Annotated in this window: 37 protein-coding genes, 1 tRNA gene and 1 riboswitch; of the genes, 18 read left to right on the top strand and 20 right to left on the bottom strand. The window is 70.4% G+C overall.

Going from position 1 to position 40885, the window contains the following annotated elements; all coding sequences use genetic code 11:
• Positions 1–130: 130 nt before the first annotated feature.
• The 7 genes from pknB to AF1_RS16800 are packed head-to-tail and all read right to left on the bottom strand — an operon-like array spanning position 131 to position 9228.
• Positions 131–1936, bottom strand: coding sequence for a Stk1 family PASTA domain-containing Ser/Thr kinase (gene pknB, locus AF1_RS16770; protein WP_067799462.1), 1806 nt, complete (start codon positions 1934–1936; stop codon positions 131–133).
• A 22-nt stretch (positions 1937–1958) separates the two neighbouring features.
• Entirely contained in the window at positions 1959–3317 is a 1359-nt protein-coding gene (locus AF1_RS16775) for a serine/threonine-protein kinase (RefSeq protein WP_067799466.1), read from the bottom strand.
• Entirely contained in the window at positions 3314–4789 is a 1476-nt protein-coding gene (locus AF1_RS16780) for a peptidoglycan D,D-transpeptidase FtsI family protein (RefSeq protein ID WP_242609052.1), read from the bottom strand. The genes AF1_RS16775 and AF1_RS16780 overlap by 4 nt, the downstream gene beginning before the upstream one ends.
• A gap of 16 nt (positions 4790–4805) precedes the next feature.
• Complete coding sequence (locus AF1_RS16785; protein WP_067799484.1) at positions 4806–6392, bottom strand: FtsW/RodA/SpoVE family cell cycle protein; 1587 nt, start codon at positions 6390–6392, stop codon at positions 4806–4808.
• On the bottom strand, positions 6393–7967 hold the full coding sequence (locus AF1_RS16790) for a Stp1/IreP family PP2C-type Ser/Thr phosphatase (protein WP_067799487.1): 1575 nt from the start codon (positions 7965–7967) through the stop codon (positions 6393–6395).
• Positions 7964–8461, bottom strand: coding sequence for an FHA domain-containing protein FhaB/FipA (locus AF1_RS16795; protein ID WP_067799490.1), 498 nt, complete (start codon positions 8459–8461; stop codon positions 7964–7966). Before AF1_RS16795 ends, AF1_RS16790 begins: the two co-directional genes overlap by 4 nt.
• A gap of 11 nt (positions 8462–8472) precedes the next feature.
• The gene (locus AF1_RS16800; RefSeq protein WP_067799493.1) at positions 8473–9228 is read right to left on the bottom strand and encodes an FhaA domain-containing protein; all 756 of its coding nucleotides are present in this window, start codon (positions 9226–9228) and stop codon (positions 8473–8475) included.
• Positions 9229–9356: 128 nt separating this feature from the next.
• Between AF1_RS16800 and AF1_RS16805 the strand changes: the two genes are divergently transcribed.
• The 7 genes from AF1_RS16805 (at position 9357) to AF1_RS16835 (ending at position 15344) form a co-directional block, all read left to right on the top strand.
• Positions 9357–9439, top strand: a tRNA-Leu gene (locus AF1_RS16805).
• A gap of 610 nt (positions 9440–10049) precedes the next feature.
• The gene (locus tag AF1_RS16810) at positions 10050–10784 is read left to right on the top strand and encodes a class I SAM-dependent methyltransferase (RefSeq protein WP_084263017.1); all 735 of its coding nucleotides are present in this window, start codon (positions 10050–10052) and stop codon (positions 10782–10784) included.
• A gap of 341 nt (positions 10785–11125) precedes the next feature.
• Positions 11126–11386 carry a hypothetical protein gene (locus AF1_RS16815; RefSeq protein WP_131732292.1) on the top strand — a complete coding sequence of 87 codons (261 nt, stop codon included), beginning with the start codon at positions 11126–11128 and terminating at the stop codon, positions 11384–11386.
• 710 nt (positions 11387–12096) lie between these two features.
• Positions 12097–12615, top strand: coding sequence for a toxin-antitoxin system HicB family antitoxin (locus AF1_RS16820; protein ID WP_067799502.1), 519 nt, complete (start codon positions 12097–12099; stop codon positions 12613–12615).
• Between the two features lie 80 nt (positions 12616–12695).
• Complete coding sequence (locus AF1_RS16825) at positions 12696–13541, top strand: DUF4097 family beta strand repeat-containing protein (protein ID WP_067799505.1); 846 nt, start codon at positions 12696–12698, stop codon at positions 13539–13541.
• A 28-nt stretch (positions 13542–13569) separates the two neighbouring features.
• Complete coding sequence (locus AF1_RS16830) at positions 13570–14544, top strand: ATP-binding cassette domain-containing protein (RefSeq protein ID WP_067799508.1); 975 nt, start codon at positions 13570–13572, stop codon at positions 14542–14544.
• Complete coding sequence (locus AF1_RS16835) at positions 14541–15344, top strand: ABC transporter permease (RefSeq protein ID WP_067799511.1); 804 nt, start codon at positions 14541–14543, stop codon at positions 15342–15344. Before AF1_RS16830 ends, AF1_RS16835 begins: the two co-directional genes overlap by 4 nt.
• 42 nt (positions 15345–15386) lie before the next feature.
• Here AF1_RS16835 and AF1_RS16840 read toward each other — a convergent pair whose 3' ends face one another.
• Entirely contained in the window at positions 15387–16577 is a 1191-nt protein-coding gene (locus AF1_RS16840) for a site-2 protease family protein (RefSeq protein WP_067799514.1), read from the bottom strand.
• Positions 16578–17040: 463 nt separating this feature from the next.
• On the opposite strand from AF1_RS16840, the gene AF1_RS16845 reads away from it, so the two are divergent.
• Positions 17041–17847, top strand: coding sequence for an SDR family NAD(P)-dependent oxidoreductase (locus AF1_RS16845; protein WP_067799516.1), 807 nt, complete (start codon positions 17041–17043; stop codon positions 17845–17847).
• Positions 17848–17937: 90 nt separating this feature from the next.
• Here the strand turns inward: AF1_RS16845 and AF1_RS16850 are convergent, their stop codons facing one another.
• The gene (locus AF1_RS16850) at positions 17938–19404 is read right to left on the bottom strand and encodes a DHA2 family efflux MFS transporter permease subunit (protein ID WP_067799519.1); all 1467 of its coding nucleotides are present in this window, start codon (positions 19402–19404) and stop codon (positions 17938–17940) included.
• A 1-nt stretch (position 19405) separates the two neighbouring features.
• Positions 19406–19978 (bottom strand): NADPH-dependent FMN reductase, encoded by a 573-nt coding sequence (locus AF1_RS16855; RefSeq protein WP_067799522.1) that lies wholly within the window; start codon positions 19976–19978, stop codon positions 19406–19408.
• Between the two features lie 262 nt (positions 19979–20240).
• On the opposite strand from AF1_RS16855, the gene AF1_RS16860 reads away from it, so the two are divergent.
• Positions 20241–21041: a transporter substrate-binding domain-containing protein gene (locus AF1_RS16860; RefSeq protein ID WP_067799525.1), complete on the top strand. Its 801-nt coding sequence runs from the start codon at positions 20241–20243 to the stop codon at positions 21039–21041.
• Positions 21042–21044: 3 nt separating this feature from the next.
• Here the strand turns inward: AF1_RS16860 and AF1_RS16865 are convergent, their stop codons facing one another.
• The 3 genes from AF1_RS16865 to AF1_RS35175 form a co-directional block, all read right to left on the bottom strand.
• Positions 21045–21686, bottom strand: a complete 642-nt coding sequence (locus tag AF1_RS16865; protein WP_067799527.1) for a hypothetical protein — start codon at positions 21684–21686, stop codon at positions 21045–21047.
• The gene (locus tag AF1_RS16870) at positions 21683–22288 is read right to left on the bottom strand and encodes an RNA polymerase sigma factor (RefSeq protein ID WP_242608563.1); all 606 of its coding nucleotides are present in this window, start codon (positions 22286–22288) and stop codon (positions 21683–21685) included. The genes AF1_RS16865 and AF1_RS16870 overlap by 4 nt, the downstream gene beginning before the upstream one ends.
• A 405-nt stretch (positions 22289–22693) precedes the next feature.
• Complete coding sequence (locus AF1_RS35175; RefSeq protein WP_165488287.1) at positions 22694–22906, bottom strand: hypothetical protein; 213 nt, start codon at positions 22904–22906, stop codon at positions 22694–22696.
• 54 nt (positions 22907–22960) lie between these two features.
• On the opposite strand from AF1_RS35175, the gene AF1_RS16875 reads away from it, so the two are divergent.
• Positions 22961–25117 (top strand): bifunctional polysaccharide deacetylase/glycosyltransferase family 2 protein, encoded by a 2157-nt coding sequence (locus AF1_RS16875; protein ID WP_255218813.1) that lies wholly within the window; start codon positions 22961–22963, stop codon positions 25115–25117.
• A 211-nt stretch (positions 25118–25328) separates the two neighbouring features.
• The gene (locus AF1_RS16880; RefSeq protein WP_067799530.1) at positions 25329–25937 is read left to right on the top strand and encodes a TenA family protein; all 609 of its coding nucleotides are present in this window, start codon (positions 25329–25331) and stop codon (positions 25935–25937) included.
• 105 nt (positions 25938–26042) lie between these two features.
• On the opposite strand, the gene AF1_RS16885 is transcribed toward AF1_RS16880, so the two are convergent.
• Positions 26043–26426: a RidA family protein gene (locus tag AF1_RS16885; RefSeq protein ID WP_242608561.1), complete on the bottom strand. Its 384-nt coding sequence runs from the start codon at positions 26424–26426 to the stop codon at positions 26043–26045.
• A 95-nt stretch (positions 26427–26521) separates the two neighbouring features.
• Here AF1_RS16885 and AF1_RS16890 point away from each other — a divergent pair, with 95 nt between their 5' ends.
• Positions 26522–26959 (top strand): MarR family winged helix-turn-helix transcriptional regulator, encoded by a 438-nt coding sequence (locus tag AF1_RS16890; RefSeq protein WP_067799536.1) that lies wholly within the window; start codon positions 26522–26524, stop codon positions 26957–26959.
• 74 nt (positions 26960–27033) lie between these two features.
• On the opposite strand, the gene AF1_RS16895 is transcribed toward AF1_RS16890, so the two are convergent.
• The 3 genes from AF1_RS16895 to AF1_RS16905 form a co-directional block, all read right to left on the bottom strand.
• A complete protein-coding gene (locus tag AF1_RS16895) occupies positions 27034–29340 on the bottom strand; it encodes a heavy metal translocating P-type ATPase (RefSeq protein WP_067799539.1) in 2307 nt (768 codons plus the stop codon).
• Between the two features lie 30 nt (positions 29341–29370).
• Positions 29371–30330, bottom strand: coding sequence for a hypothetical protein (locus AF1_RS16900; protein ID WP_067799561.1), 960 nt, complete (start codon positions 30328–30330; stop codon positions 29371–29373).
• 70 nt (positions 30331–30400) lie between these two features.
• Complete coding sequence (locus tag AF1_RS16905) at positions 30401–30607, bottom strand: heavy-metal-associated domain-containing protein (RefSeq protein ID WP_067799542.1); 207 nt, start codon at positions 30605–30607, stop codon at positions 30401–30403.
• A 194-nt stretch (positions 30608–30801) separates the two neighbouring features.
• Between AF1_RS16905 and AF1_RS16910 the strand changes: the two genes are divergently transcribed.
• Together AF1_RS16910 and AF1_RS16915 are read left to right on the top strand one after the other, a co-directional pair.
• Positions 30802–31665, top strand: coding sequence for an Fpg/Nei family DNA glycosylase (locus AF1_RS16910; RefSeq protein ID WP_067799545.1), 864 nt, complete (start codon positions 30802–30804; stop codon positions 31663–31665).
• 102 nt (positions 31666–31767) lie between these two features.
• The gene (locus tag AF1_RS16915; RefSeq protein ID WP_131732291.1) at positions 31768–32610 is read left to right on the top strand and encodes an LURP-one-related/scramblase family protein; all 843 of its coding nucleotides are present in this window, start codon (positions 31768–31770) and stop codon (positions 32608–32610) included.
• Positions 32611–32918: 308 nt separating this feature from the next.
• Here AF1_RS16915 and AF1_RS16920 read toward each other — a convergent pair whose 3' ends face one another.
• The 3 genes from AF1_RS16920 to AF1_RS16930 all read right to left on the bottom strand — a co-directional run bounded on the left by AF1_RS16920 (position 32919) and on the right by AF1_RS16930 (position 35849).
• The gene (locus tag AF1_RS16920; RefSeq protein WP_067799550.1) at positions 32919–33788 is read right to left on the bottom strand and encodes a hypothetical protein; all 870 of its coding nucleotides are present in this window, start codon (positions 33786–33788) and stop codon (positions 32919–32921) included.
• A gap of 81 nt (positions 33789–33869) precedes the next feature.
• Positions 33870–35000, bottom strand: coding sequence for a helix-turn-helix domain-containing protein (locus AF1_RS16925; protein ID WP_207393903.1), 1131 nt, complete (start codon positions 34998–35000; stop codon positions 33870–33872).
• Positions 35001–35429: 429 nt separating this feature from the next.
• A complete protein-coding gene (locus AF1_RS16930; RefSeq protein WP_242608560.1) occupies positions 35430–35849 on the bottom strand; it encodes an SSI family serine proteinase inhibitor in 420 nt (139 codons plus the stop codon).
• A 92-nt stretch (positions 35850–35941) separates the two neighbouring features.
• Between AF1_RS16930 and AF1_RS16935 the strand changes: the two genes are divergently transcribed.
• From AF1_RS16935 to AF1_RS16950, 4 genes are all read left to right on the top strand, one after another.
• A complete protein-coding gene (locus tag AF1_RS16935; RefSeq protein ID WP_067799567.1) occupies positions 35942–36274 on the top strand; it encodes a rhodanese-like domain-containing protein in 333 nt (110 codons plus the stop codon).
• A gap of 54 nt (positions 36275–36328) precedes the next feature.
• A riboswitch (TPP riboswitch) is annotated at positions 36329–36445 on the top strand.
• Positions 36440–37789, top strand: a complete 1350-nt coding sequence (locus tag AF1_RS16940; RefSeq protein ID WP_067799555.1) for a purine-cytosine permease family protein — start codon at positions 36440–36442, stop codon at positions 37787–37789. It overlaps the preceding riboswitch by 6 nt.
• A 76-nt stretch (positions 37790–37865) precedes the next feature.
• Positions 37866–39866: a sensor histidine kinase gene (locus tag AF1_RS16945; RefSeq protein ID WP_084263018.1), complete on the top strand. Its 2001-nt coding sequence runs from the start codon at positions 37866–37868 to the stop codon at positions 39864–39866.
• A gap of 369 nt (positions 39867–40235) precedes the next feature.
• The gene (locus AF1_RS16950) at positions 40236–40781 is read left to right on the top strand and encodes an ATP-binding protein (RefSeq protein WP_131732289.1); all 546 of its coding nucleotides are present in this window, start codon (positions 40236–40238) and stop codon (positions 40779–40781) included.
• Positions 40782–40885: the final 104 nt, after the last annotated feature.

Raw genomic sequence — 40885 nt, forward strand, 5'->3', positions numbered from 1 at the left:
TTGTCGCGTGGCTTGGAGCGGCGGCTGGGGTGGGTGCGTGTGGTCGTCCTCCCCTTGGCCGTTGGAGGGGAGTGAGACGTGCTGCGGCCCCGGTCCTCTTGGAGGAGACCGGGGCCGTTTGGGTTCGGGGTCAGCCGTTGCCGTTGCCGGGGGGCCAGCCGGGGATGGTCGGGTCCTGGGGGTTGGTTGGATCGGTCGGGGTTTCCTTCGGCTTGTCGGCCACGAAGATCGTTACCGTGTCACCGGGGGCGACGGTGGCGTCCGGGCCCGGCTGCTGGTCGTAGACGAAGCCCGGCGCGACCTGCTTGTCCGGCGGCGGAGCGCCCTTTTCCACATGGCACTTCAGCCCGAGGGCCTCCAGCTTGCCGCACGCGGCCCGCTGGCTGTTGTTGAACAGGTTGGGCACCTTCAGGTTCGACGGGCCGTTGGAGATCACTACGGTCACGGTCGAGCCCTTCGGCACCTTCGAGCCGCCCGCCGGGTCCGTGCTGATCACGCTGAGCCGCGGGACGGTGTCGCTCGACTCCACCCTCCGCTCGACCTCGAACCCGCGCGCCTCCAGGATCTTCTTGGCCGTGGCGTACGGCTGGCCGGCCACGCTCGGGACCTCGACCTCCGTCGGCGGCTTCTTGCCCTTGGAGACCAGCAGCGTCACCGTCGCGCCCTTGGCCGCGTTCGTGCCCGGCTCCGGGTCGGAGCCGATCACGTAACCGCGGCGGATGTCGTCGCTGAAGTCCGTCTTCGGCTCGCCGACCTGGAAACCGAGCTTGGTCAGCTGCGCCGTCGCGTCGCTCTGCGGCACGTTGACGATGCTCTGCGGGATCGCGACCTGCTGGTCCTTCTTGTCCCCGCCGCCGCTCAGCAGCAAGCCGATCAGGGCCGCGCCGCCGATGAACAGCACGGCGAGCCCCACCCACAGCGCGGCCTTCTTGCCGCCGCCGCGTTCGGGCATGTCGTCGTCATAGCGGACGGGTGGCAGCCCGTAGCCGTCGTCCTGCGGCCGGTGCATCTGCGTGTGGGGGTAGGCGCCCATCACCTGGGTGCCCTGCGGCTGCGCGCCCATCAGCATCGTGGACGCCGCCGTCGACGCCACCGGCTGCCCTTGCAAGACGCGCTGGATCTCCTGCCGGAACTCCGTCGCGTTCTGGTAGCGGTGGTCGGCGTCCTTCGCCATCGCCTTCAGCACGATCGCGTCCGCCCACTGCGGGATCTGCGGGTCCACCTGCGACGGCGGAACCGGCTCCTCCCGGACGTGCTGGTAGGCGATCGCCACCGGGGAGTCGCCGGTGAACGGCGGCTTGCCGGTGAGCAGCTCGTACAGGACGCAGCCCGTCGAGTAGATGTCGCTGCGGGCGTCCACCCGCTCGCCGCGCGCCTGCTCCGGCGACAGGTACTGCGCGGTACCGATCACCTGGGCGGTCTGCGTCATCGTGGCCGCCGAGTCCGCCATGGCGCGGGCGATGCCGAAGTCCATGACCTTGACCTCGTGCTGCCTGGTCAGCATCACGTTGGCCGGCTTGATGTCGCGGTGCACGATCCCGCCGCGGTGGCTGTAGTCCAGCGCGCACAGGATCCCGTCGGTGATCTCCAGGGCCTTCTCGGGGAGCAGCGCGCGGTTCTCCCGCAGCAGATCGCGCAGCGTGCTCCCGTCCACGTACTCCATCACGATGTACGGGATGGAGGTGTCGCCGATCATGTCCTCGCCGGTGTCGTACACGGCGATGACCGAGGGATGGTTCAGTGACGCCGCCGACTGGGCCTCGCGCCGGAACCGGGCCTGGAACGTGGGGTCGCGGGCCAGGTCGGAGCGCAGCGTCTTGACCGCCACGACGCGATCGAGGCGCAGGTCTCGGGCACGGTAGACCTCGGCCATGCCGCCTCGCCCGATCACCGTATCGAGCTCGTAGCGGCCGCCGAGCAGCCGAGGTTGACTCATATGTGCACTTTCCCTCGTACGTCTACACCTTGTCCTCCGAACCTAGCCCCCCGCTGTCGGTCGGCGAGGGGTCCGGGTTCGGAGTTGACGGGGCAGTGGTGCTCCCCATCGGCGTGGGCTTTGGGGCGGTGGCAGTCGCCCTGGGCGATTTCGTGGATGGCTTATAAGAAGACGTCTTGGACGTTGCCCGCGTTGACGGACGGATCCTATGCGTCCGGTGCCGTGGCGTGACAGCCGGCCGCACCCGGTTCCTGGGCGGGGCGCTGGAACGGGTCGCGGGGTCGTCCGCGAAGCGGCCCCCGGCCGGGGTGGTGGCCGGGCTGGTGGGCGGATCCCGCTCGTCCTTGCCGAATCCCGCGAAGGCCAGCCCTTTCCACAGTGAGCCGATGACGATCACGCAGATCAGCACGAGGACGGCCGCCACCGACGCATACGTCAGTCTCGTGCGTCGTTGCACTGGCCCGTGGGCGAGGTTATCCGCCATCAGGCCAGCGTCAAATTCGGACAGAGCGCCCGATCGGGTAATGATGGTGTCGCTGTCGGGTGACTCGCCGGGACGGCCCACCCGGAGGGACGCGCGGATCGCCAGCGCCCGTGCCGCGACCGTCCCCGCGTTCACCGGGCGGTCCAGCGGCTCCTTGGCCAGCATTTCCATGATCAGTTCACGGGCGGCCGGAGACACCCGTGCCGGCAGCTCGGCGGGCGCGTTCCGGACGTGCTTGAGCGCCACCTCCACCGGTGTCGCCCCATCGAACGGCGGTGCGCCCGTCAGGCACTCGTAGGCCACCACGCCCAGCGAGTACAGGTCCGCCGCCGGCGACAGCTCCTTGCCCTGCGCCTGCTCCGGCGAGATGTAGTGCGCCGTCCCCATGACCATCCCGGTCTGGGTCTGCGATGCCGCCGCCAGCCGCCGGGCGATCCCGAAGTCCGTGATCTTCACCGCGCCGTCCGGGGACACCATCAGGTTCGCCGGCTTGACGTCCCGGTGCACGATCCCGGCCTCGTGCGCGACCGTCAGTGCCCGCCCCACCTGCACCATCAGGTCCAGGACGGCTTCCAGCGGCAGCCCGCCGTCGCGCGTCAGGATCTCCTCGAGCGGCTCGCCCGCCACCAGCTCCATCACCAGGAACGTCCGGCCGTCCTGCTCGCCGAAGTCGAACGCCCGCGCGATCCCCGGATGCCGCAGCTCCGCCGCGAACCGCGCCTCCGACTCGAACCGGTCCCGCGCCCGCAGGTCCGAACCGAACTCCAGCCGCAGCAGCTTCACCGCCACCTGCCGCCCGGACGCCGCGTCCGACGCGCGCCAGACCTCGCCCATCCCACCGATGGCCAGCCGCTCCAGCAGCCGGTACCGGTCGCCCAGGACGAGGCCCGTACTCACTTCTGCAGGACCTTCGCCATGATCGCCCCGGCCACGGGGCCCGCGTCGCCGGCGCCGGAGCCCGGTCCCTCGGTCATCACGGCGAACGCGTAGCGGGGGTTCTGCGCCGGGCCGAACCCGACGAACCAGCGGGCGTTGGGGTTGCCCGGGCCCTGCTCGGCGGTACCGGTCTTACCGGCGATCCGCATCCCCTGCAGGTTCTTCGCGGTGCCCTCGGTGACCACCGCGCGCATCATGTCCTCCAGCTGCGACGCCTGGTCACCGGTGATCGGCTCCCCGAACTCCTTCGGGGAGACGCTGTACAGCTCGCTCTGGTCCTTGGCCCGGACCTTCTGCACCAGATACGGGTTCATGATCTTGCCGCCGTTGGCGACCGCGGACGCGACCATCGCCATCTGCAGCGGCGTCGCCCGCACGTTCTCCTGACCGATGCCGGACCGGGCCGTGCCGTCCCTGCCGGTCGGGGTGCTCTTGCCGTTGGCGTCGGTGTAGGCCACCGGGACGTCGCTCTCGGCCGTGAACAAGTCCGGCTCCAGCTTCACGTGCTGCCCGAACCCGAACTTCCCGGCCCCGTCGTGCAGCTCCTGGATGCCCATGTCCAGCGCCATCTTCGCGAACGTGGTGTTGCAGGACTCGGCGAACGCGCCGCGCAGCGAAGCCGCCCCGCCGCAGCTGCCGCTGTCGTGCGAGTTCGGCAGCGGACGCCCCGACTCCGGCAGGATCAGCTGCCCGGTGTTCACGGTCGTCGAACTGCTGGCACCGAGCTTCTGCATCGCCAGCGCCGACGTCACCGTCTTGAACGACGAACCCGGCGGGAACGTCTGGCTCAGCGCGTTGTCGACCAGCGGCTTGATGACGCCCTCGCCGTCGTCCAGCTGCTCCAGCCGCTTCGCGCCCTTCTCCCCGGTCTGCGGCGCCACCTCGTTCGGGTCGAACGACGGCCACGACGCCGCCACCTTCACCGCGCCCGTCTTCACGTCGATGACCACGGCACCGCCGCGGCGGCCCGGCGACGTCCTCGCCTTCAACTGCGCGTACGCGGTGCGCTGCGCGTCCGGGTCGATCGTCAGCTCGACGTTCGCGCCGTCCGCCTTCTTGCCGATGAACGTGTCGAACCAGCGCTGCTGCGTGATGCGCTTGTCCTTGCCGCCCAGCAGCGAGTTGTAGGCGCGCTCGATCCCGGTGGCGTTCCCGTTGAAGTAGCCCGTGATCGGAGCGAAGATCGGCCCGTCCTTGTAGGTCCGGCCGTACCTGGAGTCGTCCGCCTTGCTCTTCTGGGACGTCACCAGGACCTCGCCGCCGGCGGAGATCTGCCCCCGCGGCTGGTTGAAGATGTCCGCGTACTGCCGGGAGTTGCGCTTGTCGGTCCGCAGGCTCTCCGCCTGGCTGCCCTGGACGTAGTTGACCTGTGCCATCAGCCCGAAGAACAGCAGCAGCGCGAAGATCGCCACCCGCCGAACCGGCTTGTCCATGTTCATAGGGGGGAACTCACCTCGTGCTCACGATCTGGGTCATGCCCTCGTCCTGGATCGCCTGCGGGGCAGGCTTGCGCGCGTCATGGCTCATCCGCACCAGAATCGCGATCAGGATCCAGTTGGCCATCAGCGACGAACCGCCCTGCGACAGGAACGGCGTGGTCAGACCGGTGAGCGGAATGAGCCGGGTGACGCCGCCGACGATCACGAAGACCTGGAGCGCCAGCACGAACGACACACCGCCCGCGAACAGCTTCAGGAACGGGTCGCGGGCCGCGACCGCGGTCTTCATCCCGCGTTGCACGATCAACGCGTAGATCAGCAGGATCACCATCAGCCCGGTCAGCCCGAGCTCCTCGCCCAGCGAGTCGAAGATGAAGTCGCTGAACGACAGCGGTGTCCGCCACGGCTCGCCCTGGCCGAGGCCGGTGCCGAGCACACCGCCCTGGCCGAGCGCGAACAGCCCCTTCATCAGCTGCGCGCTGTCGGAGTACTCGCCGCCCAGCGCCTGGCAGGCGGTGTACCCGGGCGAGATCACGTCCGGCTTCTTGTACTTCTTGTAGATGTCGGTGTCGGGGTTGACGGGGACGACCTCGCCGCTCTTCAGCAGGCAGCCGCCGTCGAAGTACGGCTTCGGGTTCTGCCAGATGTCGATGCGCTGGTTCACGTGGCCCATGAACGGCAGCAGCGTCGCGATGAACACGCCCACCGCCAGCAGCCCCACACCGATCAGCACCCACGAGACGCGCTGCGTCGCGATGTACAGCATCGACACGAACAGGCCGAAGAACAGCAGCGCGGTACCGAGGTCCTTCTGCAGGAACAGCACGCCCAGGCAGAAGAACCAGATCACCATGATCGGGCCGAGGTCGCGGCCACGCGGCAGGCTGATCGGGCCGACCTTCTTGCCGATCAGCGACATCGCCTGCCGCTTGTTCACCAGGTAGCCGGCGAAGAACACGACCAGCAGCAGCTTCGCGAACTCGCCCGGCTGCACCGAGAACCCGCCGACGTTAATCCACACCCGGGCGCCGTTGATCTCCGCGCCGATGCCCGGAACGATCGGGAGTACCAGCAGGACGACCGCGCTGAGGCCGATCAGGTACGTGTACCGCTGCGCCGTCTTCGGGGTGAACGACAGCGGCGCGTCCGGCTTGTCGGTGTCCCGCATGATCAGCACGGCGCCGACGAACAGCGTGATGCCGACGAACGTCCATATCAGCTGGCCCGGCGCGTCCGCGGCGTCCTCGAGCAGCTTCTTGCCCGCCGCCGCGGTGGCCTTGCGGTCGGCGCTCGTGTCGAGGTCCAGCCGGTAGATTATCGCGAGGCCGAGGCCGTTCAGCGCCACCGCCAGCGGCAGCAGCAGCGGATCGGCGTACGGGGTGAACTTCGTCTGGACGAAGTAGGCGATGAACGCCAGCACCACCAGGCCGCCACCGTAGATGAACAACCCACCGGGGATGTTGCCGTCACGGGCCAGCCCGACCTCCGCGAACGCCGACAGGGTCAGCACCATCGCGAAGACCAGCAGTGCCAGTGAGGCCGCGTTGCGCCGCTGGTACGGCAGGTGCGCCCGGATCTGCTCCCCGAACGACTGCATCTACGAACTCCCCGCGTTGGAGGGACAGTCCGGGATGCCGGAGTTACGGCTCTTGCACTGCTCGCGCCGGGTCTTCAGCTCCTGGAGCCGGCCGGTCGCCGCGTCCCGTCCGATGGCCGTCAACTCACCTTTCTTGATCTTCGTCGCATCCGAGGTGGGCAGCTCGGCGACCGGGACATCGCTGGTCTGGATGCCGGTCTCCCGGCAGCTCTGCTGGCTGCGGCCCCGCACGATCCCGACCTTGCCCGACTGGTCGACGAGGGAGTACCGGCAGACGCGGTTCACCAGGTCGTCCCATGCGCCCGGACCGCTCACCGTGTAGGTGTCCTTGACCTGCTGCTGCAAGTCCTTCGGCAGGTCCTCGACCTTGAGCGGCTGGAGGTTCTTGGCATCGGCCTTACGGGACAGGTTCAGGAGCGGCACCTGCTGCGGCGTCCCCCGGTACAGGACGACGTCCCCCTTCTCCGCGCCGATGTAGTAGCCGTTCCGGACGTTCTGCACCAGCACGAAACCGCCCGCCACGACACCGACGACGACCACCCCGGCGACGACGATCAGCCACGTCCAGCGGCGGCCGCCGCGCCTCGGCCGCGCCATCGGCGCCTGCTGGACCGTGCCCGGCGCCGGCGGGCCGCCCCTCGGGTCCGCCATCGGCGCGGGCGCCGGCGGGGGCGGCATCTCGTCCACCGCGACCGGCGGCTGCGGACGCGTGTCCCGCAACTGCGCCGCCCGCCCGGCCGGGGTGTCGGCCACCGTCGTGTTCGCGCCCGGCCCGCCGCCCGGCGGTTCCGGCGGCGCCGCGTTCGCCGCCGCGCCCACCGCGTGGCCCGGACCGCCCGTCGGCGGCTGCCGCTCCAGATCCACCACGTCCGCGATCACGCAGGTGATGTTGTCCGGGCCGCCGCCCCGGTTCGCCAGGTCGATCAGCTGCCGGACGGCCTGCTCCGGATCGTCCACGTCCGTCAGCACCTGGAAGATCGTCTCCGCCGTGACGACCCCCGACAGGCCGTCCGAGCACAGCAGATACCGGTCGCCGACCTTCGCCTCCCGCAGCGACAGGTCCGGATCGACCTCGCCCCGGCCGTCCAGCGCCCGCAGCAGCAGCGAACGCTGCGGATGCGACGCCGCCTCGTCCGGGCTGATACGGCCCTCGTCCACCAGCGACTGGACGAGCGTGTGGTCGTGCGTGATCTGGAACAGGCTGCCGTCACGCAGCAGATAGGCGCGGGAGTCCCCGATGTGGACCAGCGCGACCTGGTTGCCCGCCCACAGCATCGCCGTCAGCGTCGTCCCCATGCCCTGCAAGGCCGGATCCGACTCCACGATGCGGTGCAGGTTGTCGTTCGCCGCCTTGACCGTGTGCTCCAGGGCGGCCAGCAGTTCCGTCGCGGGCAGGTCCTTGTCGAGCGCCCGCAGCGCCTCGATCGCCGCGGCGCTCGCGATCTCACCGCCGACGTGCCCGCCCATGCCATCGGCCACCGCGAGCAGGTGCGCGCCCGCGTACGCCGAGTCCTCGTTGCCCTCGCGCAGCATGCCGACATCGGAGCGCGCGGCGTAGCGGATTCCCAGAGTCATTTGCGCAGCTCGATCACGGTCTTGCCGATACGGACCGGAACACCCGGCGGGACCGGCATCGGCCGGCTCACCTTCGTGCGTCCGAGATACGTCCCATTGGTCGAGCCGAGATCTTCCACGATCCACTGACCGTCCTGCGCGAAAATTCGGGCATGCCGGCTCGAAGCGTAGTCGTCGGTCACGACCAGTGTGGCGTCATTCGCCCGGCCGATGGTGATGGGCACCCCGGTGAGGTCTATGACGGTGCCGGCCCGTTCGCCCTGGACGACCACCAGCTTCGTCGGGGCGCCGTGCTGGGCGCTGCGCTGCGGTCGCGGCGGCTTCGGCTGCCGGGACGCCTTGGGGGGTCGGGGTTGGGACGGGCGCGCGGCCGCCTTCGTCGCGGCCTTCGAGCCGAACAGGTCGGCCCTGATCACACCGACGGCCGCGATGACGAACAGCCACAGCACCGCGAGGAACGCCAGCTTGATCAGCGTGAGGGTGAATGGGGACATCGGAGTCGGGGTTACTCCCTATCGCGGCGGAACACAAGGGTTGTCCGGCCCATCGTGACCCGGGAGCCGTCCACCAGCGTGACCCGCCGGATAGGCTGCCCGTTCACGAACGAGCCGTTGGTCGACCCTAGATCCACGAGAGCGATTTCGGGACCTTCTACGCGGATCTCGGCATGGTGCCGGGACACGCCCGGATCGACGAGGCGCAGGTCGCAGTCCGTGCCGCGACCCAGCAGAGTCACAGGGGTATTGATCTCGTAGGTGCGCTGAGTCGTGTCCGAGCCCTCCACGGCCGTCGTCACCAGCAGCCGCGGATGCCCCCCGAAGACACTGCCCCGGCCGCCCTGCGGAACGTCGCTCACCGGCCGGCGGATCTCCCCGCCCTCCACCGTCGAGCCCCGGATCACCCCCGACCGGATGCGGAACATGCCCGTGGCGAGATCCCCCGCGTTCTCGAACCGGACACGCACCGGCCCCACGAAGGAGTACCCCTGCTCCTTCGCGTACTCGCGCGCCAGATTCGCCAGCTCCTGGCTCAGGCTGTCGGCGTACACCTGAAGCCGCTGCCCGTCCTGCTGAGAGATCTCCACGACGAAGTCGTTCGGAACAAGCGTGCGGCCCTGCGCCACGATCGCCGCTCTATCGTCCATCTCGCGCTGCACAGCACTGGCCACCTCGACCGGCTGCAGCTCCGACTTGAAGGCACGGGCGAAGGCACCTTCGACCATGCCCTCAAGCCGTCGCTCGAAGCGCTGAATGACGCCCACGGGCACCTCCCTTCCCCACTGGTAGACGATCGTATCGGTGTGAAGGTTCGCTCGAAGTATCTGGATACCTAACCACCGCCACGACCGTGCTAGCCTTTTCAGGCACCCGGAAACGGGTCGGCACCCTTGGGCGGGTGGCGGAACGGCAGACGCGCACGGTTCAGGTCCGTGTGTCCGAAAGGATGTGAGGGTTCAAATCCCTCCTCGCCCACTCGGGGGTACAGACGAAAGTCGTAGCCCCACAGTGACGGAACGACCCCGGAGCAGGCAAGCTCCGGGGTCTTTGTCGTTACGGAGGCAAGTCTTCTGCGACCGTAGGGGCCGAAGAGGTAGACGCGCAGCAGAGCGTCCCGGCCCTCGGGTCCGGTTTGTGGTGGTGCGCCGGCGTCGTGAGCGCCGGCGGCTCAGGCTGCGGGCGGGGTGATGTGCCCGGTGGGTGTCCAGGTGGAGTCCACCGGGTTCGGTGAAGTCCTTGATGAGAACGCCGTCGCTGGCGCGGTTGCGGACTACGGCTTGTCCCATGACTGTGGAGACCGGGTCGAGCGAAACGTTGAACTGGCTCTGCCCGCCGGGCCGTTTCAGGTAGATCACCAGCTGCCGTGCCGCGCGCAGCGCGACGTCCTGCCCGTGGTCGTCGGCGACCAGCGCGAGTGCCAGGTCCAGGCACGCGCTCGGCCCGGCGCCCGTCCACACGTCGCCGTCGCGGATGAAGACCGGGTCGGCGTCACCACGGTGTCGGGTACTCGGCGGCGAGCTGGTCGGCGGTGGACCAGTGCGTCGTAGCCGGCCTCCGAGCGGCCGATTCGTGGCAGAGTGGCGGGATGCCTGGAGCGCGGTACGGGATGGATGCGCCCTACGGGTTCGGCTTCGTGGGCCTGGTCGTGCTGGGGTTCTGGGTGACCGGGCTGGTGATGGCGGTCACCGCCGATCTGGCCGCCGCGCTGCCCGCGCTGGTCTCCGGCACCCTGCTGGCGGGATGCCTGGCCCTGAGCCTGCACGCCACGCTGCGCGGCAAGTTCCTGGTCTGGCGGGACGTGCTGGACGAGCTGGACCTGCGTGGCGACGAACGGCTGCTCGACCTCGGCTGCGGACGCGGCGCCGTCCTGTTGGCCGCCGCCCGGCACCTCCCGCAGGGCCGGGCGGTCGGCGTGGACCTGTGGCGCGGACGGGACCAGTCCGGCAACACCCCGGCGGCGACCCTGCGCAACGCCCGCGCCGAAGGCGTCGCCGACCGCGTCCACGTGCAAGGGGGTGACCTGCGCAGACTCCCGTACGCGGAGGCAAGCTTCGACCTGGTCGTGTCCAGCCTGACGGTGCACACCATCTTCGGCGCGGAAGCCCGCGCCCAAGCGATCGCCGAGGCGTACCGGGTGCTGCGGCCGGGCGGCCGCCTGCTGATCGCCGACCTGGCGCGGACCCCCCGCGAATACGCTGCGGTGCTGGCCCGGCTGAACGCCCAGGACATCCGCGTGCGCGGCCTCGGCTGGCGCGCGTGGTGGGGCAGTCCGTGGGTCCCGACACGCCTGCTCACCGCCCGCAAACCAGCCACCCCCTGAACACACCTACCGGCACGATCCAGGCGCCATGGTCACCTGGCGTCCGACGAGCACCCTCGATTACAGTGAGTAGCCAGACGTGTGTTTTATGGCTCCGGGAGGTCGTCCTCCGTCTCAAGGGAGGTCGACATGGACGTGCGCGAGGACATGAGGGAGGCGCGTCAGCAGGAGGTGCTGCTGACGCTGATCGTGCCGTTGCGGCGGCGGATGAGCGCGCAGGGGTGAGTCACACTCAGGTCGCGCTCCGGCTCCGGCGCGACCGGTCCAGGATCTCGCGGGCGCTGTTGGGGCGTCAGGTGCCGTCGCTGCATTTGATCGTGGCCATGGCCTAGGTGCTCGGCGTGGACGTCACCGAGACCAGGGAGCTCTGGCAACAGGCGGACGTGGTGCGGCGGGCCGGCCGGACATGCCAGGCGAACGACGGACCGCCGTGGGATCTGGACAGCTACCTCTCGATGCTGCAGGCACTTCGCGATCTGTTGGCTAGCCGTGGCCTTTCGCAGCGTGCGGTGGTGCGCCAGGACGAGAGCCGGCGTCTGAGGCCGTCCAATGTCAGCGCGGTGCTGCGGGGGAGCGGACAGCTCGCCGGGCTGTCGTGTTGACGATCGTGCGTGCCTGCGGTGCCGATGGCCAGGAGGTGGAGGCATGCGAGGCCGCGTGGTGGCGGTTCGGATATCCCTATCAGGTCGCGCAGCGGCAGAACCGGCTGGACGGGCTGAGGTGCGGGACCTTCCGACGGGTGATGCAGGAACTGGCTCGGTCATCGCGGTAAGGGGCGGCGACAGGCGGGAGCGGTTCAGGGGCGGAGCCGTGGATGACCCCGGGGACGGACGGCTGTACCGACTGGGTCAGCAGGGCTGCAGACCCGGCAAGGCCCACAAGATCCGAGTCAGCCCGCGTGTGCCTCTCACCAGACCCGAGAGAGGTGAAAGATGATCTTGCGTAGCGTGGAATCCCGCGGAGCGGGACCTCACGTTGCCGCTGGTCAGGGAGTTTCGTCGGTAGCCCACTCGGAGTTGGGAGTGGTGTGCCCGCGGAGAGCGCGGGCTGCCACTCCTTCGTCGTGTTTGCCTGGGGGGGCGCCCCCCAGACCCCCGATGTGGGGGCTTCGCCCCCACGCCCCCGGGCGCTCGCTGCGCTCACTTTGGTGGGACGGCATGTCTGGGCACCGCTGTGTTTCCAACTTCCTGCAGCTTAGCGGCTTGTGTGGGGCTTGCCAGTGGGGGTGCGTCGGCTGTCTGGTGTCAGAGTAATGTCTTGTGACGTCATTATGGTGCTTGACCTGACGTCACTGTGACGTCATAGTTGGGGCATGGACCTGATGCCGTACGTGGAGAACCTTCGCCGTGAGCTTGCGGTCGCGGCCGAGGCGGGGGGGCCGGACGCTCGTGCGCTGGCCGAGCGTCTCACCGGCGCTCTGGAATCGGCCGCCAGGCTCACCTTGCTGGAGGCGTTGTCGGCGGCGGCGGACGAGATCACCCGTGATCTCGCGCCGGGGTCGGTCGACGTGCGGCTGCGCGGCGGCGACCCGGCGTTCGTGGTGACGCCGCCGGAGCCGTCCTCGGAAGGCCCCGGCGGCGGCAGGGCGGAGACCGCGCCCGGGACTCCGCCGCCGGCCGCCGAGGAGGGCGGCACCGCGCGGATGACCCTGCGGCTTCCCGAGCACCTCAAGCTGCGCGTGGAGGAGGCGGCCGGCCGGCAGGGGATCTCGGTCAACGCCTGGCTGGTCCGCGCCATCTCCGCCGCGTTCGAGCCCGGTGCCGGGAGCCGCGCCGCCGACCGGCCGCAGCAGTCCCAGAGCGGGCGCGACTACACCGGCTGGGTGCGCTGACAGCACCGCCACTCTCCACCACTCCTTCGCCCGGCCCCGAGGCCGGGATGTGCCACCGGACCCATGAGGAGGGCTCCGCCATGCCTGCTTTCGACACCCCCGAACCGATCACCTTGGACATCGACGTCTATGTCGGCCAGGTGAGGGTCAACGCCGGCGACCGCGCCGACACCGTCGTGGAGGTGCGGCCGAGCGACCCGTCCGCCGACGCGAGCGTGCAGGCCGCCGAACAGACGATCGTGCAGTTCTCGGGCGGCCGGCTGCTGGTCAAGGGCCCCAAGCCCAAGGGGCTCGCGCACCTGCGCTCCTGGCGCGGCTCCATCGACGTGACCGTCGGCTTGCCGGCCGGGTCCCGCGTCGAGGCCAAGGTCGCCGCGGACTTCATCGCCACCGGCACGCTCGGCGAGACCGTCCTGCGCAGCCTGAACGGCGACGTCCGCCTGGAGAAGACCGGTCCGCTGGAGGCCAAGGCGTCCGTCGGCGACATCTCCGTGGACCTGGTGGCCGGGGCAGCCGAGGTGACCGCCTCCACCGGGGCGATCCGGATCGGCGCCATCGACGGCCCCGGCACGGTGAAGAACTCCACCGGTGCCGTCACGATCGGCGAGGTGACCGGCGATCTGCAGGTGAAGACCGGCATCGGTGACATCACCATCGACCGCGTGCCGGCCGACATCACCGCCAGGACCGCGCACGGCAGGATCCGGATCGGTTCGGCGGTGAGCGGCACCGTCCGCATAGAGGGCGGCCACGGCAAGGTCGACATCGGCATCCCCGAGGGCACGGCCGCCTGGCTGGACGTCCACTCCAAGCACGGCGTCGTACGCAACGCCCTCACCTCCGCAGAAGGCCCCGAGGACACCGACACGGTCGTGGAGGTGCACGCGCACACCAACTGGGGCGACATCGACATCCACCGGTCCTGATCCCCGAACACCAGCAAGGGAGCCCCTCATGAGTGACGCGATCACGGCTGAAGGACTGGTCAAGAGATACGGCGAGGTGACGGCCCTGGACGGGCTGAGCTTCTCCGTCCCGCAGGGGACGGTGCTCGCCCTGCTCGGCCCGAACGGGGCCGGAAAAACCACGGCGGTGCGGGTGCTGACCACGCTGCTCCCACCGGACGGCGGCCGCGCCACCGTCGCCGGATGCGACGTCACCCGTGACGCCCGGCGGCTGCGCTCGTACATCGGGCTGTCCGGCCAGTACGCCGCCGTCGACGAGCACCTCACCGGCGCCGAGAACCTGGAGATGGTCGGACGGCTGTACCACCTGGGCGTCAAGCGCAGCAAGGCCCGCGCTCGCGAGCTGCTCGAACGCTTCGACCTCACCGGCGCCGCGGACCGTCCGGTGAAGGGCTACTCCGGCGGTATGCGCCGCCGCATCGACCTCGCCGGTGCCCTGGTCGCCGACCCGCCGGTGCTGTTCCTGGACGAACCCACCACAGGTCTGGACCCCCGCGCCCGCGCCGCGCTGTGGGACACCATCTCCGAACTCGTCGCGGGCGGCAGCACACTGCTGCTGACCACCCAGTACATGGAGGAGGCCGACCGGCTTGCCGACCAGATCATGGTGGTCGACCACGGCCGCGCCATCGCCCGCGGCACCGCCGACGAACTCAAGGACCAGGTCGGCGGCAACCGCATCGAGCTGACCGTGACCGGCGCCGCCGAACTGGAGACCGCCCGGCGGACGCTCGCCTGGGTCGCCGTCGGCGCCATGCGGACCGTGCCGGAGTCGCTGCGGATCACCGTCCCGGTCACCGGCGGGCCGGAGGCGCTCCGCGAGGTCCTCGGCCGGCTGGCCGACGAGGGCGTCCGGGTGCGGGACGCCGGGCTGCGGCGGCCGACCCTCGACGACGTCTACCTCACCCTGACCGGACGCCAGGCGCCCGGCGCCGAAGAGCAGGTCCAGGAGGCCGCCCGATGAACGCGCTCACCATGCCCGTCGCCGACGGCTGGACCATCGCCAGGCGCAACACCCTGAAGATCAGGCGGTCACCGGACCTGCTCGGTGCCGCGATCATGTTCCCGATCGTGTTCGTGCTGATGTTCGCCTACGTCTTCGGCAGCGTCATCGACGTCCCGGGGATGTCGTACCGGGAGTTCCTGCTCCCCGGCATCTTCGTCCAGGCCGTGATCATGAGCGCGCAGATCACCGGCTACACGCTGACCCTGGACCTGCAGAAGGGCATCTTCGACCGGTTCCGCTCGCTGCCCATGGCCCCGTCCGCGGTACTGATCGGCCAGACCGTCAGCGACCTGCTGATGAACCTCGCCGGCCTGGTCGTCATGGCGGCGATGGGGCTGATCGTCGGCTGGCGCGTGCACACCTCGCCCTACGAGGCCGTCCTCGGCTTCGGTCTGCTGCTGCTGTTCGCCTACGCGTTCTCCTGGTTCACCGCGACCGTCGCGCTGGCCCTGCGCACCCCGGAGAGCTTCAACAACATCGCGACCATGGTCTCCTTCCCGCTGATGTTCATCTCCAACGCCTTCCTCGACAGCTCCGAACTGCCCACCCCGCTGCGCGTCGTCGCGGAATGGAACCCGGTCTCGACGTTCACCCAGGCCGCACGCGAGCTGTTCGGCAACACCAGCCCCGTGATGAGGACCTCGGACGCCTGGCCCATCCAGCACGCCATCCCGGCATCACTCCTCTGGATCGCCGTCATCCTGGTGGTGTTCGTCCCGCTGGCGACCCGTCTCTACAAGAAGGCGGTCAGTAGCTGACCATCGACGTCCTGGAGGGGGCCGGCCCCCTCCAGGAGTGGCCTAGGTGCGGTGGTGTTTCTCGTGGGGGACCATCAGGTCGGCGCCGCGTGGGGGTGGGTACGGGTGGCTGCCGCGGAGGTCGCTGGTCTGCATCGTCCGGCTGATGTCGCTCGGGCTGACCAGACCCACGACCTGTCCGCCGGCGCCCAGCACGACGGCGCGGCCGTCGGTGCAGTCGGCCATGCGGGGCAGCAGGTCGGTCAGCGGATCGTCCGGGTGAGCGGTCGGGATCTGCTCGGGCGGGCAGGCGATGTCGAACAGGTGCAGCGTCGAACGCTGGTCGGGCGGGGTGGCGCGGATACGGTTCAGCGTCACCAGGCCCGCCAGCCGGCCGTCCGTGATCAGCGGATACGTGGAGAAGCGGTGGGTGAGGACGACTTCGTCGATGAGGTTCTGCACCGTTTGATTCGCGTTCGCGACGACGGGGTCGGGTGTCATGACCTCGCCGACGCGTATGCCGTGCAGGGCGGCGTTGACGCGCGTCTGCTGCTCCTCCGCGCTGGCGGCGCCGACGACGAAGAGGCCGATCAGGATCAGCCACAGGCCGCCGAATCCGGCGCCGACGACGAACTGGATGAAACCGAGAGCGATGAGGATCAGGCCGAAGGCGCGGCCCGCGCGGGCGGCGGTGATGGCGGCGGCGGTCCGGTCGCCGCGGCGCCACCACAGGAACGCGCGCAGGACCCGGCCGCCGTCCAGCGGTGCCGCGGGGACCAGGTTGAACACCGCGAGGAGCCCGTTGATGCCGGCCAGGTAGGCGAGGGTCTCCACGCCGAGGCCGGGGCCGGTGATGGCGTGCGCCGCCACGGCCGCGGCGGCGAAGACCGCGCCCACGGCCAGGCTGGCGAGCGGTCCGACGGCGGCGATGCGCAGGTCGGCGCCCGCCGAGCGCGGCTCACCGCGAAGCTCGGCGACGCCGCCGAGCAGCCACAGCGTGATGCCCGAGACCTCGATGCCGTTGCGGCGCGCGACGACCGCGTGCGCCAGCTCGTGGACCAGCAGCGACACCAGCAGCAGGATCGCGCTCACCGTCCCCGCCACCAGATAGGCCCAGGTGGCGAGGCCCGGCAGTACCTCCGGGAACCTGCCGAACGACAGCCCGAAGATCAGGATCGCGACGATCACGATCACGCTGAAGTTGATGCCGACCCTGATACCGGCGATATGGCCGAGCCGGATCGACTCCTTCATCGGTCTCCCTCGTCCGCCATGACTCCCCGCCTTCGCAGGTCAAACCGCCTGTGAGCTACCCGCTGGCCGGGCGTCTATGCGGTCCCGCCGGATCGGGGCCTGCGGGAGCCGGCCCAGGCCGGAGCCGGGAACGCCGATCGTCCGTCCGACGTCCGACGAGGGCCCGGCCGTATCTCAGATTTCAACGGGCTTCCAGTGAGGAATCCCGGTCGTTCACGGCCGGGAGGAATCGCTTCCCTGCCCGGAGCCCGGACGTCAGTCCGGGCGTTCTCGCTGGTCGATGCAGTCCGCGCCCATCGTTCCTGTGGTTCGCCATCTCCGAGAGCTACAGGCGGCTGTGGCCCGACGTGAACACCCTCGTCGGCTCCGTCCAGGTCGGCTGACCGCGCAACCGTCCGGACGCGGGCGGGGTTCAGGGGGCGCACGTCCGACCGGACGTGCTCGCTCGCTGAGAGGGGAACCCATGGATCTGCGGCTTGCCGGACGTGTCGCGGTCGTCACCGGGGCGTCGAAGGGGATCGGGCTGGCGGTCACGCGGACGCTGCTGGACGAGGACGCCCGCGTGGTGGCGGTGTCGCGCGAACCCGGCGCGGAACTGGAGGTGCTCGCCGGTCCGAACCTGCTGCACGTGCCGGCCGATCTGATGGAGCCGGACGCCCCGGCGATGGCCGTGCGGCGGGCGGTGGAGGTGTTCGGCCGGCTCGACGTGCTGGTCAACAACGCGGGCGGCCCGCCGCCCGGGGCGAGCCTGCCGCGGTTCGGGTTCCTGACCCCGACGGACGACGACTGGCGCGACATGTTCGAGTTCAACCTGTTCGCGGTGGTCCGGGCGGTGCGGGCGGCGATCCCGCATCTGCTGGAGAGCGACGCGGCGTCGATCGTGAACGTCTCGTCGGGCAACGGGCGGCGTCCCGGGCCGATGAACTTCGACTACAACGCGGCGAAGGCGGCGCTGAACAACCTGACCAAGGGGCTGTCGGAGGAGTACGCGCCGCAGGGCGTCCGGGTCAATTCGGTCTCGCCGGGGCCGGTCCGCACACCGTGGTGGACGGACGAGGGCGGCGCCGCCGACATCATCGCCGGGGCCACCGGGGCGGACCGCGACGCGGTGCTGGACGGCGGCGCCGCGCAGATGATGAGCCTGACCACCGGCCGTCTCGCCGTGCCGCAGGAGGTCGCGGACGTGGTCGTCCTGCTGGCCTCGCCGCGGTCGGCGAGCACGACCGGGGCCGACTTCGCGGTGGACTCCGGTTTCCTCAAGGAGATCTGAGGCAGGCGCACCGCTGCTCGGCGGCCGGTGACCGCGGCCCCGGCGGGCGTGCCGCCGGGGCCGCGGTCGGGAGCGGCCGGGGCTCGCGCGTCATCCGGTGGGACGGCGCGGCAGGAACAGTGCCGGGACGAGCGCCAGGGCCAGCAGCCCGACCGCGAACATGTAGGTGTGCTGGAACGCGTCCGCCAGCGGCCCGGCGATCGCCCGGTGGGCCTGCGGGCCCAGCCGGTGGACGGCCTGGAGCGCGCCGCCCTCCCCGGCCGGCACCAGGTCGGCCATCAGCGTGGACAGGACCACCGACGCCATCGCCGTCCCGACCGCCCCCGCCGTCGTGTTGATCAGGTTGACGGTCGTGCTCGCCGCCGGGGCCCGGTCGTGCGGCAGTCCCCGCGTCGCCGCCGTCATCGCGGGCATCATCGTCGCGCCGCCGCCCGCGCCCATCAGCAGCATCGCCGCGCACAGCCCCCAGTACGGCGTGTCCGCGCCGAGCTGGACGGTGAACAGGGAGAACCCGGTCAGCGCGGTCGCGATCGACACCGGGACGAGCCGTCCGGGCGGAACCCGGTCGATGAGCCGGCCCGCGACCTGCATCGCCGTCCCGGAGCCGAGCGCGAACGGGATGCCGAGCACGCCCGCCATCGTCGCGCTCTCCCCCCGGACGACCTGCAGATACAGCGGGAGGAGCAGCATGGTTCCGAAGTAGCCGAACGCGAACAGGGTCAGGGTGCCGGTGGCGGCGGCGAACGTCCGGTCCCGGAACTGGCGCGGGTCGATCAGCGGATGCCGCGCCGTCACCGCCCGGACGGCGAACGCGGCGATCAGTGCCGCGCCCGCCGCCAGCGGCACGAGCACCCCGGCCGAGCCGAAGTCGCCGCGGTCGCCGCCCTTCGTGACGCCGTAGAGCAGCGCGGCGATGCCCGGTGACAGTGTCAGCAGGCCGGGCACGTCCAGCGGCGTGCGCGCCTCGGGGGCGTCGCGCGGGAACAGCCGGGCGGCGAGCACCACGACCGCCGCCGCCACGGGCAGGTTGACGAAGAACATCCACCGCCACGACACCTCGTCGATCAGCCGGCCGCCGAGGACCGGGCCGGCCAGCGGGCCGACGAGGATCGCGAGGCCGAGCGTGCTCATCAGCCGGCCGAGCCGCTCGGGACCGGCGGCGCGCAGCAGGATCGTCATGCCGACCGGCATCACCAGGCCGCCGCTGAACCCCTGCACGACCCGGAAGACGATCAGCGACTCGATGTTCCACGCCAGCCCGGCGAGCATCGACCCGGCCGCGAACGCGGCGATGGCGCCGAGGTACAGCCGGCGCGCGCCGAACCGTCCGACGGCCCACGCGCTGGACGGGATGACCGCGCCGAGAGCCAGCGAGTAGCCGGTCGCCACCCACTGGATCGCGCCGAGCGGGGCGTGGAAGTCCCGCGACAGCCGGGTGATCGCCACGTTCACGACCGTCGTGTCCAGCGTGATCATGATCGAGCCGAGGGCGAGGACGAGCGCGACCGCCATCGGCCTCGTCCTGACCCGGGGCGGAGCCTCCGCCATGGCGGTCATCTCATGCCCCGTACGGACGCGCGGCCCGCGCGCGGCGCAGCGCGTGCCCCCACCAGGCGAGCTGGTCGAGCATCCCCTTGACCGCCGCGGCGGCGCCTTCGGGATCGTTCGGCCGGCCGTCGTTTCCGAACCAGTTCCACGGGTGGTGAAAGCTCACGGTGTCGCGCACCGTGACCGCGTGCAACTCGGCGAAGACGCCCCGCAGATGTTCGACGGACCGCAGCCCGCCCGCCACCCCGCCGTACGACACGAACGCGACCGGCTTCGCGCGCCACTCATAGAAGCAGGTGTCGATCAGGTTCTTCAGCGTGCCGGGGAAGCTGTGGTTGTATTCGCAGGTCACGACGGTGTAGGCGTCCGCCTCGCCCAGCTTGTCGGTCACGCTCGCGAACTTCTCGGACGTCTTCGCGCCCAGCACCGCCGGGGGCGGCTCCTCCGCCACGTCCACGACATCGATGATCAGGTCGTCGCGCTGCCGGGCCTGCCCGATGAACCAGTCCGCCACGGTCGGCCCGAACCGTCCCTCACGGGTGCTCCCGATGATGACCGCCATGCGCAGCGGTGCCTCGGTCATTGGTCTCTCCTCGCGTATGTGCAGCTCGTTGGCGTGATCGAAGCTACGGAGACCACCGAGGACGCCTCATCTGTCAGATGACTGGGGTGCCCTACCTGTTGTCCACCGACCGTGGCGGGTCCCGGCGTCATGCCGGCGCGGCGGGCTCGGCTCGGCCGGAGGCGGCCATGGGGGTGGAGAGGATGATCACCGACTGCGACGTTGGTCGTGAGTGCCCCCGGTCGGTGGGATCGGGGGCGCGCTCTGGGCTGGAGGTTCGGGGATGTGGCGGCTGGTCGTGACCGGGATGGTGGCGGGCGCCCTGCTGAGCGGGTGCGGCGGCGAAGGGGCCTCCATCCTTGGCAAGGAGACGCTGGTCGCGGGCGTCCGGCCGGACCTGCCGGGCATCGGGTTCAGGCGCCCGGACGGGACGTTCGAGGGCCTGGACGTGGACGTGTCCCGCTACCTGGCCGGCCGGATGGGGAAGAAGGTCCGGTTCGCCCCGGTGCTGGCGCGGGACCGTGAGCGGCTCCTCCGGCACGGGGACGTCGACATGGTCCTGACGTTCTGGGTGGAGCCCGAGTGGAAGCAGCGCCTCACGTTCGCGGGCCCGTACCTCCTGTCGTACCAGGACATCCTCGTCCGGAACCGGATGAGGGACGTGCACGGGGTGCACGACCTCAAGGGACGCAGGATCTGCGCCGTGACCGGGGCCGGCGCGGCCGAGGCGGTGACCGTGGAGCGGCAGGTGCCGGCGGTGCCGGTCGCGGCGAGGTCCTACGACGAGTGCATGACGATGCTCGGGGACGGCCGGATCGACGCGATCACGACGAACGACACGATTCTGGCCGGGTTGGAGACCGGAAGGGGCGACGGGTTCCGGCTGCTGCGCGCCCGGTTCGGCGAGCGGCGGACGGGCATCGCGGTCCGCAGGGGCGACCTCGACGGATGCGAAGCCCTCAACCGGGCCATCACCCAGATGTACCAGGACGGGACGATGGCGAAGCTCATGCGCAAGTGGTTCGGCACGTCCGGCCTCGACCTCTCGGATGTGGAGGTTCCCGAGTTCGAAGGCTGCCTCTGACCCCTATTGGGGCTTGCGGCGGATGTTGTTGGGCTGGGTCGGCTTCGCGGTCGGCCGGGTGGTCTCGTTCTTGCCCTTGCCGGGGCCGGTGGCCGGCGGGTTGCCGTTGTCGTTGTCGGACCCGCGCGGGGGCGTGCTGGTGCTGTGCGGGTTCGGGCTCTTCTTCGGCTGGCCCGACGCGTTCGCCTTGTCGTGCTGCCGGCTCGTCGTGGGCGACGCCGACGGCGAGGACGACGGCCTGTGCGTCGGTGACGGCGAGTACCGCGTCGCCGGCGTGTTGTCGTTGCCGCCGCCGTGGTGGTGCTCGTGATGCCTTGAGGACGGGGACGGCTCCGGGGCCTGACCGGGGAAGTGCCCGGTCCCGTAGGCGACACCGCCGGTCAGCAGGATCGAGCCGCCCACCAGCGCGATGACCTTGGCGGTCAGGAAGCGGCGCAGGCCGGTGAGCCGGGACTTGCGCGCGGCGGGCGCGGACGCGGCCAGGAAGGCGGCGACGGCCGCGTCCTCGCCGCCGAGTTCCTCCGGACGGCCGGGCGCGGTGGCGGTCGTGAGCAGCGCGTGAAGCGGGGCGTGCCCGCCGGCGCCGTCGAGCAGCCGCTCGGCGGTGTGCTGGTCGAGCCGTCCGGCCTCGGTGTCGTCGCTCATGTCACCCCTTCAGCGCCTGGACCGCTGCTTTTGTCACCCCGGACCAGCGGCCGGGCCGTCCCGGTCTCGGCCAGCCGGTCGGCGAGGCGGCGCAGCCCGCGGTAGGCGGCGGTGCGGACGGCCCCCGAGCGTTTGCCGAGGACCTTGCCCGCCGACTTGGCGTCCAGGCCGACGACGACGCGCAGCAGTACCGCCTCGGCCTGGTCGCGGGGGAGCTCGGAGATCAGCCGCAGTGCCTCCTCGGTGGCGATGCCGTCCAGGGCGGCGAGTTCGGTGTCGCCGTCGGCGGCCATCGTGACGAGTTCCTCGACGGGCAGGTCGGAGCCGGGGCGGCGGGACTTGCGGCGCAGATGGTCCAGGGCCCGGTGCCGGGTGATCGTCGCGGTCCAGCCGCGGAAGCCGTCGAGGTCGCCGCGGAACGAGCGCAGGTCGCGGGCGATCTGCAGCCACGCCTCCGACGTCACGTCCTCGGCGTCCGCGCCGACGAGCGCGCCCGCGAAACGGATCAGGCGGGGCTGGACGTCGCGGTAGAGCATGCGGAAGGACTCCTCGTCGCCGTCCTGCGCCGCCCGGAGCGCACGGCCGAGTTCGTCCTCGTCCACCGCGCCATTGTGCAGGCATTCCCGCAATGGTGTGACACCTACATGTGGGTTCGCGCTGAGGAGTTGACGCCCGCGCCGCCGGGACGTCCCCCCGCCCCGCCACCAGTACTGGACGAACATGATCGGCAATACCCCGTACGACCGGGACGAACTTCTCGTCACCGGCATTCCTCCGGTCGCTGATCCGTTGACGACGCCGTTGACGGAGCCCCCAACCGAGACGAAACCGTTAACTGAAACCGAAGCGGCGCCCGTCTTCGTCGACGTGTCCGGGTGGCGGGCTCGGCTCGGGCGGCGGCTGGGGCTGGCGGCCGGCGCGCTCCTCGTCGTGTTCCTGGGTGCGCTGGGCCTCGGCCTGACGACCGGGGCCGATGTGCCGTTGACGCCGTGGAGCGAGTCGTCCGCTCACCCACGCGTGAAGGGGAGCCACCCGCGGGTCGCGCCCCCCAAGACGACCGAGAAGACCGAGTCGCCCGCCGGAGGGTCCGCTCCCACCGGGCAGGCCGCGGTTCCCGCTCCCCCTGCGACGTCCAGGCCGTCGTCCTCCACGCCTGCGCCGCAGACCGCGCCGACGGCCGTCGCGACCACGAGCAGGCCGGGCAGAACCCAGGTGTCCACCCCCGCTTCCCCGCCTGCCTGGGGACACAAGAAGAAGAGCCGCTGACAGTGCGAGTGAGAGAGCCGCGGGGCCACTGGATCCTGCTCCTGCTCGGGGGAACGGCGCTGACCGTTCTCCTGCTGCTCGACGGCTTCGCGCACGGTGCCGTCGGCGAGGCGCCACGGGACGTGCCGAAGCACCCCGCCCCGGCGCCGCAGCACGTCGTCTCCGGCGGGCCGGTGCTCAACATGGCGGACGGCACGCCGCGCAGCCGCCGCATGCCCCCGAAGACGATCGCGCTCACCTTCGACGACGGTCCCGACCCCGAATGGACGCCGCGGCTCCTGGACGTCCTGCGCCGCCATGACGCCCACGCGACGTTCTTCACCGTCGGCGCGCGCGTGGCCGAGAACCCCGGGTTGACCCGCCGCATCCTCCACGAGGGCCACGAGATCGGCTCGCACACGTACACGCACGCGGACCTGGCCACCGCGCCCGCGTGGCGGGGGCGCCTGGAGATGGACCTCACGCAGCGGGCACTGGCGGGCGCGGCGGGCGTCCACACGCGGCTGATGCGGATGCCGTACTCGTCGCGTCCGGACGGCCTGACGGCACCCGAGTGGCGTGCGGCCCGGCGGGCGGGCGGCGACGGGTACATCGTGGTGCTCACCGACCGCGACACCGAGGACTGGGCGCGTCCCGGCACCGCGAACATCGTCGAGACGGCGCTGGCGGCGGAGCGGCGCGGCGAGGGCGCGGTCGTGATGCTGCACGACGCGGGCGGCGACCGGGCGCAGACCGTCGCGGCCGTCGAGCAGATCCTCGACCGGCTCCAGCCGCAGGGGTACCGTTTCACGACGCTCACGCAGGGGCTCGGCATGCCCGCGGCGGAGGTCCCGGTGTCCGCGCCTGAGAAGGCCGCCGGCTGGACGCTGGTCGCCGCCCAGCGCGCCGCGTCCACGCTCACCGGGACGATGGGCGCGCTGTTCGCCGCGGCCGGGCTCCTGTACGTGCTGAGGCTCTTGCTGCTGCTGCTGTTCGCGCACGTCCACATGCGCCGCGTTCGCCGGCCGGGGCCGCCCGTCATGCCGAAGATGAAGGGGTACGGGGAGCTGCCGCCCGATCCGTTCCCGCCCGTGTCGGTGATCGTCCCCGCGTACAACGAGGAGGCGAGCATCAGGGCGACGGTCGCGTCGCTGCTGGACACCGACTATCCGGGAGCCCTCGAAGTGATCGTGGTGGACGACGGCTCCACCGACTCCACCGCCGGCATCGTCGAGGGCCTCGGCCTGCCCGGCGTGCAACTGATCCGCAAGCCGAACGGCGGCAAGCCCAGCGCGCTGAACGCGGGCCTGTTCGTGGCCCGGTCCGAGATCCTCGTGCTGGTGGACGGCGACACCGTCTTCCAGCGCGACACCATCCGGCACCTCGTCGCCCCGTTCGTGGACTCCAGGGTCGGGGCGGTCAGCGGCAACACCAAGGTCGCCAACCGCGGCGGCATCCTCGGACGCTGGCAGCACATCGAGTACGTCATCGGGTTCAACCTCGACCGGCGGATGTTCGACGTCCTGCAATGCATGCCGACCGTGCCCGGCGCGATCGGCGCGTTCCGGAGGTCGGTCCTGGCCGAGGTGGGGTGCGTGCCCAGCGACACCCTGGCCGAGGACACCGACCTCACGATGGCGATATGCCGCACGGGTGCGCGGGTCGTCTACCAGGAGAAGGCCATCGCCTGGACGGAGGCGCCGTCGTCCCTCCGGCAGCTCTGGAGGCAGCGTTACCGCTGGTGCTACGGGACGATGCAGGCGATGTGGAAGCACCGCCGCTCCATCATCGAACGCGGAGACTCAGGGCGGTTCGGACGCCGCTGCCTCCCCTACCTGACCGTCTTCCAGGTGATCCTTCCGCTGTTCGCGCCGGCGGTGGACCTGTTCGCCCTGTTCGGCATGTTCTTCCTGGACCCCGCTGCGCCCATCCTCACCTGGACGGCCTTCGTCGTCGCGCAGGCGGCCGCCGGTGCCTATGCCCTGTGGCTGGACCACGAGCCCATCCGTCCGCTGTGGGTGTTGCCGCTCCAGCAGTTCGTGTACCGGCAGCTCATGTACCTGGTCGTCGTCCAGTCCGTGGTCACGGCGCTGCTGGGGTCGCGCTTGGGCTGGCACACCATCCGGCGTACGGGCACCTTCTCGCAGGGGCAGGAACAATCCCAGGGGGCCGTCCGTTACAGATAACGGCCGGTGTGCCTGGTGTCCCCGGGCCTCATCTACCGCCTTCACGGAATACCGTTCGGCTGGAGCCGTGTTGTGCTTTTCGCCGAGAGGCGACCCGCACACCGGTACCAGACCAGGACCCCGCCGGGTCGCCCGACCCGGCGGGGTCCGGTCGTTTCCGGGGTGGACGCGTTTTCCGGGGCGGGCCCGCCGCTGCGGCAGACTGGCGGGCATGAGTCTCGCCGCGCACCTGGAAGAACTCGGCCGTCCCCTGATCGAGGAGCAGCTCAGGCATCCCACCGTGGTGGGCATCGCCCAAGGGAACCTGGACGAGTCGGTCTTCCGCTCCTGGCTGGAACAGGACTACCTCTACCTGCACGACTACGTGCGCGTTTTCTCCCGCCTCGCATGGCAGGCACCCGCCGCCCACCTCGGCGACCTCGTCGACCTCGCCTACGCGACGTTCCACGACGAACTCGACCTGCACCGCTCCCTCTCCGCCGACTTCAACGCCGACCTGGACGGCGCGAAGATGGGGCCGGCCTGCGCCGCCTACACGTCCTTCCTTCTGGACAGTGCCGCCGTCTACTCCGAAGGTCTCGCCGCCCTCTACCCCTGCATGTGGGGCTACTCGACCCTGGGCCGGCGCCTGGCGGAGAATCCCCCGGACGAACCCCGCTTCCGCCGCTGGGTGGACACCTACGCCGACCCGGCCTTCGCCGAACTGACCGCCCGGATCGCCCAGATGATCGACGAGTCCGGTGCCGACCCCGAGACCGCCGAACGCCTCTTCCTGGAGGGCATGCGCCACGAACTTGCCTTCTGGGACGTCCCTCGCTGATCCCGGCGGGCCGGGATCAGCGAGCCTCCGGCCCACCTCGGCGGTGACGGCCTCCACCGCGAACCGCAGCCGCCCGGTGCGGGCGGGTCATCGTCGTTCCCTTCCTCAGCGGGCGACCGCGGTGGCTTCGACTTCGATCCGCCAGTCGGGCCGGGCCAGGGACGAGACCTCCAGAAGCGTGTCGGCGGGGTAGGGCTCGCTGAGGAACTCCTCGCGGAGCCGGATGACGTCGTCGAGGTCGGCCGCCATGTCCCGGACGAAGATCCCGATCTTCACGACGTCGCCGAGATCCGCGCCGGCCTTCGCCAGGACGCGCCGGAGGTTCCGGAAAGCCTGGCGTCCCTGCGCCAGGAAGCCGCCGGGCACCGTCCGGCCGTGCTCGTCGATACCGGCCTGGCCCGACACATGGATGAACCCGCCCGCCCGGATGGCCTGGGAGATCCGGTACGGCTCGTACCAGTCGGGGGTGGTGGCGATGCGCTCGATCAAGATCCGCTCCTAATTGCATGTACATACATGATTTGCATGTGCAGGCATATATTGCATGAGCGGTAGGCTGGCGTCAACCGGGAAGCGGGTGCGGGATGAGCGTGGACGAGAAGACGGCGGTCACGGCGGACGGGCTGCTCTGGGACGGCATCGTGACCCTGCACGGCCGTGTCGAGCACCGGCTCGCCAAGGCCCTGCAACGGCGGCACGGCATCGGCCTGTCGGAGTACCGGACGCTGTGCCGGCTGTCCCGCGCCGAGGACGGCGAACTGCGGATGCAGGAACTCGCCGACCTCATCGGCCTCAACCAGAGCTCCGTCAGCCGCCTCGTCGCGCGGCTGGAATCCGCGGGACTCACCCGCCGCGACATGTGCCCCAAGGACCGCCGCGGCGTCTACACCGTCATCACCGAGGAGGGGCGCGCCGTCCAGAAGAGCGCCGCCCCCACCTACGCCGAAACCCTCACCGAGGCCCTCGACGACGCCGCCCGGGACCCTGCGCTGGCCCCGCTGCTGGCCACCCTCCGCCCCTGACCCGTCCCGCCGGTGCCGCGCGAACGCGTGAGCGCGCGGCCCCGGGCGGGACCGCGCGCTCGTGACCGGAGGGATCAGCGGGTCGTGGCGACCTCCCGCCGGCCGGGCTCCGCGGCGGGCGGGACGGTGCCGTCCTCGCCGGCGGTCAGCGGCTTGAAGCGGCGCAGGCGGAGGCTGTTGCTGACCACGAAGACCGACGAGAACGCCATCGCGCCGCCCGCGATCATCGGGGTGAGCAGGCCGGTCGCCGCGAGCGGCAGGGCCGCCACGTTGTAGGCGAACGCCCAGAACAGGTTGCCCTTGATCGTGCCGAGCGTGCGGCGCGACAGCCGGATCGCGTCCGCCGCGGCCCGCAGGTCGCCGCGCACCAGGGTCAGGTCGGACGCCTCGATCGCCACGTCCGTCCCGGTGCCCATCGCGAGCCCCAGGTCGGCCTGGGCGAGCGCGGCGGCGTCGTTGACCCCGTCGCCGACCATCGCCACGGTCCGGCCTTCGGACTGGAGGCGCTTGACCACGTCCACCTTGTCCTGCGGCAGAACCTCGGCGATGACCTCCTCGATCCCGACCGCGTCCGCGACCGTCCGGGCCACCGTCTCGTTGTCGCCGGTCAGCAGGACCGGGCGCAGCCCGAGCGCGCGCAACTGCCCGATCGCCTCCCGCGAGGTCGGCTTGACCTGGTCCGCGACGGTGAGCACCGCGCGGGCCTCGCCGTCCCAGCCGACCGCGACGGCGGTGTGGCCGAGCGCCTGCGCCTTCTCCATCGCGCGCTCCAGGTCGGGCGTGAGGTGCTGCGACCACTCGGCGAGCAGCTGCGGACGTCCCGCGAGGACACCGTGGCCGTCCACCATCCCCTGGACGCCGAGGCCCTCGACGTTGGCGAAGTCCTCGACCGTGCCCAGCTCGCCGACCCTTTCGGCGGCGCCCTTCGCGATCGCCTGGGCGATGGGGTGCTCGGACGCGTTCTCCAGCGCGCCCGCCAGGCGGAGCACCTCGTCCCGCGGCACGCCGTCGGCCGTGATGACGTCGACCAGGGCCATCTTCCCGGTGGTGACGGTGCCGGTCTTGTCCAGGACGACGGTGTCGATGGTGCGGGTGGACTCCAGCACCTCCGGGCCCTTGATCAGGATGCCGAGCTGCGCGCCGCGTCCCGTCCCGACCATGAGGGCGGTCGGAGTGGCGAGGCCGAGCGCGCACGGGCAGGCGATGATCAGCACGGCGACCGCGGCGGTGAACGCCCCGGCGAGCGGTTCGCCGGTGCCGATCCAGAAGCCGAGCGTGCCGGCCGCGAGCGCGATCACGATCGGGACGAAGATCCCCGAGATCCGGTCGGCGAGCCGCTGCACCTGCGCCTTGCCGGTCTGCGCCTCCTCCACCAGCCGCGCCATCTGGGCGAGCTGGGTGTCGGCGCCGACCCGGGTCGCGCGCACCAGCAGCCGGCCGCCCGCGTTCACGGTCGCGCCGACCACGGCGTCGCCCGGCCCGACCTCGACCGGGACCGACTCACCGGTCAGCATGGACGCGTCCACCGCGGACGAGCCCTCCTCGACCGTCCCGTCCGTGGCGATCTTCTCGCCGGGGCGGACGACGAACACGTCCCCGGCCGCGAGCCGGTCGACCGGGATGCGCTCCTCGCGTCCGTCCCGGATGACCGAGACCTCCTTCGCGCCCAGTTCGAGCAGGGCGCGCAGGGCGGCGCCGGCGCGGCGCTTGGACCGCGTCTCGAAGTAGCGTCCGGCCAGGATGAACATGGTCACGCCGGCCGCGGCCTCGAGATAGATGTTCATCGACCCGTCCGAGCGGGTCATCGAGAACTCGAAGCCGTGTTTGATGCCCAGCTCACCGGCGGTGCCGAAGAACAGCGCCCACAGCGACCAGCCGAACGCGGCGATCGTGCCGAGCGAGATCAGCGTGTCCATGGTCGCCGTGCCGTGCCGCAGGTTGATCGCCGCGGCCCGGTGGAACGGCCAGCCCGCGTAGACGACGACCGGCGCGGCGAGCGTCAGCGACAGCCACTGCCACGCCTCGAACTGCAGCGCCGGGATCATCGCCATCGCGATGACCGGCACCGACAGCACGACCGCGGTGATCAGCCGCTGCCGCAGCGGACGCAGGCCGTCGTCCGGCTCCGGCGCCGCACCCGGGTCGGATTGCGGCGGGGCCGGCAGTTCGGCGGTGTAGCCGGCCTTCTCGACGGTGGCGACCAGCTCCTCCGGGGACACCCCCGGAGGGAACTCGACGCTGGCCTTCTCGGTGGCGTAGTTGACCGTGGCGGTCACGCCGTCCATCTTGTTGAGCTTCCGCTCGATGCGGTTGGCGCACGACGCGCACGTCATCCCGCCGATCGCCAGCTCGATACGCCCGGACTCGATGTCCGTGCTCATCGCTCCTCCTCTGCCTCGATCGCGTGGACGTCAGTGCGTGTGCGGCTGGTCATCGTGACCTTGCACGGGCTCTTCGGCGGGTACCCCGGCAGCGCCGGCGTGCACGGTGAACTCGGCCGTGCGGACCTTGCCGCCGTGCTTGAAGTCCAGGTACAGCCGGTACGCGCCGGAGCTGGGCGCCTCGGCGAAGAACGTGATGCCGGGGCCGGGCTTCGTCTCGCCGTCGCCGGGCTCCCCGTCCGGGTGGACGTGCAGGTAGGCGAGATCGCCCTGCCGCAGCGCGACCAGGTGCCCGTACGCCTCCAGGTACGGCTCCAGGTCGGTGACCGGCCTGCCGTCCTTGCTCACCGTGAGGGTGAGTTCGGTGGACCTGCCGGGAGTGAGACCGCCGGTGAGCTCGACCTCGTACCCGTCCACCTTCGCGACCCGCTCGGGCTCCGGCAGCGGCGTGCTCCGCAGGTCGCCCGGGGCGAAGATGTCGGTGCCCAGGGTCAGCTGCCGGGGCGCGCCGTCCGGCTGGACGTCGGTGAAGAACCGGTACACGCCGGGCTCCGGCAGCTCCACCGGGACGGTCCAGACACCGCCCCCGATCTCGGTCGGGTGCAGGTGCTGGAACCCCGACAGGTCGCGCTGCGCGATGATCAGGTGGACGCGCTTGCCGTGCAGGAGCTTGAACCCGGTGACGGGCTTGCCGTCCGGCCCGTTGATGGTGAACCGGAAGTCGGTCTTCTCGCCGGGGGCCACGGTCGTGCTGCGCGGGGTCAGCGTGTAGCCGTCCTCGGACACCTGGAGACCGCCCGGGGCGTGCGGCGCCGCGGCGGTGCCCCCACCGCTCCCGTGCCCGCCGGACCCGTGCCCGCCGCCGCCCTCGTGCGACGCCATCTCCGCGGTGCCGCCGACGGGTCCCGCGGCCTTGCCGATCCCGGCGGCGCCGCCGAAGACGACGGCGAGACCGAGGGCGTACGCCCCCACCTTGGTCGCGCTGTTCATGCCGATCCACTCCACTCGTCTCCATCGGACGCACCCCGCTCGCTCGCTGGAACGGCGGGGCGCGCGCCGGTCATGCCTTCAGTTCGTATCCGGCCTCCTCGACGGCGGCCTTGACCCGGGCGTCGTCGAGGGGCGTCTCGCTGGTGACGGTGACCGCGCCGGTCGCGAGGTCGACCTCGACGCCGGTCACGCCGGCGATCTGCTCGACCTCCTCGGTGACCGAGCTCACGCAGTGGCCGCAGGTCATGCCGGTGACGGTGTAGGTGGCGGTGCTCATCGGCGTCTCCTTCGCGATATTACCCCTGGGGGGTATCTGACGTTCCTCATGCTGCCATAACCGTGCCGCTGTCACAACCCCAGGGGGGTATGGGTTATTTCGAGATTCGGGTCACACGTTATCCCCAGGGTTTTCCACAGGCGCCCGCACCCCTGTGGACGACTTTCCGAGGACGGTTCGCCGATACTGAGGTCATGCCTGAGCTACCAGAGGTGGAGGCGCTCGCGGAGTTCCTGCGGGAGCGGGCGGTCGGCCATGTCGTCGCCCGCGTCGATGTTCTCGCCGTCTCCGCGCTGAAGACCTACGACCCGCCGGTGACCGCGCTCGGCGGGCTGACCGTCACCGGCGCGGCCCGGCACGGCAAGTTCCTCGACCTGGACGTCGACGGGCTGCACCTTGTGATCCACCTCGCCCGCGCCGGCTGGCTGCGCTGGCGGGACGAGATCCCGGCCAAACCCGTCCGGCCCGGAGGCAGGAATCCGCTGGCCCTGCGCGTCCACCTGGACGACGGCTCGGGCTTCGATCTCACGGAGGCCGGCACGAAGAAGGGCCTCGCGGTCTATGTCGTCCGCGACCCGTCGGACGTGCCGGGCGTCGCGTCCCTCGGCCCCGACCCGCTGGACGACGCCTTCACCGCCGCCGCGCTGGGCGGGATCGTCGCGGGCAGGCGCACGCAGATCAAGGGCCTGCTGCGCGACCAGAAGGTGATCGCCGGCATCGGCAACGCCTACTCGGACGAGGTCCTGCACGCGGCCAAGATGTCCCCCTTCAAGATCGCCGCGTCGCTGACCGAGGAGGACGTCGCCGTCCTGCACGAGGCGATCGTCACCACCCTCCGGGACGCCGTGGAACGCTCGCGCGGCCTCGAAGCGCAGGACCTCAAGGGCGAGAAGAAGACCGGACTGCGGGTGCACGGCCGAGCAGGCCAGAAATGCCCGGTCTGTGGTGACACCGTGCGCGAGGTGTCGTTCGCCGATTCGGCGTTGCAGTACTGCCCCACCTGCCAGACGGGCGGCAAGCCGCTCGCCGACCGCCGGATGTCCCGCCTGCTCAGGTGAGATCGGCCGGTGCGGATCCTCCGGTGAGCCGGAGAGGCCGGGCGAATGCGGCGTATCGTGTCGCGAGACATCAGCGATGATCGCCGTGCTCAGGAGCCGTCCATGGGATACCCCTCGCCCCCACCCGCCGGACCCGGTGGCCCTGGTTACGGTCCCCCGCGGCATCCGGGCTACGGCCCGCCCCCGCCCGCCGCCGTGCCCGCTCCGCCGTACGCGCCCGGACCTCCGCAGCCCGGCTACGGATACCCGCCGCGGCAGGGCGGCTACCCGCCCCAGCAGGCCGGTTATGCGCCGCCTCAGCAGGGTGGATATCCGCCGCAGCGGCAGGTGCCCCCGCAGGGCGCCCCGGATCTCTACGGTTCGCCGATCCTCGTCTACGACCAGCCCGCGCAGTTCTTCTCGACCGAGGCCAACTACACGATCTGGAGCCCGCAGGGGCAGCCCGCGGCGTACGTCCGGGAAGAGGGCGTGAGCGGCGCGAAGAAGGCGCTGCGGGTCATCAACCAGGCGAGCCAGACCAAGGCCGAGCGCAGGCTGTCGATCTTCCGTCCCGACGGCATGCCGTACTTCCTCTTCCACAAGCCGTACGGGTTCATGGGCACGCCCCGGATGCAGGTGCTCACCCCGCAGGGCGGCCTCATCGGGCACCTGCGCAAGCGGGCGATGCGCGGCTGGGAGATCCTCACCGCGCAGGAGCAGCAGATCGGCTACTACGAACTGCTGAGCGGCCGGGTCACCGACTGGCGGCAGCAGGAGATCGCCCGCATCCAGCGCGGCTTCGACGGGGTGGGCGAACTGCTGTCGCAGGTGTTCACCGGGGCCGACCGGTACGTCCTGCAGATGTACGTCCAGCCGCCGGAACCGATGCGCACCCTCATCCTGGCCTGCCCCCTGGCCTTCGACACCGCCGTCTCCCAGAACCGCAGCATCGGCGGCTGGATCTGACCGCTTCAGTGGCGATGCCGCAGGCCCTCTACGGCGCCGCCGCCGCGTCATCCCGGCTTCCGTGCGAACTCGCGGAGCCTCTCCGGCTCCCACCTGCCTAGTTCACTGCTCACATCGCCTGAAGACGGGGCTACCTCTGCCGAGCGGTGGAGTTGTCGGATGTCCGTGTGGGTGAACTCGGCCCGGAAGGCTCCGGGGGAGATCCGTTCGCCTGTTCGTCGCCGTAGGCGGCTGGGGGCAGGGGCATGACCGATTGGTGTGTTCAGCCGCCCAGTGCAGGGCTGCAGCGGCAGCCCGAGCCTGACTGCTCAGAGATGGCGCAACTCTGCCGCCAAGCGCTTAATGTAAGCAGGAGCCGCGGCCCGGATCGTTTCCTCAGGGATGTCGCCGGTATGTGCTTCGACGGCGAGGTTGACACCGGGTGTGCGGGCGCCGCCAAACAGTTCGCTGAGCAGTTCGATTCCTTCTTTGGCGCCGGCGCCTATGCGGGGATCCTGGACGAGGGTGGTGATGGTGCTAGCTACTCGGCGGGCGGGAACGGTGGCCATGATCCGGTAGACATCGCCCGCGTCCTTGTTGGTGAGGCGGTCGGGGTGAGTGCCGACGTTCTTGTGCCGGTCGCTGATTTTGTAAGCCTTGGCGACCAGGAGGGCCGCAGGGCCAGCGACGTTGGCGGTGATGCTGCGCTCATCGGCTGGATCGAGACTCCGGATGACCATTGGCGTGCGGTCGACGGCGCAGACCTCCAGGCCAGTGACCCAGCGGGCGGTCATTTTCCCGTGTGGAGGGATCTTGGCGCTTCTGCTTCCAGTTTTGTTCGCGAGTTTCTTGCCGACAAGGATGTCCAACTCGATCGGGACGTCCTCGTCGCCGATCTGTTCGGTGCGCGTCCACAGGCCCGGCTGGTTGTCCTGCCTCAGGTCGAAGCCAGCGGCCCGCAGCGCTTCGTCGACAAGCGGTTGATCATCCAACACGGCAGGATCAAGGCTCAGATCAGCGTCGGAGGTGAAGGGAGCATTTCGCATGCTGGCGTCAGGCGTGCGCAGGTAGACGGCCTGGGCCCCGACGACGGTGAGTGCCTTCAGGTGCGGGCGCAAGGCGGTGAGGCCGTCGAGCAGGACCCGCCGTGAGGCGATGACCAGCTGATTCTGGTCGATGCCCTCAGGGGCCTTGGCCATGTCCGACTCCCCCGATCAAGCCACGTCCCTGCGTTGGGCGGCCGACACTGTCGATGCTGATCTTAGGGCTAGAGACCTTGATCAGGACCGCAGTCGGTCCAACTGCCACAGGCGCGGGTTGTCCCGCATGTAGCTCAGGACGGCTTCGCCCTCTGCGGGCATTCGACCGGGGCCGGAGAGGCAATCCAGGGCAAGCTGACTCAAAGCCACCCGGCGCACGCCGCCGTGGTCTACGGTCCGTTCGAAGACCACCGGGTCGTGGGCCCGCAGCAGCAGCACATCAGCTCCTCTGTCGACGCGCAACAGGCCGAGTTCGTCTCCGATTTCGTCGGGCAGACGCGGCGCACCGGCGGGGAGATAGAGCATTAGCTGCCCTCCCACGGCCAAGGGCGCCACCGTGCGTGCGGCATATGACCCGGTTAGGGCGATCTGCCCCCTGTACTCCCCGGGCAAGGCGCGCAGCGCCTTGAAGACTGCATCGATGCCGTTCGGGGCGACCATGCCGACGTAGGAGTTTTGCCGGAGAAGGGTGTAGTGCTCGGCGCGGACGCGCAGGAGCTGCGGCCAGTCCACGTAAGTGATAATCCGGCCCTCACGCCGGATCAGCAGTTGATCCTCCAGGGTGTCAAGAAGCCGGGAGACATATGGCAGGCTGAGTCCGGCGGCATTGGCAAGCTCTGTGGCCCGGTAGGGCGGGGCGACATCGGTCAGGAGCCGCACAAGACGTCCGGCTTTGAGCCCGGCCAACGTTGCCTTGCTGCTTTTGGTAGTGCTCGACCGCGGAGAGCGGCTCGCGCCTTGGGTGTAGATCGCAACAGCGGGCCGGGAGACGCGCAGGGAGACGTTGCCGGTCAGGTCGACATATCCGATGCCGTGCTCGCGCAGGAGCAGTTGGACGCGTGGTGCGATCCATGGAGCGATCACCAGAAGGTTCGTATAGTGGTTCACCTGCCGCAACAGGTCCCACTTGGGTAGCAGTTGCTCCTCCACCAGACGGGGGGAAACGTTTCTCTTAAGGTCGATCACCAGCTGCGTGAGGACGCTATCGCCATCCGCCTTCATTTGCACCAAGGCGTCGAGGCGTCGCCTCCCGCCCCCGGCCTCCTGCGTGGTGGGCTGGATGGTGACCTCCCAGCCGGGACCAAGCAGGTCACGCAGGATCGTTAGCCCCTGATCGAGGAGCGAGTCCGGAGTCAAGTCGTCGAGGCTCACCTTGTCATCCTGACACGAGGACTCTGTCCACAGGTAGCAAACTTGCCTGCAGAGGCAACTTTCCTTATCTAAGCAAGTTGCAGATCCAGGCAACTTATCTCTGTGTAGCACTTGCCTACAGCAAGCAACTCTGCTTCCTGAGCAAGTCGGGTAGCCGTGCTCCGAACCGTATTCCAGAACCAGGTGGCCTTGGCGTGAACTCATGACTCATAGTGAACGGCGGGCTCGTTCACTATGAGCAGGAGCGGCCGCAGCGGATGAGTAGGGGCCCGCCCGCATGACGTCGCTTGTCCCATAGGGGCAGTGGTGAGCAGCGGGTGGAGGTCGGGGGTTGCCATCCTCCTTCGCCCCTCAGGCCCCGGCGGGACGCCGGGGCCTGAGGGGTCGCGGGAACCGAGCCGGAACGGGGATGGCTCGTTCAGCCGGAGGTCAGCGGACCTTCGGGACGTCCCCGAAGAGCGGGGCGACCTGGCTCCAGCGGTGGAGCTGGCAGCCGTTCTTGCGGGTGAACTCGGTGTCGATCTCCTTGCCTTGCCAGGTGCCCTTCACCGTGGCGATCTCGGGACCGCCGTAGATCTGGGTGCACATCTGGCCCTTTGGGACGGGCTTGAAGGGTTCCTTGGCTTTGCTCAGGGCCGCGCATGCGTCGGCGGCTTTCGGATGGGTACCGCCAGGAGGGTCGCAGGTCAGTTTCCAGGTCTTGGCGGGGGCCTCCGGGGAGGCCCTGAGGGTGATGGTCAGCGAATCCGCCGGGGTGCCGGAGGGCTGCACGGACGTGGTGCCCGAAGGCCGGTCGGCGGGGTTTCCGTTGGCCTGTTCGTCGCCGCAGGCAGCCAGTGAGAGGAGCATGGCCAGCCCGGGCGCTGCGAATAGGAGCGTCCGATACCGCATGCGTGATTCGACGCAGGGGGGCTTCGCGCGGTTCCATGGGGGGTGTGATGATTTTCGGGGAAGACGTACCGGCCGTGGGTGCGGCCGACGTCCCGCCGGACGGCTATCTGCTGGACGTCCGGGAACAGGACGAATGGGATGCGGGCCACGCGCCCGAGGCGGTCCACATCCCCATGGGGCAGCTGGGCGACCGCGCCGGGGAGATACCGCGTGACCAGGAGGTCTTCGTGATCTGCCGGTCCGGTCAGCGGTCCGCGCAGGTGACGGTGGCGCTCAACCAGGCGGGCTGGCTGGTCAGGAACGTCGACGGCGGGATGAAGAGCTGGGCGGAGGCCGGACGGCCGATGGAGTGCGCCGGCGGCGGCCCGCCGTACGTTGCCTGATCTACTCCGTATGCCCCCTTTTAGGGGTTGACGGGCGGTTGTACGATCGGGGCGACCGATAACCGCGGGAGCTCGGGCCAGAGCCGGGCTGAGAGGGCGGCCTGCAAGGCGTCGCCGACCGCATGAACCTGTCCGGGTAATGCCGGCGTAGGGAGTGTGTGTCCCGTGACGTCCGACGTTGAAAAGCGCCCTAGCGACGAGCGGCCGAACAACGAGGTCCCCTTCACCCTCGATGAGCCCGCCCCCAGGGTCCTCGGGTTCTGGGACCAGAGTGCGTTCTGGGCCAACCTCGGTGTCAGTCTTCTGGCCTTCTCCGGTGCCTACACCGTCCTCGCGCCGGACGCCGATGGCCGGCCGACCATCTCCATCATGGCGGGCATCGTCGCGATGACCGTTGGAACGATCCTCGGCGGGCTGATGCTCGGCCTCGCCGCCGTCCCCGGCGCCCGCACCGGCCAGCCCGCGATGGTGCTGCTGCGCGGGCTGTTCGGCGCCCGGCTGTCGTACGCGCCGACGATCCTGAACATCGCGCAGCTGGTCGGCTGGGGGACGTTCGAGCTGATCGTGATCGCGGACGCGGCGCGCGAGCTGTGGGACGGCGTGCCGCGCTGGGCCTACGTGATCGCCGCCGGCGCGATCACGACCGTGCTGACGATCTGGCCGCTCGGCTCGGTGCGGCTGCTGCGCCGCTACGTGACGGTCGCCGTGGCGATCGCGCTCGTCTACTTCTACGTGGAACTCGTCCGGCAGCCGCTGCCCGACCTCACGCGGGGGTCGTGGGGCGGTTTCTGGGTCGGTGCGGACGCGGCGCTCGCGGTGTCGATCTCCTGGGTGCCGGTCGCCGCCGACTACACCCGGCATTCACGGACGGAACGGGCGGCGTTCGGTGCCGCGTCCGTCGGCTACTCGATCACCCAGATCATCGCCTACGTCCTCGGCCTGCTGGCGCTGGCGCTGGTCGCGGGCGACACCACCAGGATCTTCGACCCGTTCCTCGGCGCGACGCTCGGCGTGGTGTTCTTCGCGGTGTTCGTGCTGCGGGAGGCGGACCAGTCGTTCGCCGACACCTACTCCACCGCCGTGTCGATCCAGAACCTCTTCCCGCGCGCCGACCGCCGGGTGCTGAGCGTGGCGCTCGGCGTGGGCATCACCGTCCTCGCGCTCGTGCTGGACATCGGTGACTACGCGGGCTTCCTGCTGCTGATCGGGTCGGTGTTCGTGCCGATGCTGGGCGTCCTCGCCGCCGACTTCTTCCTCGGCCGCCGCCGCGCGCGGGAGGGCTGGGACGTCTCCCGGCGGGCGCCGTCCCGCTGGGGCATGATCGCCGCCTGGACGGCCGGGTTCGTCGTCTACCAGCTGATCAACCCGGGCACGGTGCGCCACTGGGCGGACTTCTGGCGGGACGTCCGGGACGCGCTGCACTTCGGCCCGCAGGACTGGATGAGCGCCTCGCTGCTGTCGTTCCTGGTCGCGGGGATCGCCGCGCTGCTCATCGGACGGATTACCAGGCGGTAGCCTTACCGAAAGGTAAGGTTCACGTGGCAATTTTCGATGCAAGTTACCCGGCGCCGTGCCGGTATCCGGTGGCACGATGACAGACGTGTATCAGCACGTCCATGATCCGATCGCGCGCGCCGTCATCGAGAGCGCCGCCGACGCGATCGTGGCCGTGGACCGGCGGCACCGCGTCACCGTGTGGAATCCGGCCGCCGAGCGCATGTTCGGCTGGACCGCCGAGGAGGTGATCGGCCACGTCCCCCCGATCGTCCCGGACGAGCTGAGGGCCGAGCACAACGCCGTCCAGGAACGGCTCCTCACCCGGCGCGCCGGCGACGGCGGGCAGATCTCGATCGCGACCCGCCGCTCCCACCGGGACGGCCGGCTCATCGACGTCCGCATCGACACGAGCCTGCTGAAGGACCCGGACGGGACGCTGCTCGGCTGGGTGGGCGTGTACCACCCGGTCGAGGAGGGCGAGATCGCCCAGCACCACATGACCGAGCGGGCCCGGCTCGTCCGGCGGCTGAACGACATCATCACCGACCTGAACGCCGAACTGGACCTCGCGGCCGTCCTCGACCGGATCACCGCCGCGCTGATCGAGCTGACCGGCGCGGACGCGGCCGGGTTCGTCCGGATCGAGGGCGAGCGCCTGCGGCTGGTCAGCCTGTCCGGACTGCCGGAGCGGATGCGCGGGACGTCCGCCGACCTGCGGTCGAGCCTGGTCGGGGAGCTGCTGCGGTCGGGCAAGACGGTCAAGCTCGCCACGGGCCGGCAGCGCCTCGGCGACCTGATCTGGTCGGAGCTGCCCGGCCTGCACACGATCGCGCTCGGCCTGTCCTACCTGCAGGGCCGGCCGTACGGTGCGCTGTACGCGCTCTTCTCCGGGGGCAAGGCCGGGCACACCGAGCTCGAACTGCTCGAACTGCTCGCCGGGCACGCCGGTGTCGCGGTCGGCAACGCCGTCGCGTACGCGGAGGTCGTCCGGCAGCGGGCGCACGAGCGCGCGGTGATCGACTCCAGCGCCGACGGCATCGCCGTGCTCGACCACGACCTCGTCGTCCGGCAGTGGAACCCGGCCGCGCACGCCCTCACCGGCATCCCGCCGGAGAACGCGATCGGCCGCCCGCTGCCGTTCGACATCCCGGTGCTCGGTGAGATGCTCACGTTCCGGCTGGAGTCGGGGAGGTGGCTGAACGTGCTCGCCGCCGAGATCGAGGAGACCGGCGAGCTGGTGGTGGACTTCCGCGACGTCTCCGCGGCCAAGGCGCTCGAAGAGGCCAAGGACCTGTTCCTCGCCACGACCAGCCACGAGCTGCGCACCCCCATCACGGTCGTGCAGGGTTTCGCGTCCACGCTGGTCAACCGGTGGGACGAGATGGCCGACGACGACCGGCGCGCCGCCGTCGCCACCATCGCCGAACGGGCCCAGTCCCTCGCCCGGCTCGTCGAGCACCTTCTGCTGGGCTCGCGCGCGGGCGCCGACGAGCTGCCCGTGACGATCGAGTCGTTCGATCTGCGGCGGGTTCTGGAAGGTGTCGTCGCCGGTTTCCGCTCCCTCTCCCCGCTGCACCGCGTCGAGCTGGAGATCGCGCCCGGCCTGCCGTCCTGCCGGGGGGACGCGATGGCGACCGACATCATCCTCGGGCAACTGCTGGAGAACGCGTTCAAGTACTCCCCGGACGGCGGAACGGTCAGCGTCAGCGCCCATTGCGCAGGCTCCGACATCGTCGTGTCGGTGGTGGACGAGGGGATCGGCATCCCGCTCGGCGACCATGAACGGATCTTCGAGCGGTTCGTCCAGGGCGACTCCGGGGACCGCCGGCGCTTCGGCGGCATCGGGCTCGGCCTGTACATCGTCAAACGGCTGACGGAGGCCCAGGGCGGGACAATTTCGGCGCATCCGGCCGGACGTGAGACATATCACACCAAATCTCGCAAAGCTTCTATAGACGGTGAAGTGTCGGAAATGGAACGGGCCACTGGCCGTCCGAACACTCTCCTGGAGGCCCCGCCCGGCCGCGGACCCGCAGGTGGGGCGCGTGCGGGCGAGGGAACTCGGATGCGGCTCGTGCTGCGCCGTGCCGACTGATCGCGGCGGTCACCCACTGTACGGACACTCCCTCCGGCGTGACTCGGTGCCACCCATGTGACCTGGGCGTTCAGTGATCTCGATGGGCGGCGACCTCGGCTTATGCGAGAAAGTGCGGTGACCCCGGCGTGTGACGGACGAAACGCGTGCGTGAGGAGTAAGTCCGCCGTTGGCTGGATAGATCCTTTGATGGTGGCCATTGGTGCCGAGATTCCGTTCGGGGGTGATCACCGTGACCGGACGGCCGGTGACTCGTTGTGCAGGTGGTGAACTGAATCGTTCGGGTTTCCGGGCATGGCCATCAGGGCATTTCGGTCGTACCGGAAGGGTGACGACGGGACTCGTCCGAGTAAGCGGAACCATGGGGAGGTGAGGGCGTCGAGCGTCGTACTGCTGCCACACGCACCGTCCAGCGTCGCGGTCGCCCGTAAGCGCCTCAGCTCGGAGCTGGTCGACTCGGGGGTCTACGAATCCGTCGTGAACGACGCGAGCGTCATCATCAGCGAGCTCATCAGCAACGCCCTCCGCCATGCCCGGCCGCTGCCGTCCGGCCAGGTCAAGGTCTGCTGGCTGCGCCGCGGCGACCTCCTCGAACTGGAGGTCAGCGACGGCGGCGCCATGACCGAGCCGCGCCGCGGCCCGGGCACGCTGTCCTCACTGGGCGGCCGCGGGCTCGGCATCGTCGAGACCCTGTCCGAAGGCTGGGGAGTGCGCCACGAAGACGACTCCACCACGGTCTGGGCCGTCCTGCGCGCCCCCAGGTCAGCGGGCGAGCACGGCAGGGCCGCCCCCACCGGGATGCACGCCGTCGTCCCCGACTTGGCCGACTTCCCTGACCTCCTGGACGAGCCGGACGAAGATCTGTGCAACGGAACCAGGAATGGAACCGCCTCAAGTAGGGCATATCCGGCATAAGAGGACCCCGCCTGGAAGGATCCCCGCCCAACCTGTAAGGTCCTCACAAGCTCGGGCGATGTCGTGCCCCCGTCGACACCGCCCGAGCTCTTTTTTATTGCTTT

The sequence above is a fragment of the Actinomadura formosensis NBRC 14204 genome (assembly GCF_001552155.1).
Classification (GTDB): Bacteria; Actinomycetota; Actinomycetes; order Streptosporangiales; family Streptosporangiaceae; genus Spirillospora; species Spirillospora formosensis.

Excerpts from the sequence above, each read along its gene's own strand:
- AF1_RS16785 (WP_067799484.1), bottom strand. The coding sequence starts at position 6,392 with ATGCAGTCGTTCGGGGAGCAGATCCGGGCGCACCTGCCGTACCAGCGG.
- AF1_RS16860 (WP_067799525.1), top strand. The coding sequence starts at position 20,241 with ATGTGGCGGCTGGTCGTGACCGGGATGGTGGCGGGCGCCCTGCTGAGC.
- AF1_RS16790 (WP_067799487.1), bottom strand. The coding sequence starts at position 7,967 with ATGACTCTGGGAATCCGCTACGCCGCGCGCTCCGATGTCGGCATGCTG.
- pknB (WP_067799462.1), bottom strand. The coding sequence starts at position 1,936 with ATGAGTCAACCTCGGCTGCTCGGCGGCCGCTACGAGCTCGATACGGTG.
- AF1_RS16915 (WP_131732291.1), top strand. The coding sequence starts at position 31,768 with ATGGGATACCCCTCGCCCCCACCCGCCGGACCCGGTGGCCCTGGTTAC.
- AF1_RS16930 (WP_242608560.1), bottom strand. The coding sequence starts at position 35,849 with ATGCTCCTCTCACTGGCTGCCTGCGGCGACGAACAGGCCAACGGAAAC.
- AF1_RS16795 (WP_067799490.1), bottom strand. The coding sequence starts at position 8,461 with ATGTCCCCATTCACCCTCACGCTGATCAAGCTGGCGTTCCTCGCGGTG.
- AF1_RS16810 (WP_084263017.1), top strand. The coding sequence starts at position 10,050 with ATGCCTGGAGCGCGGTACGGGATGGATGCGCCCTACGGGTTCGGCTTC.
- AF1_RS16895 (WP_067799539.1), bottom strand. The coding sequence starts at position 29,340 with ATGAGCACGGACATCGAGTCCGGGCGTATCGAGCTGGCGATCGGCGGG.
- AF1_RS16825 (WP_067799505.1), top strand. The coding sequence starts at position 12,696 with ATGCCTGCTTTCGACACCCCCGAACCGATCACCTTGGACATCGACGTC.
- AF1_RS16845 (WP_067799516.1), top strand. The coding sequence starts at position 17,041 with ATGGATCTGCGGCTTGCCGGACGTGTCGCGGTCGTCACCGGGGCGTCG.
- AF1_RS16920 (WP_067799550.1), bottom strand. The coding sequence starts at position 33,788 with ATGGCCAAGGCCCCTGAGGGCATCGACCAGAATCAGCTGGTCATCGCC.
- AF1_RS16840 (WP_067799514.1), bottom strand. The coding sequence starts at position 16,577 with ATGAAGGAGTCGATCCGGCTCGGCCATATCGCCGGTATCAGGGTCGGC.
- AF1_RS16945 (WP_084263018.1), top strand. The coding sequence starts at position 37,866 with ATGACAGACGTGTATCAGCACGTCCATGATCCGATCGCGCGCGCCGTC.
- AF1_RS16890 (WP_067799536.1), top strand. The coding sequence starts at position 26,522 with ATGAGCGTGGACGAGAAGACGGCGGTCACGGCGGACGGGCTGCTCTGG.
- AF1_RS16900 (WP_067799561.1), bottom strand. The coding sequence starts at position 30,330 with ATGAACAGCGCGACCAAGGTGGGGGCGTACGCCCTCGGTCTCGCCGTC.
- AF1_RS16855 (WP_067799522.1), bottom strand. The coding sequence starts at position 19,978 with ATGACCGAGGCACCGCTGCGCATGGCGGTCATCATCGGGAGCACCCGT.
- AF1_RS16880 (WP_067799530.1), top strand. The coding sequence starts at position 25,329 with ATGAGTCTCGCCGCGCACCTGGAAGAACTCGGCCGTCCCCTGATCGAG.
- AF1_RS16820 (WP_067799502.1), top strand. The coding sequence starts at position 12,097 with ATGGACCTGATGCCGTACGTGGAGAACCTTCGCCGTGAGCTTGCGGTC.
- AF1_RS16910 (WP_067799545.1), top strand. The coding sequence starts at position 30,802 with ATGCCTGAGCTACCAGAGGTGGAGGCGCTCGCGGAGTTCCTGCGGGAG.
- AF1_RS16850 (WP_067799519.1), bottom strand. The coding sequence starts at position 19,404 with ATGACCGCCATGGCGGAGGCTCCGCCCCGGGTCAGGACGAGGCCGATG.
- AF1_RS16905 (WP_067799542.1), bottom strand. The coding sequence starts at position 30,607 with ATGAGCACCGCCACCTACACCGTCACCGGCATGACCTGCGGCCACTGC.
- AF1_RS16865 (WP_067799527.1), bottom strand. The coding sequence starts at position 21,686 with ATGAGCGACGACACCGAGGCCGGACGGCTCGACCAGCACACCGCCGAG.
- AF1_RS16835 (WP_067799511.1), top strand. The coding sequence starts at position 14,541 with ATGAACGCGCTCACCATGCCCGTCGCCGACGGCTGGACCATCGCCAGG.
- AF1_RS16780 (WP_242609052.1), bottom strand. The coding sequence starts at position 4,789 with ATGGACAAGCCGGTTCGGCGGGTGGCGATCTTCGCGCTGCTGCTGTTC.
- AF1_RS16830 (WP_067799508.1), top strand. The coding sequence starts at position 13,570 with ATGAGTGACGCGATCACGGCTGAAGGACTGGTCAAGAGATACGGCGAG.